The sequence below is a fragment of the Aquamicrobium aerolatum DSM 21857 genome (assembly GCF_900113935.1).
Lineage (GTDB): Bacteria > Pseudomonadota > Alphaproteobacteria > Rhizobiales > Rhizobiaceae > Aerobium > Aerobium aerolatum.
Window position 1 is genome coordinate 1 of sequence record NZ_FORF01000003.1, and the last position, 55,312, is coordinate 55,312.

The following is a 55,312-nucleotide window of genomic DNA, read 5'->3' on the forward strand; positions in this document are numbered from 1 at the left end:
ATCCGGTCAAGCTCTTCGCGCCATGCCCCCATCCGCGGATAGGGCTGATGCTTGCGCTCGTAGCGGAACTCGGTCTCGTCCGAGCGCAGCACCTTGCGCACCACTTTCCGTGAAACCTTCAACTCGCGGCAAATCGCCTTGATCGACTTGCCCTGAACCCGCGAAAGCCGGCGTATCTTTGCAATCGTCTCCACAATCAACATCCAAAACACAAATGCCTCCGATGAAACCGGAGGCATTTTGATGACCCCACGTTAAGGGGTCCCGTTTGGACGAAAATCACCCCTTAAACAGGGTCCTCATTCCATGAAAAATCACACTTAGTCTAGCGGACCGCAAAACCCAAATGTGACTTAGCTATTCCAAAAGAAACAAAACTATTGGGTCCGGCCCCTAATCTGCGCTTGCCTCGATATTTTCCATGTCGTCGTCGGACAGGCCGAAATGGTGGCCGATCTCATGAATCAGGACATGGGAGATGATGTCGCCCAAAGTCTCTTCGTTTTCAGCCCAATAATCGAGGATAGCGCGGCGATAAAGCGTGACACGGTTCGGGCCTTCGCCTGTCGATGGGTTCCAACGCTCGGCAATGCCACGCCCTTCGAACAGACCAAGCAGATCGAATGGCGTTTCCAGCGCCAGATCATCCATGATCTCTTCCGTCGGGAATTCAGAAATCTGGATAATGATCTCGCCCGTCAACTGCCGGAACTCAGCTGGCAGATGAGCATATGTCTCCAGCGCCAAAAGTTCGAACTCTTGCAACGAAGGGGAGAGTTGGTCGCTCCAGTCGCGAGTCTTGTAGATACGAGCCATGCTTTGTCCTTTGGCTGCCATATAGACCGTTGCAGCCTCGCTTTCGAGCCCTCATACGACGCTATGACGAAGCGTGCACCTTCTCTTCGTCATAAAGTGACACGATGAGGAATAAATTCTTATCGTCGCTTGCTTGACTCATTCCGACAGTTCTGGAATCTATAGGAACAAATAGAGAACATTTGTCGAAAGAACAGCATCATGGCGACCAACGCCGTGGCGCGTGAGGCCGTTTGTGCCCTGCGCCGGGAAATCGCAAGGATCGAAGGCCGACAACCTGAGCGGTTCGAATCACCGGTGACTGCGCCTGCCCAAAAGGATGAAATGCTGTTGCGTCGCAGCGGCCTGCCATCTTCGGCACAGACCCTGACAACCGGGGCGGCAAGATTTGATGCCGCATTGGGCGGTGGTCTGCCGCTTGGCGCACTGACGGAAATCCATGGTCGTCAGACACGCGATGCCGGTGCGGTGGCTGGTTTTACGCTGGCCTTGTGCGTCAGAGCGCGCAAGGCAGATTCAAGGGAAAGTCCCCTTTTGTGGATCACCTGCAGCGAAGTGATCGCGGAGGCAGGCAGGCCTTATGCGCCAGGTCTGATACACCGCTTCGGGCTTTCTGCCAGCAGCATTCTGCTGGCCGACATTCACCGTCTTGAGGACGCCTTGTGGGTCGCCGAGGAAGCAGCAAGCCTGTCCGGTTTCAGCGCCGTCATCCTTGAGATTCGCGGGCACAGCAGAAAACTGGATCTGACTGCAACACGCCGTCTGCACCGGCGGGCGCAAAACGCGGCGCGACCATTTTTTCTTTTGCGCCAGGCCGGGCTTCCCGAACCGACCGCCGCGCCTGTGCGCCTGATCGTTTCGCCGGCTCCTGCCGGCGAGCGCCGCGTTCTGTCGCGGTTTCTCACCGGTTCGATCGGCCCGCCGGCCTTCCTCGCCGAGATCGGCCGCAGCCGATCCGCGATCCCCGCAAAAGCCGTGCTGGAATGGAACCAAGATGAATGCGCCTTTCATGAAAGACCAGACCTTGCCGATGGGGCGCAGGATTTTGGCGCTGTGGCTGCCCTATCTGGCGAGCGACCGCATTTTGCGCACCCGGTTGGGGCGCAACTGGCGCTGCGCAAGATCGCCTGACGCGCTCCGTCCGCCGCTGGTCATCAGCCATCGCGACAGCAACGCACAGCGGGTCGCCGCGATCTGCGAGCAAAGTGCGGCACTGGGGCTGCGGCGCGGGCTCGGCATTGCCGATATCAGGGCGATGTATCCGCAGGTCGAGATCGTCGAGGCCGAACCGGACGCCGATCGACGGTTGCTGACAAGCCTTGCCGACTGGTGCGACCGCTACACGCCGCTGGTGGCGTTTGCCGGCAGCGATGGCCTGTTTCTCGACATCACCGGCTGCGCGCATCTGTTTGGCGGCGAGCAGGCGATGCTGGACGATCTTGGCCGGCGTCTAACCGAACAGGGGTTCTGTGCCCGCGTCGGGCTGGCCTCGACGCCGGGTATGGCGTGGGCGGCGGCGCGGTTTCTGAAGCCTGTACCCGTCGCCCCTGGCGACGAGGCGGAAGCACTGTCACCGCTGCCGCTGGCCGCGTTGCGGCTGGAACCTGCGCTACGCACCAGCCTCAAAAGCGTCGGCCTGCGCACTGTCGAGGCAATTCTGCATGCGCCGCGTCCGCCGTTGGCGCGCCGCTTCGGTGCCGGCCTGCTTTTACGTCTCGACCAGGCGCTTGGTGCGGTCGATGAAGCCGTGTCGCCCCGATTGCCGGTTGCGCCGATCTCGGTGGAGCGGCATCTGGCCGAGCCGGTCGTCCAGGGTGAGGAAGTCGAACGGCTGATCTTCATCATGGCGGGAACGCTGCAAGAGGATCTGGTGCGGCGTGGCGAAGGCGCGCGCAGCCTGCAATTGTCGCTGTTTCGGGTCGATGGCGTGGTCAAGCGTCTGGTGGTCGGCGCATCGCGACCGCTGCGTGAACCGGCGCTGGTGCTGAAGCTGTTTCGCGAACGGCTGACCGCGTTGGGCGAGATGGAAGCCGGCTGCGGTTTCGAACTGATCCGGCTTTCGGTGATGGCGGCAGCGCGGTTCGAGCCTGAACAGAGCGATATGGTGGCGGGCAGCCGGTCGGATGACGCAGATCTGGCGTTGTTTGCCGACCGCATCCGCGCCCGGCTCGGCAACGAGGCGATCCTCGCCATGACATTGGTGGAGAGTCATTTGCCAGAGCGGGCGGTAGCGAACATGCCCTTCACCGGCCAGTCGATATCAGCCAGCCCGGAAACCGCGATGCGCGAGCGCCCGATCCGGCTTCTGCCGCATCCTGAACCCGTCGATGTTGCCATGGCCGAAATACCGGAGGGACCGCCGCGCAATTTCCGCTGGCGGCGGGTGCTGTATCGTGTCGCCCGCGCCGAGGGGCCGGAACGCATCGCGCCGGAATGGTGGCTGGGCGGCGAGGATGACGAGCCGACACGCGACTACTTTCGCGTCGAGGACGAAGATGGCCGCCGCTTCTGGATCTACCGCCACGGGCTGTATGGCGCGCCGACCGGCACGCCGCGCTGGTTCCTGCATGGTTTGTTCGCATGACCGCGCCCGCCCCATCAGTCGCGATCCCCTATGCGGAATTTGCCGTGCAGTCGAATTTCTCGTTCCTGCGCGGCGCTTCCAGGCCGGAAGAGTTGGCGGTTGCGGCAGGTGCGCTGGGCTACCGCGCCTTCGGCCTTGCCGACCGCAACAGCGTCGCCGGCGTCGTACGCGCCTGGAAAGCGGCAGAGGCAGCGGATATTCCGTTTCATCCGGGCGCACGACTGGTGTTTGCCGATGGCACCCCCGACATGCTGGCCTATCCGCAGGACCGTGCCGGCTGGGGGCATCTGTGCCGCCTTCTGACGACCGCCAATGAGCGCGGCGTGAAGGGCAAGCCAGAGCTGTTGCAGAGCGACATTTTTGATTGGGGCGACCGCATCGCACTGGCGGTGCTGCCTGATCTTTTGCAGGAACCGCAAGATCTTTTGGCTTTGCTGCGCCGCTGCCGCGACCGCTTCGGCACCGCCATCCGGCTTGCTGTCGCCCCGCTTCACGGCGGCGACGACCGGTTCCGGCTGGAACAGGCAGCAGCACTGGCGCAAGCTGCCGCCCTGCCGCTGATGGCGGTCAACGAGGTGCTCTATCACAGCGCCGACCGACGCAGGCTTCAGGATGTGGTGACGGCGATCCGGCTCAACACCCCGCTTGCCAAAGCCGGCTTCGCGCTGCGCGCCAATGCTGAGCGCCATTTCAAGCCGCCCGTCGAGATGGCGCGACTGTTTGCCCGCCACCCGCAAGCTTTGGCCGAAACCCTCCGCTTTGCCGAAACGCTGGCCTTCTCGCTGAAGGAGCTCGGCCACATCTATCCGCAGGAGGCCGATGCAGACCCGCAGGCCTTGCTCGAACGGCTGGCATGGGGCGGCGCGCACTGGCGTTACTCGGAGAAAATCCCGCAAAAGGTTGATGCTGCGATCCGCCACGAGCTCGCCCTGATCCGCGACAAGCGTTACGCGCCGTATTTCCTCACGGTTCACGACATCGTCTGGTTTGCCAAACGCGAAGGCATCCTGTGTCAGGGGCGCGGGTCCGCCGCCAACTCCACCGTCTGTTTCTGCCTTGGCATTACCGAGGTCGATCCGGCGCTTAACAGCCTGCTGTTTGAACGGTTCATTTCGACCGAGCGCGATGAGCCGCCCGACATCGACGTCGATTTCGAGCACGAGCGGCGCGAGATCGTGATGGCCTATATCTATGACAAATACAGCGCCAAGCAGACCGCTTTAGCCGCCGCCGTCACCACCTATCGCGGTCGCTCGGCGCTGCGCGAAGTCGCCAAGGCATTCGGCCTGTCGGAAGACACGCAATCGGCGCTGTCCGGCTCGATCTGGGGCTGGTCGTCATCGGAACTCGGCGAACAGGAATCGAAAGCCGCGGGCCTCGATACACAGGATACGACCACCGCGCATCTGTTGCGCCACGCCAACGAGATCAAGGCGTTTCCGCGCCATTTGACCCAGCATGTCGGCGGTTTCGTCATCACGCAGGATCGTCTCGACGAGATCGTGCCGATCGTGCGCACCGGCATGGAAACCAGGCGCATGGTCGAGTGGGACAAGGACGATCTCGACCGGGTCAATATTCTCAAGGTCGACATCCTGGCGCTCGGCATGCTGTCATGTCTGCGCCGCTGTTTCGAGATGCTCGACGCACAGTATGACCGCAAGCTCGACCTGACCGCGCTGCATCGCGACCAGCGGCCGGAGGTTTACGACATGATCTGCCGCGCCGACACTGTGGGCGTGTTCCAGATCGAGAGCCGGGCGCAGATGTCGATGTTGCCACGGCTGAAACCGCGCGAATTCTACGATCTCGTCATCGAGGTCGCGATTGTGCGTCCCGGCCCGATCCAGGGCGACATGGTGCATCCCTATCTGCGCCGGCGGGAAGGCAAAGAACCCGTCGAGTATCCCGGCCCTGAAATTAAAAATATTCTCAAGCGCACACTGGGTGTGCCGCTGTTTCAGGAACAGGCGATGCAGATCGCCATCGACATCGGCGGCTTCTCGCCAGCGGAAGCCGATCAACTGCGTCGCGCCATGGCGACGTTCAAACGCAGCGGAACGCTCGATCAGCACAGGGAGCGGATGGTCGAGGGCATGGTGAAGAAGGGCTATCCGCGCGGTTTTTCAGAACGCTGCTTTCGCCAGATTGAGGGGTTCGGCGAATATGGCTTTCCCGAAAGCCATGCCGCGTCCTTCGCGCTGCTGGTTTACGCCTCGTCCTGGATCAAGACCTACTATCCCGACGTGTTTCTGGCGGGACTGCTGAATTCGCAACCGATGGGGTTTTACGGCCCCGGCCAGCTGGTGCGCGATGCGCGCGAGCATGGCGTCGAGGTGCGCGCGCCGGACATCAATTTTTCCACATGGGACAGCACGCTCGAACCGGCAGCGTTCGATCCGCGCAGAATTGCCGCGCGCCACCGCGAGATGAAATCGGTGATCCGCACCGCCCATGCGGTGCGTCTCGGCCTGCGGCAGATCAAGGGGCTCGGCGAGGAGGCGGTGACGGCGTTGGTCGCCCATCGCGGTGCGGGCTACAGTTCGGTGCGCGATCTGTGGCTGCGCTCCGGGCTATCGCGTGCAAAAATCCAGAAACTGGCCGAAGCCGACGCGTTCCGCTCACTCGGGCTCGACCGTCGCGCCGCGCTGTGGGCGGTGCGGGCGCTGGACGAGAAGGGGGCTGCCGAGCGCCTGCCGCTGTTCGAGCGGCCGGACCTGCACTTGCGCGACACCGAGGCAGCGGTGCAGCTTCCCGCCATGCCGGCCGGCGAGCACGTCATCCAAGATTACCGGGCGCTGTCATTCTCGCTCAAGGACCACCCCTTGTCTTTCCTGCGTGCCACACTTGCCCGCGAAGGCGTGTTGGAAAACGGGGCGTTGATCTCGGTTCCCCATGGCAAGCGGGTCAGCGTGGCCGGACTGGTGCTGGTGCGCCAGCGACCCGGTTCGGCCAAAGGAGTGATCTTCATGACGCTGGAAGACGAGACCGGCATCGCCAATATCGTTGTGTGGACCAGGACATTCGACCGCTTCCGCCCGGTGGTGATGGGCGCGCGACTGGTGCGGGTGACCGGCAGGGTGCAATCGGTGTCCAACGTCATCCACGTCGTCGCCGACCGGATCGAGGACCTCAGCGCACGTCTCGAAACCTTGTCGGAAGCGTGGAGAAAAGTGAATTTCACCGGTCAGGTCGATGAAATACGCCACCCGGTTGGCCTCGACAGACGCGGTCCGCAATCGGAGCGCAACGTCGGTGCAGTCATGCCGAAAGGGCGAAACTTTCACTAACCCGGCAGGCGCGCCTCAGCCATTCAGCTCTTCAGCATCAAGGGAGCGCGCCTCGGAAGGCAGCATGATCGGCACACCATCTCGCACCGGATAGGCAAGACGCGCAGCACGCGAGACAAGTTCGCTGGTGTCGGGGTTCCACAACAATGCCGCCTTGGTCAGCGGGCAGACAAGCATCTCCAAAAGCTTCGGATCGACACCGCCATTTCGTGAAATCTGGGTGTCGTTGCCGTTGCTCATTGCAGGCTCGCCCCGAACTCGTCGTCAGCGCGTGCGAGGGCGATCTCTGTCATTGCAACCAGCGTCGCCGCCCGCGTTTTCAGGTCAGGAGCTTCAAGCAGAGCCTGCTTTTCGGCAGGGCCATAAGGCGCCATCATCGAAAGGGCGTTGACCAGCGTGGCATTTTCAGCGCGGCTGATACTGTCCCAATCAGCTTCCATTTCATTGGCCTTCAGATAGGCGCGAAACGCCTTCAGCAGCGCCGTTCGATCGACTTCGCTCGCCCCCGCCTCGATGTCGAGGTCGGCAATGAACGGGGTGACATGCGCCTGTCGAAACGGCGTCTTCACCGCCAGTTCCTCTGCAATACGGAAACGGCACACGCCCTGCAACGACACCAGATAGCGCCCGTCGCCGGTTTCGGCAAAGGATGTGAGGCGGCCGATACAGCCCACCTCGCACAGTTCCGGCTCACCGTCATGTCGTAGCGCGCCATCAAGACGAGGCTGGATCATGCCGATCAGTCGATCATGTGCCAGCACATGATCGACCATCTCCAGGTATCGTGGTTCAAAGATGTTGAGGGGCATGCGCCCACCTGGCAGGAGCAGTGCAGCCGTCAGCGGAAAGATCGGAACCGAATGCGGCAGATCCGTTCCGTTCAGATAGCGTGCGTTACCAACCTGCACATCATCCTCCCTGCATCAGGAAAACAACAGCGACGACAGCTTGCGCCGCGCAGCGAGCGTTGCCTTGTCGGCCATGCCCCAGGCTTCAAAGAACTTGAGCAACTGCAGGCGTGCGCCATCCTCGTTCCATTCGCGGTCTGCGCGCATGATCGCCAGCATCGCGTCAGCAGCTTCGTCACGTTGATCGAGCGCATTATGGATCAAGCCAAGATCGAAACGTGCCTGATGATCGTTCGGGTCGGCGGCAAGACGGCTTTCCAGCTCGGCTCGATCGCCAAGTTCTGCAACCTGATCTGCCAGGGCAATGCGCGCGCGCACGGCCGTCAACTCCGGGGCATCGTCTGATCCTTCAGGCGCGCGGGCGAGCACTTCGCGCGCATTCACCAGATCCCCGATATCAACGAGTGTCTCTGCCAGCCCGGCCACGGCCGTCAAATTGTCAGGCGCATGCGAGAGCACACCGGCATAGACCTGCGCGGCCCCTTGTGCATCGCCTTCGGCCCGCAATTCGCCAGCAGCCGCAAGGGCTTCAGCAAGCGCTACTTCGGTATCACCCGGCCCACCGACCTTGTTGATGAATTCTGCAATCTGGCTTTCCGGAATCGCTCCCATGAAGCCATCGACCGGCTGACCATCGCGGAACGCGATGACGGCAGGGATCGACTGAATCCCGAGCTGACCCGCAATCGACGGATGATCATCGATGTTCATTTTGACAAGCTTGACGCGCCCACCCGCTTCGCGAACCGCTTTTTCGATCACGGGCGTCAACTGGCGACAGGGTCCGCACCAGGGCGCCCAGAAATCGACAAGCACGGGTTGATTGCGCGATTCCTGGATGACGTCGGCAGTAAAGGAGGCAGTCGTCGTGTCCTTGATGACATCGCTGCTGCCTTGAGGCGCAGCCGCACCATTGGTCTGGACTGTGTAGTCCCCGCCGAAACCGGCACCGTAGGGGTTATCCTGAGCGCTCATTGTAAAAGTCCTCGCCTGATCCAGCCGTTTCGACCCGTCTAAACCCAACCGGGCCTGCGGTCGAGATGTGTTACCCCAAATGTGGCAATCGTGGCGGTAGTTTCAACCCCGTCCCTGACCTTCGATACAGGCCAGTCGTATCGATCCAGTCGGTTTACGTAACGCAATCGGATGGCTGCGTTTTTCCTGTTGCATTCATCGGAAAGTTACGCCATACAACACCGGCTTGCGGCGGACAGCTGCATGAGCGGGTGTAGCTCAGGGGTAGAGCACAACCTTGCCAAGGTTGGGGTCGAGCGTTCGAATCGCTTCACCCGCTCCAGTTTTCTTTCGGGAAGACAGCATCGAAAAGCCGCGGTTTTCCGCGGCTTTTTCGCGTTTAGGGGCTAGTACAAGTCCTTTTCAGGCCGATCCATGTCGGAACTGGCTGCGGCCCCTTGGTGCCGCCACCGGCAGCAAGGCCGATCCGGCCTCGCTTACAAAAATGACCCGTTTGCGCGAAGGGGCGGTTGCTCCGACCGTGCGATCGAACGTCTATTGTTCGCCGAGTTTCATTTGCGGGTCGTAATCCTTGCCGTGGACTTCCTTCACCACAGCCTGTCCGCATCGCATTGTCTTGGTCTCGGCGTCAAAGGCATAGGTCGGGGAGCCGTGCAGGTGCCAGCCTTTCGACAGTGCCAGCGTCACCTTGTGGCAGAAGCTTGAATCATCGGGTCCGGTCAGGAGGCGGTAGAGTTTCATGATCGTCCTTTCTATAGTCCAGCCTTGATGAGCAATCGCTCCGCCTGGTCGAGATGCAGCCGCTCGACCATCTTTCCGCCAAGCGAAATGACGCCCTTGTCGGCGTTATCCGGCAGTGCGAACGCGGCGCGGATCGCGAGTGCGTCCTCGACTTCCGCGGGCGCGGGCGAAAACGCATTGTTGGCGAGATCGATCTGCGCCGGGTGGATCAGGGTCTTGCCGTCGAAGCCCATGTTGCGGCCCTCCACGCATTCGTGCCCCAGCGCATCGAGATCGCGAAAATCGTTGCTGACGCCATCAAGAATGTCCAGATCGCCGGCACGCGCCGCCAGCACCATCTGCATCAGCCATGGCACCAGATAGCGCCGGTCAGGTGTGGCGAGGATGCCGGTGTCCTTGACCAGATCGTTGGTGCCGGCGACGAGGCACGCCAGTCTTGCGCTGCGGTCGCGCCCGAGCGCGGCGATCGCGCCGAGATTGAGCATCGCGCGCGGCGTTTCCACCATAGCCCACAACCACAGCGAGGCGCGGGCATCGAGTTCGTCCAGCATATCGTTGGCGTCAAGCACGTCACGCGCCGTCTCCACCTTCGGCAGCAGGATCGCGTCGGGACGGCACTGGCGGGCCATGGCGAGATCGTCCGCACCCCATTCGCTCGACAGCGCGTTGATGCGGATGACCATCTCCTTGCCATCCGCGACCCGTGTTTCGAAGAAGTGTTTCACCGCGTCACGGGCTTCGGCTTTGCGCGAGGGCGCAATCGAATCCTCGAGGTCAATGACGACGCAGTCGCAGGCCAGCGCGGGCAGCTTGGCCAGCGCCTTGTGGTTGAGCGCGGGGACATAAAGAACGGAACGGCGGCGGCGATAGGGTCTGATCGGCATGAGCACCTTTCTGGCGCAATGCATTTGCGCATGCAAGCGTTGGGCGATCTCATCGTTCGGTGAGGGGAAGAGCCTGCGGCTTTTGCACGTGTCTTCGGCCTGTCCTGCGACAAGGCTTTTCGGCTTGACGTTGGGTCGTGTGCTTCTTATCTGTGCGCCGGGCCCGGAAGCGCCTGCCGCCCACAGCGCAAGCCATGGTGAAGCTTCCGTCGATCAGTTCGTTTCCCTGTCTTGATGACGGCCGAAACGGCAATGTGGGCTCCCGTGACAGTCTGCCGTCCTTCAAAGGATAGGAAACGCGATGACCATGATGGCATCCGACTACAAGACCCATGCAAAACGTCTGCGCGAGGCGCTGGCAGCTGAAGGCGTGGCGCTGAGCCACGGCAAGGCGCTCGACATTGTCGCCCGCCAGAACGGCGCGCGCGACTGGAACACGCTGTCCGCGCGGCTCGACACGCCAGCGTCCACCGTGCAGGCGGCTGCACCGTTTTCGGTCGGCGACCAGGTTGCCGGCGCTTTCAACGGTCGTGCCGCCAGCGGCCGCATCATCGGGGTCGCCGAAACCATCAAGCCCGATCTGTGGCGTGTGACGGTGAAGTTCTCGCCGCCGGTAGACGCCTCGACCTCGCCGAATTTCCGGGCCGAGCGCACAAGGGTGGAAATGATTGTCGGCGCCGATGGCCGGTCCCGTCGCCTCACCGGCACCGAGAACGGCACGATGGCGCTGCACCGCGCCTGATACGGCGCGCAGGGAGGCGTTGCTCGTTCGAGACCTCCCTGTGCTGGTGCCAACCGGCTTTGAATTTTGCGCTATCCGGTGTAAAGCCGCATCGACACGATTTCCGAGGCCGAAACACAGGCAGAAGTATGGACAAGTTCATCAAGCTGACGGGCGTTGCCGCGCCCCTTCCGATCGTCAATATCGACACCGATATGATCATCCCGAAGGATTACCTGAAAACGATCAAGCGCACGGGCCTTGCCAAGGGACTGTTTGCCGAGATGCGTTTCAATGAGGATGGGACCGAGAACCCGGATTTCGTTCTCAACAAGCCCGCCTACCGAAATGCCCAGATCCTGGTTGCTGGCGACAATTTCGGTTGCGGCTCGTCGCGTGAACACGCGCCGTGGGCGCTGCTCGATTTCGGCATTCGCTGCGTGATCTCGACCTCGTTCGCCGACATCTTTTACAATAACTGCTTCAAGAACGGTATCTTGCCGATCAAGGTCAGCCAGGACGATCTCGACAAGCTGATGGACGATGCACAGCGCGGTGCCAATGCGACGCTGACGGTCGATCTGGAGGCGATGGAAATCCGCGGTCCCGATGGCGGAGTCATCACGTTCGATCTCGACGAGTTCAAGCGTCATTGCCTGCTCAACGGGCTCGACGACATCGGTTTGACGCTGGAAAAAGCACCGTCGATCGATCATTTCGAACAGCAGAATGCTGAAAATCGCCCCTGGGCTTGAGATGATTGCCTGATATTGATGGTTTCAGCCGGTGCAGAAGCGCCGGCTGTTTCGTTTACAGCGAGTGTGTCGGTACGGCGCCATCAGCGCATCTTTGCGATCGATGACTGCAATATGGTGCAATGGAGGCTTGCGTACATCCCTCCCTGCCGTTAGCAAATGCGCGGCTTATAATATTCTCTGAAAGGCGTTTCCCATGGCATCGCGCAAGCTTCTCCTTCTTCCAGGTGACGGCATTGGCCCTGAGTCAATGGCGGAGGTCAAAAAGCTGATCGCGGCGATGAACGCCGACCTGAACGCTGGTTTCGAGACCGAGGAAGCGCTCGTTGGCGGCAGCGCCTACGACGCGCATGGTCAGTCGATCTCCGAAGCCGACGTTGCTACCGCGATGGCTGCCGATGCCGTGCTGTTCGGTGCGGTTGGTGGTCCCAAGTGGGACAGCGTGCCGTATGAAGTCCGGCCGGAGGCAGGGCTTCTTCGTCTGCGTAAGGACATGGAGCTGTTCGCCAATCTGCGGCCTGCAATCTGCTATCCGGCACTGGCGGCCTCGTCGTCGCTCAAGCCGGAAGTCGTTGAAGGTCTGGACATCTTGATCTTGCGCGAATTGACCGGTGGTGTCTATTTCGGCGAGCCGAAGGAAATCATCGACCTTGGCAATGGCCAGAAGCGCGGCGTCGATACGCAGGTCTACGAAACCTATGAGATCGAGCGCATCGCTGCGGCGGCCTTCGAGCTTGCGCGCACCCGCGGCAACAAGGTTTGCTCGATGGAAAAGCGCAACGTCATGAAGTCGGGCGTGTTGTGGAACGAAGTTGTCACCGCGACCCACAAGAACGGCTACCAGGACGTCGAGCTGACCCACATGCTGGCCGACGCCGGCGGCATGCAGCTGGTACGCTGGCCCAAGCAGTTTGACGTCATCGTCACCGACAATCTGTTCGGCGACATGCTTTCCGACGTTGCTGCCATGCTGACCGGTTCGCTCGGCATGTTGCCGTCGGCCTCGCTCGGTGCCCCGGATGCTGCAACCGGCAAGCGCAAGGCGCTTTATGAGCCGGTGCATGGATCGGCACCGGACATTGCAGGTCAGGGCATCGCCAACCCGATCGCCATGATTGCTTCCTTTGCCATGTGCCTGCGCTATTCGTTCAATATGGTTGCAGAAGCTGACCGTCTGGAGGCTGCGATTTCCGCTGTTCTCGACGACGGCTTGCGTACCCGTGACATCATGTCGAACGGCATGACCGAAGTTGGCACGACCCAGATGGGCGACGCCATTGTCGCGAAGTTCCGCGCAGCTTGATAATGCCGACCGGCGGTGCGGATCTCTCCTGCCACCGCCGGTCGCACCTGCCGTCACGTGACGCTGATTGACTCTGTCATCAAAGAGCGTACAAGGCGGGCGCGAATGAAGGAAAAACGATGCGTGGCCTGTTGATGGCATATCTGGCGTCCGGTTTGTTTGGTGGTGTATCGCAGATGCCTGCCGAAGCCGATGCTGCGCGCGCGCGTTCCACCAAAACCATGGCCAAAACGACGACCACGAAAACGGTCTGACTTCTCTCGGCCTGCTCGCCCTCTCCCCGGGTCCGGTCCGAGGGAGGCGGGACCCGCACCGGCCGGCGGGTCTTCTCCAAGCGAAACCAGCGGAGAGATTGAGCATGATCCCCATCTCGGGACGCATTAGGCGAACACGATCATGCTCCAGAAGGAGCGACGGGAATGGGTTTCAAGATTGCAATCGCAGGCGCAACCGGCAATGTCGGACGCGAAATGCTCAACATCCTCGAAGAGCGTGGCTTTCCTGCTGATGAGGTTGTCGCACTGGCCTCACGCCGTTCGGTCGGCACCGAGGTCTCCTATGGCGACAAGACGCTGAAGGTGAAGGATCTCGCCACCTACGACTTTTCCGATACCGACATCTGCCTGATGTCTGCTGGTGGCACCATCTCGAAGGAATGGTCGCCGAAGATCGGTGCTCAGGGCTGCGTGGTGATCGATAATTCCTCAGCGTTCCGCTACGACATCGACGTGCCGTTGATCGTACCGGAAGTGAACCCGGACGCCGTCGAAGGTTTCACCAAGAAGAACATCATCGCCAACCCGAATTGCTCCACTGCCCAGCTCGTCGTCGCGCTCAAGCCGCTGCACGACAAGGCGACGATCAAGCGCGTTGTCGTCTCGACCTACCAGTCGGTTTCCGGCGCGGGCAAGGAAGGCATGGACGAGCTGTTCACCCAGACGCGCGCCGTGTTCGTCGCCGATCCGGTGGAAGCCAAGAAGTTCACCAAGCGCATCGCTTTCAACGTCATTCCGCACATTGACGAGTTCATGGAAGACGGCCAGACCAAGGAAGAGTGGAAGGTCACGGCCGAGACCAAGAAGATGCTCGACCCGAAGATCAAGGTGACCTGCACCGCCGTGCGCGTGCCCGTGTTCATCGGTCATTCGGAAGCGGTCAACATCGAGTTCGAAAACCCGATCACTGCCGACGAGGCGCGTGAACTTCTGCGTGAAGCTCCGGGCTGCCTGGTCATCGACAAGCGTGAGGATGCTGGTTACGTGACCCCGCTCGACGCGGCAGGCGAGGATGCGACCTATATCTCGCGCATTCGTGAAGATTCCACGATCGATAACGGCCTCAACATGTGGGTGGTCTCCGACAATCTGCGCAAGGGCGCGGCCCTCAACACGGTGCAGATCGCCGAGTTGCTGGTGGCACGCGGCCTGATCCAGCCCAAGAAGCAGGCGGCCTGATCCTTCAGAGCCTAAGGTTCAGGCGTGCGCTCAATCGCGCCTGAACCGGCTCACGGAACTTTTCTTTCGTCCATGCGTTTTTACCTCACCTTCCATTTCGAAGGATTGAGGGAGATCATCATGGACGAAACTGGCATTGGTTGGATTGCAGCCATCATCATCGGCGGCCTTGCTGGCTGGATCGCTTCGAACTTCATGAAGAGCGACACCGGCATTTTCATGAACATCATTCTTGGGATTATCGGCGCCGCGCTGGCGAGCTTCATATTCGGGATGCTCGGCGTTTCGTTTGGTGGCTGGCTTGGATATTTGATCGCCGGTTTTGTGGGCGCATGTATTCTGTTGGCCCTCGGACGAGCAGTTAGAAGCTAGGGCAATAGGCTCTGGCAAGCCTGCTATTCTTGAGAAAACATTCGAATTTCGATCGCCGTGTCTTTGCCAGACGCGGCGATTTTTCATTGACTGCAGAAATTGGCGAAGCTCACGGCGTCGTTTTCAAATCCGTGTTTTGCCGCCAGTTCCCACGGGCGCTCGCATTGTGCGGTTCGTGCGCACCAGCTGTAGCCGGCTGAGGCGCGGCAACCATGCTCATCTGCATCGCCGCCGGCAATCGGTACGTCGTTGTCAACCGCTTCGACGATATAGCCGTTCGCCCGCAGCAGCGACACCAGGCCCTTGTCGCCCGGCAGGTGCAAGGCACCGACTGCTATGAACGCGCCACCTTGTGTCAGGAAAGGATCGGCCCGCGCCGCCATCGTGTGGTTGCGGGCGGTGACCATCGCCTCTTCGAATGCGGCATAACCACCATCCCGGTCACTTTCGGATGGCAGAACCTCGCGGAAAAATGGCCAGAACATGCCAGTGTCGCCGTCCAGATAGAGGACGATCATGGTCTCGATCACATCGTCAATGCGCGCGCCCAGCTTTATCGTCTCGACCAGACCGCGGAGGTGAAAATCCATCGGCAGCGAGGCCATCGCGCCGAGCTGGTCTTCGACCGTCTCCAGGCCTTCCAGAAGTTTACCGTCGACCTGCGCGCGTTGCGCCAATTCGATATCCAGAACTGGGGCGCCTGCGGCCTTGCGGGCAAGCTCGCAGGCCGGCAGCGCTACCATGGAGGCAATCATCCATGGCTTCATCTTCACGACGCTTGCCGGTGGGATGCCACGGCTTTTCAGCGCATCCTCGATCACGGCGCGATCTTCGTCCGACACCAGCGAGAACAGCGTCGTGTCGTCAGTGAACATCATCAGTTCGGGATTCTTCAGCATCGATGCCATCATCGCCGCCTGGTCGAGAATATCGGTCGTTTCGATGACCACGGTGGAGGCTGTGTCAAAGGCATCCTGCGCCGCAGCCGGCAGATCGATCACGCGCGGATCGGCCATGTGCATGGTGCCGAACAGATAGGAATCGGTGACGCCGTCTTTTGAAATGCGCCACAGCAAACCCTTTCCATTGGGGATTGCGTCAGCTTCAGCGCGAATGGCTGCAAGGCGATCGGGATTGTCGTGTTCGATCTCTGCAAGCAGGTTCTGGCCGTTGCATGTGGCAGTTTCCGCCGCTTGCGCCTGACTGACCGCAAACAGGAGTGCGCCGTAGAACAAAGCCGCAAACAGGACATTCATCATGGCAAGCAGCCGAAGCGTGAGGACGGCAAGGCGATCGGCAAATGTGGCGTGCGGGGTCTGGATCATGCGCCAAAGTGCATCACAAAAGCGGCCAAACGGTAAACTTTTCGAATCTGCGGCAGGAAATTTCGACTGGCTGGAAAGCTTCATGCAACGCTAACCTTGATGCGGCACCATCGTGCCATGGATGAGTTTTTGATTTCTGCCAGGCCAGACCTTCAGCAGGCACGTCTCGACTGGCTTGCCTCGCTTTCGAGCGAGCGTCGTTTGTCGAAGCTGACGGTGGAAGCCTATGAGCGCGACACGCGTCAATTCTTCCACTTCATGACGAAACATGCCGGCGGCCCACCCGGAATAGGCGACATCGCTGCGTTGAAGCCGATGGATCTGCGCTCTTTCCTGGCACATCGCCGTAATGATGGCGTTGGCGCGCGTTCTCTGGCCCGTGGCCTTGCAGGTGTACGCTCGCTGCTGCGCCATCTGGAAAAGCGCGGTCTTGCCAATGCAGCCGGCGCGGCCGCCATGCGCGCGCCGCGACAGCCGAAATCCTTGCCCAAGCCATTGACGGCGATCGATGCGCGCAAAGTGGTTTCGACGAGCGGTCAATTGGCCGAGGAGCCCTGGATCGCCGCGCGCAATGCCGCGGTCCTGACATTGCTTTATGGATGCGGCCTGCGCATTTCCGAAGCGCTGGGCTTGGCGGGCAGCGAGCTTTCATCGCCCGATGACAAATTGTTGCGCATTGCCGGCAAGGGCGGGAAGACGCGTATCGTTCCGGTCCTGCCTTTTGCCTTTCAGACGGTGGCGGAATATCGACGCCTTTGCCCATGGCATTTGGGGGCCGATGGTCCCCTGTTTCGCGGCGCGCGCGGTGGGCAACTGCAGCCGGCGATCGTGCAGCGCGAGATGCAGAAGATGCGCGCGGCGCTTAACCTGCCAGATACCGCCACGCCGCACGCTTTGCGTCATTCCTTTGCAACGCATCTTCTGGCGCGTGGCGGTGATCTGCGCACCATTCAGGAGCTGCTTGGCCACGCCAGTCTGTCGACGACGCAGATCTACACCGATGTCGACACCGCCCGTCTGCTGGAGGTCTACGATACGGCTCACCCGCGAGCTTGAAGGGCTCTCCGGATCGGCGATTGAAACGGTGCGCATCTGCGATTAGAGACAGCCGATGACAAATGATCCTAAAACATTGCAGATGGCCGTGATCGGCGCGCCGCATGGCATCAGGGGCGAGGTGAGGGTCAAGACCTTTACGGGCGACCCGCTGGCTCTGGGCGATTATGGCCCCTTGCGCGCCGCAGATGGCCGCAAGTTCACCGTTGCCAGCATCCGCCCCGCCAAGAATGTCGTGGTCGTGCGCTTCAAGGAGATCACCTCGCGTGACGCAGCCGAGGCTGTCACCGGCATCGAGCTGTTCATCGACCGCGCGGCGCTTCCCGACGACCTGGAAGACGATGAGTTCTATCACGCCGACCTCATCGGTCTTGCCGTACGCGACGAGGCAGATCAGGTGATCGGCAAGGTCACCGGGCTGCAGAATTTCGGCGGTGGCGATATTGTCGAGATCGCCCTTGCCGGTCGCCGCGCAGCCATGGTCCCGTTCACGTTGGCCGCGATCCCTGACATTCAAATTGCCCAAGGGTTCATTCGTGTCGACACACAGGCGGCTGGTCTGGTCGATGACGATGCTGACGAGGCAGAGCAGGATCGCGGCGAATGAGCTTCCGCGCTTCGGTTCTCACGCTTTATCCTGACATGTTTCCCGGCGCACTTGGCATGTCGCTGGCGGGGCGCGGACTGGAGGCGGGGGCATGGTCGATTGAAACCGTCCAGATCCGCGATTTTGCCACCGACCGCCATCGCACGGTCGATGATACGCCGGCAGGGGGCGGTGCCGGCATGGTGCTGCGTGCCGACATTCTGGCCAGCGCCATCGATCATGCCTCCCCGGCGGGTGATCAGCGCCCCCGGCTGCTGATGAGCCCGCGTGGAAAGCCGTTGACGCAAGCGCGTGTGCGCGAACTGGCACAGGGTCCGGGGGCGGTCATCGTCTGCGGACGCTTCGAAGGCGTCGACCAGCGCGTCATTGAAGCGCGCGACCTGGAGGAAGTGTCGATCGGCGATTACATCCTGTCGGGCGGCGAACCAGCAGCGCTGGTGCTGCTGGACGCAATCGTGCGTCTCTTGCCCGGCGTCATGGGCAATGATGAATCTGGCACCGAGGAAAGCTTCGAGAACGGCCTTCTCGAGCACCCGCACTACACCCGTCCGCAATTGTTCGAGGATCGGCCAATCCCGGAGGTGCTGACCTCGGGCAACCATGCGCGTATCGCTCAGTGGCGGCACCAGACAGCGCTCGAATTGACACAGATGCGCCGCCCGGACCTGCTCCCGGCAGCGCCCGGCAAAAAAGAACCCGGCAACAGGTGACAGCCTGTGCAAAAACCTGTATGAGCCGCCCATAATCCGGGCAGTCGTCCCGATCCCGTCAACAATTACGGTGAAATCGCTCCTGTTCTTCAGCTTTTGGGCAGATGAACATAGTCACGCGGCAAAAGGCTGCACGGCAAGTGAGAGCGCTCTGGCTGTTCAAAGAACAAGAAGAGGAGTCTGTCATGGACATTATCCGTCAGCTTGAGGCCGAACAGGCCGCCAAGATCGAAGCAAAGCGTACGCTTCCAGAATTCCAGCCAGGCGACACCGTCCGCGTTCTGGTCCGCGTCACCGAAGGCACGCGTACCCGCGTTCAGGCCTACGAAGGCGTGTGCATCGCCCGTTCGGGTGCCGGCATCCAGGAAAACTTCACCGTTCGCAAGATTTCCTATGGCGAAGGCGTGGAGCGCGTGTTCCCGGTCTACTCGCCGATGGTTGAAGGCGTCGAAGTCGTCCGTCGCGGTAAGGTCCGTCGCGCAAAGCTGTACTACCTGCGCGACCGTCGCGGTAAGTCGGCTCGTATCGTCGAGAACACCGGCGTGCGCGCCCGCAAGCTCAACGAAGCAGAGCGTCAGGCCGTTGTTGCCGAGCGCGCTCGCATCGAGGCTGAAAAGGTTGCAGCAGCTCAGGCACTGGCCGCCGAAAAGGCAGCCGCCGAGGCAGCAGCAGCGGCGGAAGCCGCAGCAGCAGAAGCACCAGCTTCCGAATAAGATCACGATCTGGCGCGAGCCTGATCTGAACGATGGCGGTCTTCGGGCCGCCATTTTTCGTTTGTCGGCGTCTTGTCCCCGGAACCCTGAACCCTGCGCTGCGTTTGAGAAATCTGGCAGACGCTGTGAGGGGACACATGCAGGATATCCTTGACGATTTTGGCCATGCGACGTGGCTGCCATTTTCGGTGATTGCGGCCCGGCTGGCGCTCGCGACTGTTCTTGGTGCGGTCATTGGCTTCGAGCGAGAATGGCGAAACCAGCCAGCGGGATTGCGCACCCACATCCTTGTCGCGCTGGCGGCAGCATGTTTCACCATCATCGGCATCGAGATCGTTCACACGACCCAGTTCAATGATGAAGGGGCGCGTCAGGATCCTTTGCGCCTTATCGAGGCGGTAACGGCGGGTGTCGCCTTTCTGGCTGCAGGCACGATCATCGTCGCGCGCGGACGCATCAAGGGTCTGACCACCGGCGCGGGCCTTTGGCTCGCAGGTGCGATCGGGCTGGCTGCCGGCCTTGGCTTCTGGCAGATCGCCGCCTTTGCCACGGTGCTTGCGGTCATCGTGCTGGGCTTCTTGCACCCGCTTGAAAAGGTCGTGCTTGCAGAAGAGCGCCCCAGGGATGAAGCCGACCGCTGACAGTCGCGGCCCCGGCAGCAATTGCCGAGCCTTCGAAAGGCTGGTATGAGCACCCCATGGAAGAATTATTCGGACATCCGGCCTATAAGGGATTTGTGCTGCAGGACGTAAAGCGTCTGCCGGCACGGTTCTATGCGCGGATTTCCGGGGCGACGCTCGTCCTTCAAGGCTGAGTTCCGTCTCCGGCAATTCGCCGGCCTGTCCATTCCATTTCCCATATCGACGGATTGACGCACATGACCGCAGCACCGCGCACACTTTACGACAAGATTTTCGACGACCACGTCGTGGACCGCCAGGATGACGGCACCTGCCTGCTCTATATCGACCGCCACCTCGTTCACGAAGTGACCAGCCCGCAGGCTTTTGAAGGCCTGCGCATGACGGGGCGCAAGGTGCGTCAGCCGGAAAAGACGCTCGCCGTCGTCGACCACAACGTGTCGACTTCGCCGGATCGCAACCTTGGCATCAAGAACGAGGAAAGCCGCATCCAGGTCGAGGCGCTGGCCGCCAACGCCGCCGAGTTCGGCGTCGAATATTTCTCCGAGAAGGATGTGCGCCAGGGCATCGTGCACATTATCGGGCCGGAGCAGGGCTTCACCCTGCCGGGCATGACGATTGTCTGCGGCGACAGCCACACCTCGACCCATGGCGCGTTCGGCGCGCTGGCGCATGGCATCGGCACCTCGGAAGTGGAACACGTCCTGGCGACCCAGACGCTGATCCAGAGCAAGGCCAAGAACATGCTGGTGCGTGTTGATGGCCAACTGCCGGAGGGCGTGACTGCAAAGGACATCGTTCTTGCCATCATCGGTGAGATCGGCACCGCAGGTGGCACCGGCTATGTCATCGAATATGCCGGCGAAGCGATCCGCGCGCTGTCGATGGAAGGCCGCATGACGATCTGCAACATGTCGATCGAGGGTGGCGCGCGCGCCGGTCTCATTGCGCCGGATGAGAAGACATTCGCTTATGTGAAGGACAAGCCACGCGCGCCGACAGGCAAGGCGTGGGACATGGCGCTGGAATATTGGAAGACGCTGACGACGGACGAAGGCGCGCATTACGACAAGGTCGTGGTGCTCGACGCTGCCAAGCTGCCGCCAATCGTCACCTGGGGCTCCTCGCCGGAAGACGTGGTTTCTGTAACCGGCGTCGTGCCAAATCCGGACGAGATCTCCGATGAGAACAAGCGGAATTCCAAGTTGCGCGCGCTCGATTATATGGGTTTGACGCCGGGGACGAAGATTACCGACATCAACATTGATCGCGTCTTCATCGGCTCGTGCACCAATGGCCGCATCGAGGATCTGCGCGCAGTCGCCGCGGTCGTCGAAGGCAAGCAGGTCGCCTCGACCGTCAACGCGATGATCGTGCCAGGTTCGGGCCTCGTGAAGGCGCAGGCCGAAGCCGAAGGTCTCGACAAGATCTTCGTCGCCGCCGGGTTTGACTGGCGTGAGCCGGGCTGCTCGATGTGCCTGGCGATGAACGATGACCGCCTCGCACCCTATGAGCGTTGCGCCTCGACCTCCAACCGCAACTTCGAAGGTCGTCAGGGCTTCAAGGGCCGCACCCATCTGGTGTCGCCGGCGATGGCTGCGGCTGCCGCGATTGCCGGCCACTTCGTCGATATTCGCGAGTGGAATTGAGCGGAACTGGCTTGAACGCCGCTTTGCGCGGCGGCTGACTTGACATTCAGGCGGGCCGGAAGCGGTCCGCCTTTTTGCATCTGGTCGTTGTTTCGGGCGGGTTCAGCGGCGGGCGAGTTTCTGTTCGCTGTGGATCAGGCGATAGGCCTCCATCTCCTCGCGCGAGAGGTAGTAGAGATTTTGAGGCGGTGTATCGAGCGCGTGAAGCCACAGCGCCGGATCGACGCCCATCTCGGAAAGATGGCGTGAAACCCGCGCGGTGGTGGCCTGCGCCGCCGACATTGCCTGCGCCGGATCAAGGTCGCGAATGTCGCTGGCTGCATAGAACTGGTGCAGTCCTACCGCCGCGTTCGCACTGACATTGCGGGTTGTGCCCGCTGCAAGAACCAGCGGACAGGATGAGGCGCACAGCGCACCATCCTCGATGGTCACGGCAAGACCGTGCTGGCGCACCAGTCGCGCCATCGACAGCGCGTCTTCAAGTGATCCGCCATTGGAATTTAGCGTGAGCGTTCTGACATATTCACCGCGTTGTTCAAGTTCGGCGGCGAAACGGCGCGCGGCGCCAACGTCGATGGCGCCTTGTGCGCGCATCACCCCGTCCGCAAGCAGTTCGAACTGCATCGGCTGGCGCAGCGCCTCGCCGTCGAGTGTGATGTGTTGACGTGGATCAGGTCGATAGGGCTGTTCCGGCGCGGCCGTGCGTAAAGCCGCAGGCAGCGCTGGTTCGACATAGACAGCACCGCTTCCATTGCCCCTGCCGAGCTGTTGATCATCGTAAAGCGTCTTCAGGTCCAGCCCGATCACGGCAACGGCGCCGGCCAGTAGTCCGTAGAACACGGAGCGGGCGATGTCGCCATCGTCAAAACGCGCAAGATAACGCATCAGGAAACCTCGTTTGCGACGCATTGTGGGTTCGATCGGGCTCATGTCTCGTTTCGCTTCCTGTCCGCCATGGCGATGGGCGTGACGTTTTCGACCGAAAATGCGCCCGAGGGCTCCGGTTCACCGCTGAGTTCACCGCCCGTTGCGGCCCGACTCTCGACGCGTGCGTTGAGCGCGTTGTGCAATTCAAGGGCACGCAGCATGTCCGCTGCGGTGATGCGGTCGGCGTCGGACAGTTCTTCTTCGCCGCGGCGCATGGCGGCATGGGCGACAGCGAGCATCGCGACGAGGACGCCCGGTAAAAGGTCGATGGAGATCGCGCCTGCCCAGCTCGGCAGGAAGCTTCCGGCATAAAGAATGACCGCTTCGGCAGAGGATAGCGGCACGAAGCGACGCTCGGCGACCTTCGGTTGCTTCATGATCTCGGTTGCTGCTGCTGACAGGGCGTCCGACTGTGCGGCAACAGAGGCGCGGATCGTATCCATGATCTGGTTTTGCCGGCCTGCAAGGTCAGCACTGGCGCCGTCGGCCACCGGCGCAATGAAGCCGACGGAAAGGTCTGCGGCTGCCCGGACCACGGAGGGCGCGATGGAGGTTTGTTCCAGCGCGGCGATGACGCCGGCCAGCGCGACGGCCTCATGGGCAAAGGCATCAGCGCGAGGCTGCACCGGGCCGCTGGCCGAAACCAGCCCCCGCATCGTTGCCAGATGCATCTGCCCGTTTTCAAACAGCGTGCCTACCGTTTCCCGTGACGCCTGAATATTTGCTTCCAGTTCGCGCATCTGCGCTGCCATTTGCGCCAGAAGCTGCACTACAGAGCCAGAGCCTGACGTGCCGGTCAGAGCGCCGGACCGCCGTTCGTCATCGGCAAGCCGGGCAAATCGTTCGCCGGCGCGCTGTATGTCAGGCAACAGTGACAGGGCGCCGATGGCGTTCGAGTTGGCCTGGTCGAGATCGGCGGTATAGCCTTCCTGCGTGACCGCCAGGTGCTGCTCGACAGCAGCCGAGCCGGCGAGCGCTGCGGCGTTCAGCCAGGACGACATGGCGATGATCATCGCCGAGCCGACGGCCATGATTGCGACCAGCGTGGCACGCGATCCATTGTCGCGCATTTCCGGCAGGAATCGCGACAGATAGATCCAGAATCCATAGATTCCCACCGACACCGCGACCGAATAAACGATGGCCGCGAAGAACACGAAGGTGGCGTCGCCGTCGAGAAGGCTGCGCACGCCGAGATAGGTGTATACGCCGCTCGCCAGAGCCAGTGTGGCCAGAACGAAGCGCGTCATTGTCTCCAGTGCGGCGACGTGTTCCTTCAGTCGGCGGGCGGTGCGTGCGTGGCTCATCAGCGCTCGGGTCCGCAGTAGAGCGGTGCCTGCGGGATCACCCCGTCAGGCAGGCCGTACATGTAGCTGCGTCCCTTCCAGATATGGGGCGGACGCCAGCATCGCACCGAAGCGGGCGGTTCCTGCTGCGTGTGATAGCCAATTACATGCGGACCGGCAGGCACACGCAGCAAACGATCCGGCTGTCGATTTTCAATTGCGCCGGCCTGGCCAACAAGAATGCGCTTGTAGCCGGATGCGCCGATAATGATCAGATTGCCGAATGCGTCGGCTTCGATCCTGCCCCTGGCCTCTTCGGCGTTTGCAGGCAGGCTGGTCATCGCCGCCGTAGCAGCAAGTGCGAGGGCAAGCAATTTCATGCGCATGACGGTCGCTCCTGACGGCAAGACTACGGGCCTCATCGGGCAGAATTTTAACCTTTTATTAACCATTGTTAAGTGGGAGGTGTTTTCAACCGCGCGATATGGTTAATCGCCGCCTGCACAGTGCGTGATTCAATTGACACGCGCGCGCGAAATGACTCACAAGAGCGCACGGAGGTGCCCTATGGCTTCAAACCACCAGATCGATATTTCCCTGATCCGACTGAAGGATGCGCGTGATCTGGCGCCGCTGCTTGCAGCCTATACGCAGGCGCTGAAGCGTGGCGCGCCGCGCCGTCCGGATGAGTATTATGCGGAGACGCTGCTGCAGGACCGCACGGCGGAGGTCATGGGCGCGCGGCTGGATGGGGCGCTGGTCGGCTTTGCCATTTTTACCGACTTGCCAGACCCGCTGTCGGGCATGCGCCTTGGCCAGCTCGACCATCTTTATGTCCACCATGACCACCGCAAGCTTGGCATTGCCAAAGCGCTGGTCGATGTGTTGTCGGATCAGGCCGAGGAACGCAGCTGGGTGCGGCTGGCACTTAACGCGCCGCGTCAACCTGAGGATGGGCGCAAGCTCTACGAACAGATTGCGGTTCCGGCAGACTGGACCGCGCACGTCATCCGCTACGACGACAATTGACTGGCTGCCGATTGCGCGTTGATTTGAAGGTACGTTTGGCGATAGGTCTGGCGCTATGAGACTGATTCCAAGACCGGGTGACACCGCTATCCTGCGCCTCTGCATGCTTTCGAGCCTGGCATTTCTTGCGACGGCTTGTGTTGGCGACCAGCAGGCGCAGACCGGCCAGGGTGACGCGTCGCAGACGATTGCCGCAATCCCGCGTCACGCGACCTATGATTGCGGCGATGGCGATTGGATTGTCATCGAAAGAGCCGGCAATGCCGTGCGGCTGACGGATGCGGATGGCGAAAGCTACGATCTTCCGGCGTCCCCGCCCTCGCAGGCAAGCCGTTTCGGCGAAGGTGGGTTGGCGCTCGTCGTGGAAGGTGGTGAAGCGCTCTGGATGAAGGCCGGCAAACAGCCTGCGACCTGCCGGCGCTGATTCGCTCTTGGCCGTCCATGCCGCGATCATCCCGCTTCAATCGATTGAACGGTCTGCTTTGCCTGCCCCCTGGCCAGCAAAGCGTCAAATTCATGGCCTCGCTGGCTTTTCCCGCTTTGACGCGGTGCAAAATCCGCATTAGAAGACCCCAACATTACGTCCATTTCCCGGGTTCGGACATTGTCTTGAGAGCCCGGACGGCACTGTCCGATTGGGGGAGCCATGAGCAAATCCGCAGCCACCCGCGCCCGACCGCTGTCACCGCACCTGCAAATTTATAAGCCGATTCCGACGATGATGATGTCCATCGTGCATCGCATTACCGGCGTCGCACTGTATTTCGGAATCGTCCTTGTGATCGCGTGGCTTCTGGCCGCCGCCACATCCGAATCCTGGTTCAACACTGTTTCGGCAATCTACGGGTCGTGGATCGGCAGGCTGGTCCTGTTCGGCCTCACCTGGTCGCTTGTCCATCATCTGCTGGGTGGCATCCGCCACTTCGTCATGGATACCGGCAGGGCGCTCGACAAGCAGGGCTCGACCCGTCTTGCGACCATGATGCCGTTCATCTCGATAGCGCTGACGATCCTGCTCTGGGTCATCGGCTACATGGCGCGGGGAGCCTGACATGGCAGATTTTCGTACTCCACTGTCGCGTGTGCGCGGTCTTGGCGCCGCGCGTTCGGGCACGTCGCACTTCTGGTACCAGCGCGTCACCGCAGTCGCCAACGTGCCGCTGACGCTTTTCTTCGTCGGTCTGGTCATCGCATTGAGCGACGCGTCCTTTGCCGAGGCGCGGGCAACGTTGGCCAACCCGTTTGTGGCGCTGACGCTGATCCTGGCAATGCTGTCGGTATGCTATCACATGAAACTGGGCATGCAGATGGTCATCGAGGACTATGTTCACGATGAACTGACGAAGTTGGTGCTTCTCATGCTCAACATCTTCTTCACTTTCATTCTCGGCGCGATTTCGATTTTCGCGCTGCTCAAGATCGCATTCGGAGGCTGAACCGTGGCCGAAACGAGAAACAACGCTTCAAGGCCCGGCGTCGCTGGAAAAGCCTACACCTATGTTGACCATCAGTTCGATGTCGTCGTCGTGGGCGCCGGTGGTGCCGGTCTGCGCGCAACGCTGGGCATGGCTGAGCAGGGTCTCAAGACCGCCTGCATCACCAAGGTGTTCCCGACCCGCTCGCACACCGTGGCGGCCCAGGGCGGTATTGCCGCCTCGCTGCAGAACATGGGACCGGACAATTGGCAGTGGCACCTTTACGACACCGTCAAGGGTTCTGACTGGCTCGGCGACGTCGACGCGATGGAATATCTTGCGCGCGAAGCTCCGGCAGCTGTCTACGAGCTTGAACACTATGGTGTGCCGTTCTCGCGTACCGAAGACGGTCGCATCTATCAGCGTCCGTTCGGCGGCCACATGCAGAATTTCGGCGACGGTCCGCCGGTGCAGCGCACCTGCGCCGCGGCTGACCGTACCGGCCACGCGATCCTGCACACGCTCTATGGCCAGTCGGTCAAGAACAACGCGCAGTTCTTCATCGAGTATTTCGCTCTCGACCTGATCATGACCGATGGCGTCTGCACCGGTGTCGTGGCGTGGAACCTCGATGACGGCACCATCCACCGCTTTGCAGCGAAGATGGTTGTTCTGGCAACCGGCGGCTATGGCCGCTCCTACTTCTCGGCAACCTCTGCGCATACCTGCACCGGCGACGGCAATGGCATGGCGGCGCGTGCCGGCCTGCCGCTGCAGGATATGGAGTTTGTTCAGTTCCACCCGACCGGTATTTACGGCGCGGGCTGCCTCATCACCGAAGGCGCACGCGGCGAGGGCGGCTATCTCGTCAACTCGGAAGGCGAGCGCTTCATGGAGCGCTATGCACCGTCGGCCAAGGATCTTGCCTCGCGTGACGTTGTCTCGCGCTGCATGACCATGGAAATCCGGGAAGGCCGCGGCGTTGGTCGCAACAAGGACCACATCTACCTGCATCTCGATCATCTCGATCCGGCGGTCCTGCATGAGCGCCTGCCCGGCATTTCCGAGAGTGCGAAGATCTTTGCCGGTGTCGATGTCACCCGCGAGCCGATCCCGGTTCTGCCGACCGTCCACTACAATATGGGCGGCGTGCCGACGAACTATTGGGGCGAAGTGCTCAATGCCGACAGCGAGAACCCGGGCCGCATCCAGCCGGGCCTGATGGCCGTCGGCGAGGCGGGTTGTGCATCGGTTCACGGCGCCAACCGTCTCGGCTCCAACTCGCTGATCGACCTTGTCGTGTTCGGGCGCGCTGCTGCGATCCGGGCTGGGCAGGTGATCGATCGTGAAAGCGCGATTCCGCCGATCAACGAGCAGGCCTGCGAGAAGATCATGGAGCGCTTCGACAGGATCCGTCATGCCAATGGCTCGACGCCGACGGCAGAGATCCGTGAGAAGATGCAGCGCGCGATGCAGGAAGATGCCGCCGTGTTCCGTACCCAGGAAACGCTGGAGGAAGGCTGCCGCCGCATTTCGGCGATCTGGCAGGAACTGCCGGACGTCAAGGTCCATGATCGCTCGATGATCTGGAACTCGGATCTGGTCGAGACGCTTGAACTCGACAATCTGATGGTTTCCGCCATCACCACCGTCTATGGGGCTGAGGCACGCAAGGAAAGCCGCGGTGCGCATGCCCGTGAGGACTTCTCGGCGCGTGACGACGTCAACTGGCGCAAGCACACGCTGGCGTGGGTGGACGAGAAGGGCAACGTCAAGCTCGACTATCGTCCGGTTCACACCGAAACCATGCTGCCGGTGGATCAGGGCGGTATCGACCCCGCCAGGATCGCGCCCAAGGCGCGCGTGTATTGATCGAGGGGAAAGACCATGGTTGAACTCACGCTTCCCAAGAACTCCCGGATCGAGCAGGGCAAAACCTGGCCGAAGCCGGAAGGCGCGACCAATCTGCGCGAATACAAGATCTATCGCTGGTCGCCGGATGACGACAAGAATCCAAGCGTCGACACCTATTATGTCGACATGGATGATTGCGGCCCGATGGTGCTCGACGGTCTGCTCTACATCAAAAACAAGATCGATCCGACGTTGACGCTGCGCCGCTCGTGCCGCGAGGGCATCTGCGGCTCCTGCGCCATGAACATCGACGGCACCAACACCCTGGCGTGCACCAAGGGTGTCGATGAGATCAACGGCGCGGTCCGGGTCTACCCGCTGCCGCATATGCCGGTGGTCAAGGATCTGGTGCCGGACCTGACCGTGCCTTACGCACAGCTGTCGTCGATTCAGCCATGGCTGAAGACAGTGTCGCCGGAGCCGGCGAAGGAGTGGAAGCAGAGCCACGAAGACCGCGCCAAGCTCGATGGTCTTTATGAGTGCATCCTGTGCTTCTGCTGCCAGACCTCGTGCCCGAGCTATTGGTGGAACGGCGAGCGTTACCTCGGCCCAGCTGTTCTGCTGCAGGCCTATCGCTGGCTGATCGACAGCCGCGACGAGGCCACCGGCGAGCGTCTCGACAATCTCGAAGATCCGTTCCGCCTCTACCGCTGCCACACGATCATGAACTGCACGCAGGCCTGCCCGAAGGGGCTCAACCCGGCCAAGGCGATTGCAGAGATCAAGAAGATGATGGTCGAGCGCAGCGTCTGAACTTTTGCGCCATGCGCGATTTCAAGAACCCGGCCTTGTGCCGGGTTTTTTTGTTGGGGTGGTTGCCAGCTTCATTTAGCTGCTAACATCGGCCAGATTGCAGTTGGGAGCCTTTGATCTCGATGCGTAAACTTGGCAATGCCACCGACCTCAAGACCCATTTTGAATCGCAGGCGCAGGCTTGCGACCGGCTCGGCTCGCCCTTCACCGCGCGTCTGTGCCGGCTACTCGTGACGCTTCTGGATGATACGACCCAGACCGGACGCCGCGTCCTCGACTGGCCTGGTGATCCACGCGCTGATGCGCTGGCGTTGCGGCTGTGCGGCGGGTTGCACCGGCTGGTGCTGCAGGCGCAGGACGCCGAGCTTGAAGCCGTCTATCCGCCCCATAGCGCGGGCGACGCGGCATTGTCCGCTGCGGTCAAGGCGGCCTTGCGCCGGCATGATGCCGCGCTGTTGGCCGCGCTCGACTCCGCGCCGCAGACCAATGAGATCGCACGGTCGGCGATGTTGTTGCCGGGATTTCTGAGCGTGGCGCGCGCGACCGGCCTGCCACTGGCGCTGTGCGAGATTGGTTCGAGCGGTGGGCTCAATCTGCTGTTTGACCGTTTCTTCTATCGCTATGGCGCGTTGGCGTGGGGCGATAAGGCGTCACCGGTGACAATCGCACCAGAACTGCGCTCGGCGTCTCTGCCGCTCGATGGCGTCATGGCTGCGATATCGCACCGGTCGATGTATTGCAGCCCGACGGCCGGCTGCGCCTGCGCTCCTATGTCTGGGCCGACCAGACCGCGCGGCTCGAGCGCCTTGATGGCGCGCTGGCGCTGGCCGGGGCGCATCCGTTTGAGCTGGAAAAATCTGACGCCGCCGCATTCGGGATTCAGGCGCTCGCCAATCGCCCGAAGAATGCGGTGTTCGTGCTGTTCCACTCGATCATGTGGCAATATATGCCGCGCGCGACCAAGGACGCGATCCTGACGGCGCTGGCGGATGAAGGAGCCAAGGCTGCCGCCGCAGCGCCGATCGCTCGGCTGCGAATGGAGCCGCGCGACCCTAACGACGACTGGGCAACGTTGAGCCTGACACTGTGGCCGGGCGGTGAAACGCGTCGTCTGGCCAAGTGCGACTTCCATGGCCGGTGGATCGAGTGGATCGCCTAAAGCATGTCTCCCGAAAGTGGGAACCGGTTTCGGGTTAAAGACATGCGTAAAAACAAGAATTTAAAGCCGAAGGATCGAATCTGAAAGATCGCGACGCGCTTTCGAGCAGTTCCGGCGAATGAGTTTTGCGTCCGGAATTGCGAAGCAACAATGGGGGCTGGTGGCTCTCTTTATTCAGCCGGCTTCTCTTCCTGTGCGTGGCGCATGATCAGCGGCATTTGCGAGAAGGTGAAGATCAGGGTGATCGGCATGGTGCCCCAGACCTTGAAGGCCACCCAGGTGTCGGTCGAAAAATTGCGCCACACAACTTCGTTGAGTACGGCTAGGAAGATGAAGAAGAGGCCCCAGCGCAGGGTTAGTTTGCGCCATCCTTCGGCATCAAGCTTGAAGGCGGACTCGAACACGTAACCGAGCAGGGACTTGCCAAAAAACAGGCCAGCCAGAAGCGTCGCCCCGAACAGCGTGTTGACGATGGTCGGCTTCATCTTGATGAACAGATCGTCCTGCAGCCAAAGCGTCAGCGCGCCGAAGATGAACACGACGACGCCCGACACAAGCGGCATGATCGGCAAGGTCCGCACCAGCAGCCATGAGATCGTCAGAGCTATGGCGGTCGCGATCATAAACAGGCCGGTCGCAAGGAAGATGGGGCCGCCGAATGCCGACAGCGCCGGGAACGTTTCCAGCAGCCACTCGCCGCGTGCATTGGCGAAGAAGAACACCAGCAGCGGCCCCAGCTCCAGCGCCAGCTTTGGCAGAGGGCTCAGTTCTCTGGGCTTGGTTGCGGCTGGTTCGCGCATCAGTTCACTCCTGCGATCGCCTTGGCGAAATCGCCTGCAGAAAAGGGTTCGAGATCTTCGACCTGTTCGCCAACGCCGATGAAATAGACCGGCAGCTTGTGCTTGGCGGCGATGGCAACAAGAATGCCGCCGCGCGCCGTGCCGTCCAGCTTGGTCATCACCAGCCCGTTGACGCCGGCAATATTGCGGAAGATTTCGACCTGATTGAGGGCATTCTGGCCTGTTGTCGCATCAACTGTCTGCAAGACGGTGTGCGGCGCGTCGGGATCGTGTTTGCCAAGCACGCGCACGATCTTTTCCAGTTCGGCCATCAGCTCGGTCTTGTTTTGCAGGCGTCCGGCAGTGTCGATGATGAGGACATCGGAGCCAGCTTCCTTGGCTTTTTCGAACGCATCGAAGGCCAGTCCGGCAGCGTCCGCGCCAAGCTTGGAGGAAACAACAGGCGAACCGGTCCGCTCGCCCCAGATCTTCAGTTGTTCGATGGCGGCGGCGCGGAATGTATCGCCTGCCGCGAGCATCACCTTGAGCCCGCCATCGGTCAGCTTGGCTGCCAGCTTGCCGATCGTCGTCGTCTTGCCGGTGCCGTTGACGCCGACCACGAGGATGACGTGCGGCTTGTGGGACAGATCAAGCTCCAGCGGCCTTGCGACCGGCCCGAGAACCTTTTCAATCTCCTGCGCCATCACGGCGCGCACTTCCTCGCCGGAAATCTCCTTGCCATAGCGGCCCGACGCCAGCGCGTCGGTGACGCGGATCGCGGTCTCCATGCCGAGGTCGGCCTGCAGCAAAACGTCTTCCAGATCCTGCAGCGTGTCGTCGTCCAGCTTGCGCTTGGTGAAAACGCCGGCAATCGAGTCGCGCAGATCGCGCGAGGAGCGCGACAGCCCCTGGCTGAGCCGTTGATACCAGGACAGCTTTGGCTGCGGTGCAACCTCTACCGGGGCAATTTCGGTCTTCTTCTCGACGGCCTTTGAGACGGTGACCTTGCCGGGCGCAGCTGCTGGCGCAGGCTCTTCTCCCCCCGCGAGGGGGAGATGGTCCGCAGGACCAGAGGGGGTCAGCTCGGCAGTGCTCGACGCGGCGAGGACCCCACCCCGTTCGGCTTCGCCGACCGACCCTCCCCTCAAGGGGGAGGGAGGCGTTGGTGCCTCTGGAACTTCCGCTGGTGGAACAGGCTGTGGCTGTTCCGGTTCGACCGGGACGGCTGGCTCAACCGGGGCTTCCTCGGGAACCTCGGGCACCACCTGCGGCGTTTCAGCCGGAACCTCTTCCGGCACGACAGCCGGCACATCGGGAAGCGGCGCGGGTTCGGCTGGAATTTCTTCCGGTATGTTGGCCGGAATGTCCGGCTCTGGCTCCAGCGAGACTTCCGGAACCGGTGCAAGCTCCGGCGTCAGCCCTTCCAGGGCGGACGCTTCCTCGTGAACCTCCTCCTTCTTGCCGAAGGAGAACATTTTCTTGATGAAACCAAGTGCCATGAAGCTTCGCCCTTGTCTCAGGCGGCCCGCACGGCAGCTTGCCGTGCGATCAGGCGTTCGCCGTCATGATGGGTGATTACCGCGTCGACGATTTCGCCGGGCTTGCCGGCGTCGAGTGCGGTCAGTGTAAAACCTTCTGTGCGACCGAGGCCCTCGCGCTCGATCAGGATGCGCTGGCTGGTGCCCGCAAGACTGTCGAGATGCTTGCGATAGGCCACGTCCCCGGCAGCGCGCAGCCTTGCGGCGCGCTCCTTGACCAGCGCGCGGTCGAGCTGGGGCATGCGCGCGGCAGGCGTGCCTTCTCGCGGCGAGAACGGGAACACGTGCAGATGGGTCAGGCCGCATTCTTCGACAATTCTGAGCGAGTTCTCGAACATCGCGTCGGTTTCGGTCGGGAACCCGGCAATGATGTCGGCGCCAAAGACGATGTCGGGGCGCGCAGCGCGCACATCGGCGCAGAAGCGGATCGAATCGTCGCGCAGATGCCGCCGCTTCATGCGTTTCAGGATCATGTCGTCGCCGGCCTGCAACGACAGATGCAGATGCGGCATCAGCCGCTTTTCGCCGGCAATCGCCGCCATCAATTCGTCGTCGGCCTCAATCGAGTCGATGGACGACAGGCGCAGCCGTGCCAGATCGGGCACTTGACGCAGGATCGTCGTCACCAGTCGGCCGAGACGCGGCGCACCGGGCAGATCAGCGCCGAAACTGGTCATGTCGACCCCGGTCAGCACGACTTCGCAATAGCCGTTCCCGACCAGCCGCTTGACCTGATCGACCACCGCGCCCATCGGCACCGAGCGTGAATTGCCACGTCCGTAGGGGATGATGCAGAAGGTGCAGCGATGGTCGCAGCCATTTTGTACCTGGACAAAGGCGCGGGCGCGCCCCTCCAGCGAATCCACCATATGCGAGGCGGTTTCTGTGACCGACATGATGTCGTTGACGCGCGCCTTCTCGAAGTCGTTGACACCGAAATCGGGCAGCGCGCGATAATTGTGGCTTTTCAGCTTTTCCTCGTTGCCCAGAACGAGGTCGACTTCACCCATGGCGGCAAAGGAGTCCGGATCGGTCTGCGCGGCGCAGCCAGTGACGATGATGCGCGCGTCCGGGTTGTCGCGGCGCGCCTTGCGGATCGCCTGCCGTGCCTGACGCACCGCCTCGCCGGTCACCGCGCAGGTGTTGACGATGATCGCCCCACCGTTCAGTTCGCCGAGGCCGGCGGCGGACGCCTCGCGGCGCATCACTTCGGACTCATAGGCGTTGAGTCGGCACCCGAAGGTGACGATGTCGATGCCCTTGCTCTCGCTCATGCCACGTCCTCGACGTCGCGCTGCCATGCGCCGGTTTCAGGGTCGAGCGTGCCGGAAAATTCCCATTCGGCAGGACCGGTCATGATCACATGATCGTCATCGCGCCATTCGATCGACAATTTGCCACCGCTGGGGGCGGTGATTTCGACGATGCGGTCGGTGCGGTTGGTGCGCGCGCCGCAGACGGCGGCAGCGCAGGCAGCCGAACCACAGGCCAGCGTCAGTCCCGCGCCGCGTTCCCAGGTGCGGATGTTCATCGAGCCGCGTGACGTCACCTGCGCAATGGTGATGTTGGCGCGCTCGGGGAAGATCGGGTGGTTTTCCAGGAGCGGTCCGAACCGGTCGAGGTCATAGGACCAGACATCTTCATCGACCCAGAAGATCGCATGCGGGTTGCCCATCGAGGCTACCGAGGGAGAGTGCAGCACCGGCGCGTCGATCGGCCCGATCTGCAATTCGATCATGCGCGTGTCACGAAACTCTTCGGCGAGCGGAATGTCCTGCCAGCCAAAGCGCGGCATGCCGAGATCGACCGAGATCGATCCGTCATCGTTTTCGCGTGCGTTGAGAATGCCCGCGACAGTCTCGAAGGTGAAGCTGCGCTTGCCGGTTTCGGCTGCCAGAGCCGCCACAACGCAGCGTGTGCCATTGCCGCAAGCCTGCGCAAAACTGCCGTCGGAATTGATGATCTGGATATAGTTGTCGGTGCCGGCCGTACGCGCATCATGGATTGCCATGATCTGGTCGAATGCGGTGGCAGGGTCGCTCGCGAGCGCGCGCGCCGCATCTGGCGTCACGCGATCCGCACGACCGCGCAGATCGGCAACGAGAATAGCGTTGCCAATCCCGTTCATCCGGGCAAAGGGGATGTGCGAGCTCATGAGGCGCTATATGGCGGAAAAGCCGTCCGATTACCAGTGTTGAAGGCGCATCAGGCCGGTGTCGGAAGGTTGGGGACTTCCCAGACCTCTCCCGGCTGCATGGCGCGGAAACGCTCCCGCGTCACCCCTGCCGCATCGCACGCTTCATGCAGCTGGTCGCGCGGCTCTTCGATTGACTCGTCGGTGAGTTGAAACGTGCCCCAATGATGCCCGGCGGCAAAAGCTGCATTGGCAAGCAGCATGCCGTCCACGGCCTCCTGCGGATTCTGGTGTTGGGATTGCATGAACCAGCGCGGCGCATAGGCACCGATCGGCAGGATGGCGAGGCGAAACCCGTCGTGTCGGGCCGCCGCATCGCGATAATTGATCCCGTCGTGAAAGCCGGTGTCGCCGATCACATAGACTTTGCCGGAGGGCGCTTCGACGGTGAAGCCGCCCCAAAGCGCCATGCGTCGGTCGCTGGTGCCGCGCGCCGACCAGTGATGCGATGGCTCGACGTGAATGCGCACCGATTTGAATTCGACAACGTCGTGCCAGTCATGCGCCGAAACGCGCATCTGCGGCACCGCCTTGCGCACGATGGTGTCGTTGCCAAGGGGCGTCATCACCTGCGGGTCATGCGCAGCCTGCAGCCGCTGCAGCGTGACGGTGTCGAGATGATCGTAGTGATTATGGCTCAGCAGGATCAGGTCGATCGCCGGCAGATCTTCAAACGCAATCCCCGGCGCGTTGACACGTCGAGGCCCTGCGAAAGAAAATGGCGAGGCGCGCTGCGACCACACCGGATCGGTCAGAATGTTGAGCCCGGCGGTCTGGATCAGCAGCGTTGCGTGACCAACCATCGTGACGACGAGCCGGTCGCCATCCACCCGCGGCTCGGGCTTTGCCGGTGCGAAAGGGCTTGGCCATTGCGCTGGCCATTTTGCCCGCCCGCCGCCAAACTGCCAGCGCAGAAGGTCGCTGAAGCCTGCTGGCTCCTTGCCCTGCGGGTTGAAGAATGTGGTGCCATCGAAATGATCGCTGGCGGTCCCATGATAGTAGGGATTCCCGGCTGTCGCCTGGTCGATCGCTACGCCGCCTGCTGCCGTGGTCGCGCCGCCAATGCCCAGCCATTTCATCATGGATCGTCTGTTCATGGCTGGAAGATAGACGCTGCAAGCCGTTTCACAAGACGATCAGTTGCGAACGCGCCGATTCCTGTGGCGCGGGAACTCAAACTTAACCATATGCGTTGGAATATCTTAAGATCGCCACGATTGGGGTGATGAACAGTTTTGCGTACGGACGTTAGAGACCGGTTACGGCTCGACGGAGGGATTTTATGGCTTTCAAAACAAGCGGCGTTCTGGCCATTTCAGTAATCGCACTCGCGTTGACTGGTTGCCAGAGCCAGCGATTTTCGCAGATGGACACACGCGGACCCGCCCCGGCGCCGCTGCAGGCAGCGCCTGCCGGAACGGTTGTCTCAGGGCAGCTTCCGCCCCCGGTGCAGCCGGGGACGACGGATCCGTCACAGTTCCCCGCAGCCCCCGGCACCGATCCCAATGCGGCGTCGCAGGCCCCGACGCAGGTAGCAGCTGCGACCCAGTCCGGCCCGGCGATCACCACCGGAAGCGTTGCCGGCGTGTGGAATGCCAGCGTCGGCGGCCAGAGCTGCCGTATCGCTACGCCCCAGACCCGTTTTGGTCAGGGCTTCCGCGCCGGTCCGTTGCGCTGCCCCGCGCCGCTCGATGGCGTCAAGTCGTGGAACGTCAATGGTAGCCAGCTAGCGCTCTACGGCGATTCAGGAGATGTTCTGGCGCGCTTGTACTCTGCGGGCGGCGAGCGTTTCGACGGCCAGACCAGCAGCGGCCAGCCGGTATCGCTGTCGCGCTAAGTCAGCGATCCTGCACCGCCACTTGCCATGCGTGCATGGCGGTGCAAAAACCCGGTGAAGCGCCTTTCCAAAGACGCTTGATCGGGGTGCGGCAGCGGAATGAACTCGGGAAAATCAATGTCATCGCTTGACGGCATGATGCCATTCCGCACGGTTCGTGAGGAATACGACCACCTTGAAGAAACCGGTGCCCTGCGCGCCGACGCGGCGCAGCGCGCTATCGTCGATGCGCTCGACGCGCTGCTCGGCGAGATCTCGACCAAGCGACTGGCGACCAAATCGAGCGCACTTGGCTGGCTGTTTGGCAAGCGCCGCAAGACCCATGAGCCGGTGAAGGGAATCTACCTTTACGGCAGCGTCGGGCGCGGCAAGACGATGCTGATGGACCTGTTCTTTCAGCGTCTGCCGGTCAAGCGCAAGCGTCGCGCTCATTTCAACGACTTCATGGCCGATGTGCACGATCGCATCCAGCGCCACCGCGAGGCGGTGAAGCTGGGCGAGACGAAGGAGAACGACCCGATCCCGCCGGTCGCCCGCGCGCTGGCCAAGGAAGCCTGGGTGCTGTGCTTCGACGAGTTCACCGTCACCGACATTGCCGATGCGATGGTTTTGTCGCGGCTGTTTTCGGCGCTGTTTGCCGAAGGCGTCGTCCTGATCGCCACCTCCAACGTCGCGCCCCGCAACCTCTACCGCGACGGGCTCAATCGTCAGCTGTTCCTGCCGTTCATCGACATTCTGGAGCGCAATGTCGCTGTCATGACGCTCGACGGCCCCACCGATTACCGCCGCGAGAAGCTCGACCAGATACCGGTCTATATGAGCCCGCTTGGCCCCGAAACCGATGCGCGCATGGATCAGGCCTGGCAGACCGTGCTCGACGGTCGCAGCGAGCATGCCGACACGATCGCGCTCAAGGGCCGCGAAATCTCGGTGCCGCGCGCTAATGGCACGGCGGCGCGGTTCTCCTTTGCCGACCTTTGTGAAAAGCCACACGGCGCGCGCGACTATCTGGCGATTGCCAGCCGGTTCGACACGCTGTTCGTCGATCACATCCCGGTGATGGGGCAGGAGCGGCGCAACGAGGCCAAGCGCTTCATTCTGCTCGTCGATACGCTTTATGACCAGCAGATGCGTCTCGTCGCCAGCGCGGCCGTTGCCCCGGAAGAACTTTACCGTGGTACCGTCGGCACCGAAGCATTCGAGTTCGAGCGCACCGCGTCCCGCCTGACCGAGATGCAGAGCCGCGACTGGCTGGAGCGCGTGCGCCAGCGCGCGCTATCCCCCTCCGAGGGTTGACGCAGCGGAATTTGCGGAGGAGGGTTGCGAAGTGTTTTTCACCATGTGGCCTTCTGCCCAGAAGTCCAGAAACCCGTTCTGCCTCGAAATACCTTGTGATTGAAACAAAATGTCTTACGTTTACGTAAGATATTATTGATCTAAACATTTGAAATCATTCGGGTCAGAATAATCGGTTGAGTTTTTTTGGGGTTCGGTCTATGCCAACCTCGATTTCGGACGGCCTCCCGTGTCCGGATAAACAGTCTCGGCAACGCTCTCTTCACGCCGGCGCGGCAAACACCGGCGCAGACCAACAGGGAAAAATCACCATGGCACGTAACAAGATTGCCCTCATCGGCTCCGGCATGATCGGCGGCACGCTCGCCCACATGATCGGCCTCAAGGAACTCGGCGACGTCGTCCTGTTCGATATTTCCGAAGGCACGCCGCAGGGCAAAGGCCTCGATATCGCACAGTCGGCTCCGGTTGACGGCTTCGACGCCAACTTTGTCGGCGCCAATGACTATTCCGCCATCGAAGGCGCAGATGTCTGCATCGTCACCGCCGGTGTCCCGCGCAAGCCGGGCATGAGCCGCGACGACCTTCTGGGTATCAACCTGAAGGTGATGGAGCAGGTCGGTGCAGGCATCAAGAAATATGCCCCGAACGCCTTCGTGATCTGCATCACCAACCCGCTCGACGCCATGGTGTGGGCGCTGCAGAAGTTCTCGGGTCTGCCGAAGAGCCACGTTGTCGGCATGGCTGGCGTTCTCGACTCCGCCCGCTTCCGTCATTTCCTCGCTGACGAGTTCAAGGTGTCGGTTGAAGACGTCACCGCATTTGTTCTCGGCGGCCACGGCGACACCATGGTGCCGCTGACCCGCTACTCGACCGTTGCCGGCATTCCGCTGCCGGACCTCGTCAAGATGGGTTGGACCTCGCAGAAAAAGCTCGACGCCATCGTTCAGCGCACCCGCGACGGCGGCGCCGAGATCGTCGGCCTGCTCAAGACCGGCTCGGCCTATTACGCGCCGGCATCGTCGGCGATCCAGATGGCTGAATCCTACCTGAAGGACAAGAAGCGCGTCCTGCCATCGGCAGCTCACCTGTCGGGCCAGTACGGCCTCAAGGACATCTATGTCGGCGTGCCTGTCGTGATCGGTGCCGGTGGCGTCGAGCGCGTCATCGAAATCGAGCTGAACAAGGCCGAGCAGAAGATGTTCGACAAGTCGGTCGAGTCCGTGCAGGGCCTCTGCGAGGCTTGCATCGCCATCGCCCCGAACCTCGGTCAGTAAGGAAGCCAAGCATGAACATTCACGAATATCAGGCCAAGCAACTCCTGAAGGGCTATGGCGCGCCAGTCGCCGAAGGCGTCGCGATCCTCAGCGCCGACGAGGCCGAAGCTGCCGCCAAGTCGCTGCCGGGTCCGCTTTATGTGGTCAAGAGCCAGATCCACGCCGGTGGCCGCGGCAAGGGCAAGTTCAAGGAACTCGGCCCAGATGCCAAGGGCGGCGTCCGTCTTGCGTTCTCGATCAACGAAGCCAAGGCGCATGCCAAGGAAATGCTCGGCAACACGCTGGTGACCGCGCAGACCGGCGCAGCCGGCAAGCAGGTCAACCGCCTCTACATCGAGGACGGCGCCGACATTTCGCGCGAGCTTTATCTGTCGCTGCTGGTCGACCGTACGGTTGGCCGCGTTGCCTTCGTGGTTTCCACCGAAGGCGGCATGGACATTGAAGCCGTTGCCGAAAAGACCCCGGAAAAGATCATCACCGTGGCGATCGATCCGGAAACCGGCGTCACCGAAGCTGACGTTGCCAAGCTCAACAGCGCGCTGGAGCTGACCGGTGAAGCTGCGGAAGATGGCAAGAAGCTGTTCCCGATCCTCTACCAGGCCTTCGTCGAGAAGGACATGGCACTGCTCGAGGTCAATCCGCTGATCGTGATGGAAAACGGCCGTCTGCGCGTTCTCGACGCCAAGATGTCGTTCGACGGCAACGCGCTGTTCCGCCATGACGACGTGCGCGCCCTGCGTGACGAGTCGGAAGAGGACGCCAAGGAAATCGAGGCCTCCAAGTGGGATCTCGCTTACGTGGCGCTCGATGGCAATATCGGCTGCATGGTCAACGGCGCAGGTCTTGCCATGGCGACGATGGACATCATCAAGCTGTACGGCAAGGAGCCGGCAAACTTCTGTGACGTCGGCGGTGGTGCCGGCAAGGAGAAGGTTGCCGCAGCGTTCAAGATCATCACGGCAGATCCGAAGGTCGAGGGCATCCTCGTCAACATCTTCGGCGGCATCATGAAGTGCGACGTCATCGCCGAAGGCGTTGTCGCAGCCGTGCAGGAAGTGGGCCTCAAGGTTCCGCTGGTGGTTCGTCTGGAAGGCACCAATGTCGAGCTGGGCAAGAAGATTCTCAACGAATCCGGCCTTGCCATCACCGCTGCTGACGACCTTGACGACGCCGCCAAGAAGATCGTCGCGGCGATCGCCGGCTAACGGATTTTGAAGGACCAGAAGTAATGTCGATCCTTATCAACAAAGACACGAAAGTCCTCGTCCAGGGCCTGACCGGCAAGACGGGTACGTTCCACACCGAGCAGGCGCTGGCCTATCATGGCACGCAGATGGTCGGCGGTATCCACCCCAAGAAGGGCGGCGAGAACTGGACCGGTTCCAAGGGCGAGACCCTGCCGATCTTCTCTTCCGTTGCAGAAGGCAAGGACCGCACCGGTGCGACCGCTTCGGTGGTCTACGTTCCGCCGGCAGGTGCAGCCGCAGCGATCATCGAGGCCATCGAGGCCGAGATGGAGCTGATCGTCTGCATCACCGAGGGCATCCCGGTCATGGACATGGTCAAGGTCAAGGCACGTCTTGAAAAGTCGAAGTCGCGTCTGATCGGCCCGAACTGCCCCGGCCTCGTCACCCCTGACGAGTGCAAGATCGGCATCATGCCGGGCTCGATCTTCCGCAAGGGTTCGGTCGGTGTCGTGTCGCGTTCGGGCACGCTGACCTATGAGGCCGTGTTCCAGACCACCAATGAAGGCCTCGGGCAGACGACCGCTGTCGGCATCGGCGGCGACCCGGTCAAGGGCACCGAGTTCATCGACATCCTCGAGATGTTCCTGGCTGACGACGAGACCAAGTCGATCATCATGATCGGCGAGATCGGCGGCTCGGCAGAAGAAGAAGCAGCGCAGTTCCTCAAGGACGAAGCCAAGCGCGGCCGCAAGAAGCCGATGGCCGGTTTCATCGCGGGTCGCACCGCTCCGGAAGGTCGCACCATGGGTCACGCCGGTGCGGTGATCTCCGGCGGCAAGGGCGGCGCTGAAGACAAGATCGCGGCGATGGAAGATGCGGGCATCCGCGTTTCGCCGTCGCCGGCACGCCTTGGCACGACCTTGGTCGAAGCCATCAAGGGCTGAAGCAATATTGTGCCGGGCGGTCACCTGCCCGGCACAATTCAATGAGATGAGCGGTCGGTGAAGCCGGTCCATGACCTGGCTCCACGACCCGAACGCGGCTCGACCGCACAGGCAAGTAGACGGAGCGGCAGCTCCAAAGGATCAAGAGATGGCGCGGCAAGATCAGGCCAACGACCAGTTTTCGCTTACCTCGTTCCTGTATGGCGGCAACGCCGACTACATCGAGACCCTTTATGCGTCCTGGCAGGAAAACCCTGCATCGGTCGACGCGGAGTGGCAGGAGTTTTTCGGCGCGCTCAAGGATGACGCTGCCGACGTTCTGAAGAACGCGCAGGGCGCGTCCTGGGAATCGGCAAACTGGCCGCTGAAGCAATCCGGTGAACTGGTCTCGGCGCTCGATGGCGACTGGGGCACGGTCGAAAAGCACCTCGACAAGAAGGTCCGCGACAAGGCTGCTGCCAAGGGCGGCATCTCGGAAGCCGAAGTGCTGCAGGCGACCCGCGATTCCGTGCGCGCCATCATGATGATCCGCGCCTACCGCATGCGCGGTCATCTGCACGCCAATCTCGACCCGCTCGGCATTGCCAAGCCGCAGGAAGACTATAACGAATTGTCGCCGGAGGCCTATGGCTTCACCGAGGCAGACTATGATCGTCCGATCTTCATCGACCGCGTTCTGGGGCTGGAATACGCCACCGTGCGCCAGATGCTCGACATTCTCAAGCGTACCTATTGCTCGACGCTCGGCGTTGAATTCATGCACATCTCCAACCCGGAGGAAAAGGCGTGGATTCAGGAGCGCATCGAAGGGCCGGACAAGGGCATCGAGTTCACGCCGAACGGCAAGAAGGCGATCCTGTCGAAGCTGATCGAGGCGGAAGGCTTCGAGCAGTTCATCGACGTCAAGTACAAGGGCACCAAGCGTTTCGGTCTTGATGGCGGTGAATCGCTGATCCCGGCGCTGGAGCAGATCATCAAGCGCGGCGGCCAGCTCGGCCTCAAGGAGATCGTGCTCGGCATGGCCCACCGTGGCCGCCTCAACGTTCTCACCAACGTGATGGCAAAGCCGCATCGCGCCGTGTTCCACGAGTTCAAGGGCGGCTCCTTTGCGCCGGATGACGTCGAGGGTTCGGGCGACGTGAAGTACCATCTTGGTGCATCGTCGGACCGCGAGTTCGACAGCAACAAGGTTCACCTCTCGCTGACCGCCAACCCGTCGCATCTGGAAATCGTCAATCCGGTGGTGATGGGCAAGGCGCGCGCCAAGCAGGACCAGATTTTCGGCCGCACGCGTGAGGAATTCATCCCGATCGAGGCCCGCGCCAAGGTGATGCCGTTGCTGATCCATGGTGACGCCGCATTTGCCGGTCAGGGCGTTGTTGCCGAGTGCCTCGGCCTGTCGGGCCTGCGCGGTCATCGCGTTGCCGGCACCGTGCATTTCATCATCAACAACCAGATCGGTTTCACCACCAATCCGCGCTTCTCGCGCTCGTCGCCCTATCCGTCCGACGTTGCCAAGATGATCGAAGCGCCGATCTTCCACGTCAACGGCGACGATCCGGAAGCGGTCGTGTTTGCTGCCAAGATTGCCACCGAATACCGGATGAAGTTCCACAAGCCGGTGGTCATCGACATGTTCTGCTACCGTCGCTTCGGTCACAACGAAGGCGACGAGCCGGCATTCACCCAGCCGCAGATGTACAAGGAAATCCGTGCGCACCGCACGACCTTGCAGCTCTACAGCGACAAGCTGATTGCTGAGAACCTGATGACTCAGGAAGACATCGACGCGATGCGCGCCGAATGGCGTGCTCAGCTGGAAACCGAGTTCGAGGCTGGTCAGACCTACAAGCCCAACAAGGCCGACTGGCTCGATGGGGCGTGGACAGGCCTGCGCACTGCCGACAATCAGGACGAGCAGCGTCGTGGCAAGACCGCGGTGCCGCTGAAGACGCTGAAGGAAATCGGCAAGAAGCTGACCGAGGTTCCGGCCGAGTTTGAAGTTCACCGCACCATCGGCCGCTTCCTCGAGAACCGCCGCAAGGCGATCGAGTCCGGCGAGGGCATCGACTGGGCAACCGGCGAGGCGCTGGCGTTCGGCTCGATCCTGATGGAAGGCAATCCGATCCGTCTTTCGGGTCAGGATTCGGAGCGTGGTACGTTCTCGCAGCGCCATTCGGTGCTCTACGACCAGCGTTCGGAAGACCGCTACATCCCGCTCAACAATCTGGGACCGCAGCAGGCCAACTACGAAGTCATCAACTCGATGCTGTCGGAAGAAGCCGTGCTCGGCTTCGAATATGGCTTCTCGCTGGCCGAGCCGCGTGCGCTGACCCTGTGGGAAGCGCAGTTCGGCGACTTCGCCAACGGTGCCCAGGTGTTGTTCGACCAGTTCATCTCGTCGGGCGAGCGCAAATGGCTGCGCATGTCGGGCCTCGTCTGCCTGTTGCCGCATGGCTATGAAGGTCAGGGGCCGGAGCACTCCTCGGCGCGTCTGGAGCGCTTCCTGCAGATGTGCGCGGAAGACAACATGCAGGTCGCCAACATCACGACGCCTGCCAACTACTTCCATGCGCTGCGTCGCCAGCTCAAGCGTGACTTCCGCAAGCCGCTGATCCTGATGACGCCGAAGTCGCTGCTGCGTCACAAGCGGGCGATCTCGACGATGTCGGAACTGTCGGGTGAAAGCTCCTTCCACCGCCTGTTGTGGGACGATGCGCAATATCTCGGCAACGAGCCGATCAAGCTGGTCAAGGATTCCAAGATCCGCCGCGTCGTCCTGTGCTCGGGCAAGGTCTATTACGATCTTTACGAAGAGCGTGAAAAGCGTGGCATCGACGACATCTACCTGCTGCGGGTCGAGCAACTCTATCCGTTCCCGGCCAAGGCGCTGATCAATGAGCTGTCACGCTTCCGCAACGCGGAAATGGTCTGGTGCCAGGAAGAACCGAAGAACATGGGTGCGTGGTCGTTCATCGACCCGTATCTGGAATGGGTACTAGCTCATATCGACGCCAAACATCAGCGCGTGCGCTATACTGGACGCCCGGCTGCCGCTTCCCCGGCAACTGGCCTGATGTCCAAGCACCTGGCGCAGCTCGAGGCCTTCCTCGAGGACGCGCTCGGCGGCGAATGAGAAACTGAAGCGAAACCAGGCAACGGAAAAGAACAATGGCTACCGAAATTCGCGTTCCGACACTCGGAGAATCCGTCGCAGAAGCGACCATCGGCAAGTGGTTCAAGAAGGCCGGCGACGCGATTGCTGTCGACGAACCGCTTGTTGAACTCGAAACCGACAAGGTCACGATCGAGGTTCCGGCTCCTGCCGCCGGCGTCCTGTCGGAAATCGTCGCCCAGGAAGGCGAGACCGTCGGTGTCGCGGCCCTGCTCGGCATGATCTCCGAAGGCGCGGGCGCAGCAGCGGCACCTGCCAAGAAGGCAGAAGCCAAGGCAGAAGCGCCGCAGGCCGCACCAGCTCAGGCAGCTGCGGCAGCGCCCGCCGGCCAGACCTCGATGCCAGCTGCGCCGTCGGCGGCCAAGGCTGCGGCGGAAGCCGGCATCTCGACCGATCAGGTCGCAGGTTCGGGCAAGCGCGGTCAGGTGCTCAAGGGCGACGTCCTCGACGCCATCGCCAAGGGTGTCGCCGCGCCTGCCGCAGCCCCGGCTCCGGTTGCAGCGCGTCCGGCTTCGTCCGAGGGCGATGCCGTGCGCGAAGAGCGCGTGAAGATGACGCGCCTGCGCCAGACCATTGCGCGCCGTCTCAAGGAAGCGCAGGCAACCGCCGCCATGCTGACCACCTTCAACGAGGTGGACATGAAGCCGGTGATGGATCTGCGCGCCAAGTACAAGGATCTGTTCGAGAAGAAGCACGGCGTCAAGCTCGGCTTCATGGGCTTCTTCACCAAGGCCGTGACCCACGCCCTGAAGGAAATCCCGGCGGTCAACGCCGAGATCGACGGCACCGACATCATCTACAAGAACTTCGCCCATATCGGCGTCGCAGTCGGTACCGACAAGGGCCTCGTCGTGCCGGTGGTGCGCGATGCCGACCAGATGTCGATCTCGGAAATCGAGAAGGAAATCGGTCGTCTGGGTCTGGCGGCGCGTGACGGCAAGCTGTCGGTCGCCGACATGCAGGGCGGCACCTTCACCATCTCGAATGGCGGCGTCTATGGTTCGCTGATGTCGACGCCGATCCTGAATGCGCCGCAGTCGGGCATTCTGGGCATGCACAAGATCCAGGAACGTCCGGTTGTCATCGGCGGCCAGATCGTCATCCGTCCGATGATGTATCTCGCTCTGTCCTACGATCACCGCATCGTCGACGGCAAGGAAGCCGTGACCTTCCTCGTCCGTGTCAAGGAAACGCTGGAAGATCCGGAGCGTCTGGTTCTCGATCTCTGATCGGGGTCACCCAGCGCCTGTCCCAGACTGAAGGATTTTGTCATGAGCTATGATCTTGTCGTTATCGGTGCCGGTCCCGGCGGTTATGTCTGCGCCATCAAGGCGTCGCAGCTGGGCCTGAAGGTCGCGCTGGTCGAAAAGCGCGACACCTATGGCGGCACCTGCGTCAATGTCGGCTGCATTCCGTCCAAGGCCTTGCTGCACGCGACCGAGATGCTGATGGAGGCCGAACATTCGTTCGACGCCCTCGGCATCGAGATTTCCAAGCCGAAGGTGAACCTCGAAAAGCTGATGGCGCATCGCGTCAACACCGTCGAGCAGAACACCAAGGGCCTCGTCTTCCTGATGAAGAAAAACAAGATCGACACCTTCCAGGGTACCGGTCAGGTTCTTGGCCAGGGGAAGGTTTCGGTCACCGCCGAAGACGGCAGCGCGCAGGAACTGGCGACGAAGAACATCGTCATCGCCACCGGTTCGGACATTGCCGGCATTCCCGGCGTCGATGTCGCCTTTGACGAAAAGACCATCGTGTCGTCGACCGGCGCGCTCGAATTCGACAAGGTGCCTGGCCATCTCGTCGTCGTCGGTGGCGGCGTCATCGGTCTGGAGCTGGGTTCGGTCTGGGCGCGTCTTGGCGCCAAGGTCACCGTGGTCGAATATCTCGACACGATCCTTGGCGGCATGGATGGCGAAGTCGCCAAGCAGTACCAGCGCATGCTGGGCAAGCAGGGCTTCGAGTTCAAGCTCGGCGCCAAGGTCACTGGCGTCGCCAAGGATGGCAAGGGCTCGAAGGTCACCTTCGAGCCGGTCAAGGGCGGCGATGCCGTCACCATCGACGCAGACGCCGTGCTGGTCGCTACGGGCCGCAAGCCTTACACGGCCGGCCTTGGCCTTGAGGCTGCCGGCGTTGCGCTCGACGAGCGTGGCCGCGTGCAGGTCGATGGCCGCTTGCAGACCAACGTGCCGGGCATCTACGCCATTGGCGACGTCGTTGTCGGTCCGATGCTTGCGCACAAGGCCGAGGAAGAAGGCGTTGCCGTTGCCGAGATGCTGGCCGGCCAGGCCGGACACGTCAATTACGACGTCATTCCGGGCGTTGTTTACACCAGCCCCGAAGTCGCTTCCGTTGGCAAGACCGAGGAAGAACTGAAGAAGGCGGGCATTGCCTATTCGTCCGGCAAGTTCCCGTTTTCGGCCAATGGCCGCGCACGCTCGATGTTGCAGACCGACGGTTTCGTCAAGGTGCTGGCTGACAAGGCGACCGACCGCGTGCTCGGCGTTCACATCGTCGGCTTTGGTGCCGGCGAGATGATCCATGAGGCAGCGGTGCTGATGGAGTTCGGCGGCTCGTCGGAAGACCTCGCTCGCACCTGCCATGCGCATCCGACGATGTCGGAAGCCGTCAAGGAAGCCGCGCTGGCGACCTTCTCCAAGCCGATTCACATGTGATCGGCTTCACGAAAGCCCAACAAAAAAGGCCAGCTCGTCGAGCTGGCCTTTTTCATGTCTGACGATCGTTGAGATCGCTGATTATTCAGCGGTCTCTTCAGCCGGAGCAGCAGCAGCTTCAGCAGCGGCGGCAGCATCTGCGGCAGCCTTGGCGGCGGCGGCTTCTTCAGCGGCCTTGGCAGCAGCGATACGCTCCTGGGCCTTCTTGCCTGGCTCACCCTTGGTCGGGTTGTTGCGGGCGTCGCGCTGGATCAGGCCAGCTTCGGCGAGGAAGCGGGCAACGCGGTCGGTCGGCAGCGCGCCGTTGGCCATCCAGTGCTTGACGCGCTCTTCGTTGACCTTCACGCGCTCGCCGTCCTTGGCCAGCATCGGGTTCCACGAACCGACCTGCTCGATGAAACGGCCGTCGCGCGGGGTGCGCACGTCAGCGATGACGATGTGGTAGTAAGGGCGCTTCTTGGAACCTGCGCGCGAAAGACGGATTTTCAGTGCCATTTCGAGTTCTCCTGGATCTTCTGTCTGTGTGTCTTGTTGGGTCTTGGGGTATCAGGATTTGCCGTTTTCAGAGGCAATCGCCTCATGGTGACGGATGACTTCGCGGATGATGAAGTTGAGGAACTTCTCCGCAAAATCCGGATCGAGATTTGCATCCTGCGCCAGCTGGCGCAGACGGGCGATCTGCTGCTGCTCGCGTGCCGGATCGGCTGGCGGCAGATCATGAGTTGCCTTCAGGTGGCCCACTGCCTGCGTGCAGCGGAAGCGCTCGGCTAGCATATGCACCAGCGCCGCATCGATATTGTCGATCGACGAGCGGTATTGCGCCAGCTTGGCGCGTGCAACGTCGTTATTGTTGGTTTCGCTCATCTGCCCCTCACTTCTTCTTTGGACCGCCGGGCAGACCCGGAAGCTTCAAGCCGCCCGACAGGCCCGGAAGGCCGCCCCCCGGCAATCCCGGAAATCCGCCGGGAAGCCCTTTCGGCAGGCCGCCGCCCAGACCCGCAGCCTCTGCCTGCTTCTGCAGCGCTTCGAGCTGCTTGGGGTCCATCTTCGACAGGTCGGGCATTCCGCCCATACCCGGCATCATGCCGCCCATACCCATCTTGGAGGCAAGGCCGCCCATTGCGGCGCGCATCATGCCGCCGCCCTTGCCCTTGCCGCCCATGGCTTTCATCATGTCGGCCATCTGGCGGTGCATTTTCAAAAGCTTGTTGATCTGCGCCGCATCGGTGCCGGAGCCGGCGGCAATGCGCTTCTTGCGCGAATGCTTGAGAAGGTCGGGATTGGCGCGCTCGGCCTTGGTCATCGACTGGATGATGGCGATCTGACGACCGAACATCTTGTCATCGAGCCCGGCGGCGGCGATCTGGTCCTTCATCTTGCCCATGCCCGGCATCATGCCCATGATACCGCCCATGCCACCCATCTTCTGCATCTGGCGCAGCTGGTCGGCGAGGTCGTTCAGGTCGAACTTGCCCGACTGCATCTTCTTCGCCATCGCCGCGGCTTTTTCCGCGTCGATGGTTTCAGCAGCCTTCTCGACCAGGCTGACGATGTCGCCCATGCCAAGGATGCGGTCGGCGATGCGCTTGGGATGAAACTCCTCCAGCGCATCCATCTTTTCGCCGACACCGATCAGCTTGACCGGCTTGCCGGTCACGGCGCGCATCGACAGGGCGGCACCGCCACGGCCATCGCCGTCCATGCGGGTCAGCACCAGGCCGGTGACACCGACGCGTTCGTCGAAGTTGCGGGCGAGATTGACGGCGTCCTGACCGGTCAGCGAGTCGGCGACGAGCAGGATTTCATGCGGGTTGGCCGAGCGCTTGATCTCGGCCATTTCGGCCATCAGCGGCTCGTCAATATGGGTGCGGCCGGCGGTGTCGAGGATGACGACGTCGTGGCCGCCGAGCTTTGCCGCCTGCACCGAGCGCTTGGCAATATCGACCGGGGTCTGGCCGGCAATGATCGGCAGGGTCGCAACGCCGGTCTGCTCGCCGAGCTGGCGCAATTGCTCCTGCGCGGCCGGACGGCGCGTGTCGAGCGAGGCCATCAGCACTTTCTTGCCCTGGCGCTCGGTCAGCCGCTTGGCGATCTTGGCAGAGGTGGTGGTCTTGCCGGAACCCTGCAGGCCGACCATCATGATGACGACCGGGGCAGGGGCGTTGAGATCGATGGCGACGCCTTCGGCACCCAGCATCTCGACCAGTTCGTCATGAACGATCTTGACGACCATCTGGCCGGGCTTGATCGACTTCAGAACTTCCGCGCCGACCGCCTTGCTGCGCACTTTGTCGGTGAACGAACGGACGACTTCGAGCGCAACGTCTGCCTCGATCAGCGCACGACGCACTTCGCGCAGCGCCGCCGAGACGTCGGCTTCGGAGAGCGCACCGCGGCCGGTGAGGCCGTTGAGGATGGAGCCAAGGCGCTCCTGAAGTGATTCAAACATCCGTTTTTCCCATTCCCTGCCATTTGCATCGACAGAGAGGTAATGGCTCGGCATCGGAAAGCAAAGCTCAAAGCCGTAACGCACCCGAGGGCGCATCGCGCTGTCGGGTGTTGACCTCCGGGATCGTCATCTTCGTTGAAGATCGCCCCGGTCGGCGGCTCAGAGTTCTACCTCGTCGCTGAATTTGCAGGTTCTAGACAGGAAAAGCGCCGTCGAGTCAAGCGAAAGCGAAGCTTTTGCGCGTCAGGGCCGAGGCCGAGGCTCGGCGCGGCTTCCGGTTTTGCGCGCGCGGGCGCGGAATGTGCGCCAAAATTGTGGTAGTCCTGCCACAGTAACACGGCAGTAATCGAATTCGTCTACAAAATCCGCAATTCGCCTCGCAATCATGTCTGATTTGCGTGTTGTGGGGGCACGCGGGATGGCGCAAGCGACCGCATCAGGCAACAGGATCGGGCTATCGGAAAGGCAAGTGTATGGCGAAAGCAATGATGAAAGTGGTCGCGGCGGCGGTGCTCGCGCTCGGGCTGTCCTCGGCTGCGGCCTATGCGCAGGCTTGCGGCAACACCGCCGATGGCTTCGAGACGTGGAAATCGCAGTTCCGTCAGCATGCGCAGTCGCGCGGCCTTGGCCAGCGCGCGCTCGCGGCGCTTGACGGCACCCGCTACAACACAGCGACGATCAAGGCGGACCGTGGCCAGAAGAGCTTCAAGCTGACGCTGGACCAGTTCATGGAACGGCGCGGCGCGGCGCAGATCGTGCGCAAGGGCCGTCAGGTCAAGCAGCAGAACGCGCAGTTGTTTGCGCAGATCGAGAAGCGCTACGGCGTGCCGGCTGGCCCGCTGCTAGCGATCTGGGGCATGGAAACCAATTTTGGCGGCTTCCTCGGCAACCAGAACATCGTTTCGGCCGCGGCAACGCTGGCTTATGATTGCCGTCGCTCGGAATTCTTCACCCGCCAGATCATCGCGGCCCTGCAACTCGTTGATCGTGGCGATCTGAGCCCTTCGGCGATCGGCGCGGCCCATGGCGAAGTCGGCCAGACCCAGTTCCTGCCGGAAAATGTCATCAAATATGGCGTTGACGGCGATGGCGACGGACATGTCGATCTGATCAATTCGCGCGCCGATGCCCTGCACTCGACCGCCAACTTCCTCGTTGGCCATGGCTGGCGTCGCGGTGCCGGCTATCAGAAGGGCGAGCCGAATTTCGCCGCCATCGAAGGCTGGAACGCTGCTGGCGTCTACCAGCAGGCCATCGCCATCATGGGCCGCCAGATCGACGGTAACTGATCGAGCTGGGCATTTCCGCGGTTTCGTTGAATCGCGGATTTGCTCCGACTCTTTGTTTTACGCAATTCCGACCGCAAAACCGCTTCGCACTTTTTGCTGGAATTGCTCCAAGCCAAAAAAAGGCCCGGTCGCTTTCGCTACCGGGCCTTTTTCATTGAGGTTTAACGAGATCAGCTGTTGCGCTTGCGCGCGGCCAGCGTGCGCAGACGCAGCGCGTTGAGGCGGATGAAGCCTTCGGCGTCCTTCTGGTCGTAGGCGCCACGGTCGTCCTCGAAGGTGACCAGCGCGTCCGAATAGAGCGACTTGGGCGAACGGCGGCCGGTGACGATGACATTGCCCTTGTAGAGCGTCAGGCGCACGTCGCCTTCGACGTCTGCCTGGCTCTTGTCGATCAGGGCCTGCAGCATTTCGCGCTCCGGCGAGAACCAGAAGCCGTTATATATCAGCTCGGCATAGCGCGGCATCAGCTCGTCCTTGAGGTGCGCCGCGCCGCGATCCAGCGTGATCGACTCGATGGCGCGGTGTGCCTGCAGCAGGATCGTGCCGCCGGGGGTCTCGTAGACGCCGCGCGACTTCATGCCGACGAAGCGGTTTTCGACCAGATCGAGACGACCGATGCCATTGTCGCGGCCAAGATCGTTGAGCGCCTTGAGCAGCGTTGCCGGCGACAATTCCTTGCCGTTGAGGGCAACCGGGTCACCGTTCTTGAAGGTGAGGGTGATTTCGGTCGGCGTGTCGGGTGCGTCCATCGGCGACACCGAGCGCATGTGGACATATTCCGGCGGCGCCATCCACGGATCTTCCAGCACCTTGCCCTCGGAGGACGAGTGCAAGAGGTTGGCGTCGACGGAGAACGGAGCCTCGCCCTGCTTGTCCTTGGCGACCGGGATCTGGTGCTGTTCGGCAAAGTTGATCAGGTCGGTACGCGACTTGAAGGTCCAGTCGCGCCAGGGTGCGATCACCTTGATGTCGGGGTTGAGGGCGTAAGCCGACAGCTCGAAACGAACCTGGTCGTTGCCCTTGCCGGTCGCGCCGTGCGCGATGGCGTCGGCGCCGGTCTCTTCGGCGATCTCGACGAGACGCTTGGAGATCAGCGGGCGCGCAATCGAGGTGCCGAGAAGGTACAGGCCCTCATACTGGGCGTTGGCGCGGAACATCGGGAAGACGAAGTCGCGGACGAATTCCTCGCGCACGTCCTCGATGTAGATTTCCTTGATGCCGAGCATCTCGGCCTTCTTGCGCGCCGGCTCGAGTTCTTCACCCTGACCCAGATCTGCCGTGAAGGTCACGACCTCGGCACCCAGCTCGGTCTGGAGCCATTTCAGGATGATGGAGGTATCGAGGCCGCCGGAATAGGCCAGCACCACCTTCTTGACGTCTTTCCACTTGGACATGTCGCACCCGGTGTTGTGTCGGGACACGCGGTCCCGTTTCTGAAAGGATTGGGCGCACTTTTAGCAGGAATGCGGTGACGGGCAAGGCCGCAAGCTGTCACTGCTCATTGGATTGTGAAAGGCCGCAATCTTGTCGCATGCCATATGGTAGCTAGACTTTCACACCTGATTCTGCGCTGCGGGGAGAAATGCGTGCGCGACACATTGCCTGAAGCCGGACGATCCAAAGTCATGACAGCGCGTGCCCTGATACACGGTGCCTTTCTGGCTGCCACTGCAGCAGCGGTGGCCACGCCGGTTTTTGCCCAGAGCGGCGAGCGCTGGCAGCCACATCAGACAGAAGCGCAGGCGACTGTGCCGACACCGCGTGCGAGCGGACCCGTCACCGGCCTGACCCTGAGCTGCGCCGCACAGCGCTGGGTTCTGATGTTCGAGATGGAAGGCGACACGGTGCTGAAAGAGGCAACGCTGACCGTGGATCGCAAACCCTACCGGCTTGCGCCGTTCGAGGGCATGGACAGGAACGCCTTGCGACTTCCGCGTTTGGCACTCGATCCGCTGAAGACGGCGGTGCGTGCTGAGCTGGCGCTTGACGGCGAGGGCGAAACCGCGTCAACGCGCTTTGCGCTGTCATTACGTGGCTCGCACCGCGCCATCACCACGCTTGAGGAGCGCTGCACGCCACGCGATATGTCGGCCTACGACACCGTGACCTTGACGCCCTATTCGTCCTATCTGGAACTTGCGCGGTCTCTGCGCGAAGGCGACATTGCAGCGTTTGAACTGGCAACCGCGTCAAAGCCCCAGCTGACCGCCGCGATGGCGGAGTTTGGCGCGGGCAGGCGTGTCCTGTTCACGCGGCTATGCGGCTCGTCATGGTATTTTGGCCGCTCCGGCTGCAACCTCACCGGATTTGCTTTCGATGCCTCGGCAGACAGAAAACCGGACGATACTTACGAGACGCAATGGCGGGTCGTCTACGATACCGAAAACGCACGCATCCATACCGATCCCAAAGCGGGCCAGGATGGCTGGCACGATCTGGTGACGCTGCCAGTCGCTGGTGGCGGCGAAGGCAGTGTCTGGCGCTGGAACGGCAAGCGTTATGTCCGTCATGCGACGCTTGCCGACGAGGACGAAACATTGTCCGGATCTTCGCTGGAACTGCGCCCGACGCGCGATTGACGCGACGTCTTTTGCCTCTCGCGCCCGCCCCAAGGCGGGCGTATAGCTAGGCATCATTTGCGCGAGACCCTGTCATGCACCTGCCTGCCTTCGTTCCGGATTTTTCGACCCTTGCCCAGTTCGCCGTTGCAGTCTTCATCATCGCGATCACGCCCGGCCCCGACATGACGCTGTTCGTCGGGCGCGCGCTGTCGCAGGGGCGGATGGCGGGCCTTGCCTGCATGGCCGGGGCCATGAGCGGCATTCTGGTTCACACCGCGCTGGTGTCGTTCGGCCTGTCGGCGCTGATCGTGGCCTCGCCGCAGGCATTCTTCGCGCTCAAGATCTTTGGCGCAGGCTATCTCGTCTGGCTCGCCTTTCAGGCCATCCGCCACGGCTCGGCCTTTGCGCCGCAGGCCCAGAATGGCAGCAAGAAGACATCGTTTGCCAGCAATTGGGCGACGGGGCTGGTGGTCAATCTGCTCAACCCGAAGATCCTGCTGTTCTTCATGACCTTCCTGCCGCAATTCGTGTCGGCAAGCGATCCCAACGCGCCGCATCAGCTCCTGTTTCTGGGCGTCCTGTTCATCGTGATTTCGCTGCCGCTGACCTTGTCGATGGTGCTGGCGGCGGACAGTTTTTCAGGGCTTCTGAAGCGGTCGCCGCGCTTCATGCGCGCGATCGATTATGTGTTCGCAGGTGTATTTTCCGCTTTCGCGCTGAAGATCCTGATGGCGCAGGCGCGCTGAAGCCTCAGCCTTTGTCGATGGCGCCTTCTATCCACGCGCCCGAGCTGCGCCCGGCCACCAGCCAGTAGCACAGGCCGCCAACCATTCCGGTCGCGCCGAGCGCCAGTGTAGCGGTGGTTGGGTCTAGGCTGTGGTCGAATTCTGTATGAAAGCTGGTGAGCCAGCTTGCCGCCAGCCCGCAGGCTCCACCTGCCAGCGCAAAATAAAGCCAGTCGCGGCGGCCGATAAATTCCGCGATCAAGATGGCGATCATTGCCGGCAGGAAGCCGATATTGCCCACGATCAGCGCCAGAAATGGCACCGAGACGATGAGCCCGCCAGCGGCGAAGGCCAGTTCCTCGCCGGTGAAGGGCAGGGCTCCGAGGATCAGCACATGCAAGAACGCGCTTGCGCCGAGCGCAGCGAAGATGAATCCGAAAAGGATCAGGGTCAGCCGTCCGAGATAGACGAGCAGCCGGTTCACGCTTCGCCGTGCCCTGCAATCATCATCGCTTCCAGCGCCAGCCGGTCGCTCTTGCGCATGCGCTCCGATTCTGACTTGAGCTGGCCACAGGCGGCGAGAATGTCGCGGCCGCGCGGGGTGCGGATCGGCGAGGCGTAGCCGGCCTGGTTGACGTAGTCGGCAAACTTCTCGATCTGCTCCCAGTCTGAGCACTGATAATTGGTGCCGGGCCACGGATTGAACGGGATCAGGTTGATCTTGGCCGGAATGCCTCTGAGAAGGCGCACCAGTTCCTTGGCGTCGGCGAGCGAATCGTTGACGTCCTTGAGCATCACATATTCGAAGGTGATGCGGCGCGCATTGGACAGGCCGGGATATTTGCGGCAGGCGTCCATCAGCTGTTCGAGCGGATATTTCTTGTTGATCGGCACCAGCATGTCGCGCAGATCGTCGCGCACGGCATGCAGCGAGATCGCCAGCATGACGCCGATTTCCTCGCCGGTGCGGAAGATTTCCGGCACCACGCCCGAGGTCGACAGGGTGATGCGGCGCTTCGACAGCGCCAGCCCGTCGCCATCCGAGGCGATCAACAGCGCCTTCTTGACGGCTTCGAAATTATACAGCGGCTCGCCCATGCCCATCATGACGATGTTGGACACCTTGCGCCCTTCGGCCGGCACGATCGCGCCATCGGGCGTATCGGCATCTGGAAAATCGCCAAGCCGGTCGCGCGCGGTCATCAACTGGGCAAGGATTTCCTCGGCCGTCAGGTTTCGCACCAGCTTCTGCGTGCCGGTGTGGCAGAACGAGCAGGTCAGGGTGCAGCCGACCTGGCTCGAAATGCACAGCGTGCCGCGCCCTTCCTCGGGGATGTAGACGGTCTCGATTTCCACCGGACGGCCAGCGCCGCGCGGCGGGAAACGGAACAGCCAT

General features: G+C 61.8%; 53 protein-coding genes, 1 tRNA gene and 2 pseudogenes (1 of these 56 cut by a window edge). 34 read left to right on the plus strand and 22 right to left on the minus strand.

The window, feature by feature from the left end:
- A pseudogene (locus BMZ42_RS03005) lies at positions 1 to 203 on the minus strand (IS21 family transposase); the annotation flags it as partial.
- Positions 204 to 393: 190 nt separating this feature from the next.
- Positions 394 to 816 carry a metallopeptidase family protein gene (locus BMZ42_RS03010; RefSeq protein ID WP_091518938.1) on the minus strand — a complete coding sequence of 141 codons (423 nt, stop codon included), beginning with the start codon at positions 814 to 816 and terminating at the stop codon, positions 394 to 396.
- 201 nt (positions 817 to 1,017) lie between these two features.
- On the opposite strand from BMZ42_RS03010, the gene BMZ42_RS18220 reads away from it, so the two are divergent.
- From BMZ42_RS18220 to BMZ42_RS03020, 3 genes are read left to right on the plus strand one after another with little or no spacing between them, the layout of a single operon-like run.
- Positions 1,018 to 1,947 carry an ImuA family protein gene (locus BMZ42_RS18220; RefSeq protein ID WP_139207828.1) on the plus strand — a complete coding sequence of 310 codons (930 nt, stop codon included), beginning with the start codon at positions 1,018 to 1,020 and terminating at the stop codon, positions 1,945 to 1,947.
- A complete protein-coding gene (locus BMZ42_RS03015; protein ID WP_244523145.1) occupies positions 1,847 to 3,400 on the plus strand; it encodes a DUF6504 family protein in 1,554 nt (517 codons plus the stop codon). Before BMZ42_RS18220 ends, BMZ42_RS03015 begins: the two co-directional genes overlap by 101 nt.
- On the plus strand, positions 3,397 to 6,690 hold the full coding sequence (locus tag BMZ42_RS03020; RefSeq protein ID WP_091518479.1) for an error-prone DNA polymerase: 3,294 nt from the start codon (positions 3,397 to 3,399) through the stop codon (positions 6,688 to 6,690). Before BMZ42_RS03015 ends, BMZ42_RS03020 begins: the two co-directional genes overlap by 4 nt.
- 15 nt (positions 6,691 to 6,705) lie before the next feature.
- Here the strand turns inward: BMZ42_RS03020 and BMZ42_RS03025 are convergent, their stop codons facing one another.
- From BMZ42_RS03025 to trxA, 3 genes are read right to left on the minus strand one after another with little or no spacing between them, the layout of a single operon-like run.
- Positions 6,706 to 6,930, minus strand: coding sequence for a Trm112 family protein (locus BMZ42_RS03025; protein WP_091518481.1), 225 nt, complete (start codon positions 6,928 to 6,930; stop codon positions 6,706 to 6,708).
- A complete protein-coding gene (locus BMZ42_RS03030) occupies positions 6,927 to 7,598 on the minus strand; it encodes an LON peptidase substrate-binding domain-containing protein (protein ID WP_091518483.1) in 672 nt (223 codons plus the stop codon). Before BMZ42_RS03030 ends, BMZ42_RS03025 begins: the two co-directional genes overlap by 4 nt.
- A 15-nt stretch (positions 7,599 to 7,613) precedes the next feature.
- Positions 7,614 to 8,573: a thioredoxin gene (gene trxA / locus BMZ42_RS03035; protein WP_091518486.1), complete on the minus strand. Its 960-nt coding sequence runs from the start codon at positions 8,571 to 8,573 to the stop codon at positions 7,614 to 7,616.
- Between the two features lie 247 nt (positions 8,574 to 8,820).
- Between trxA and BMZ42_RS03040 the strand changes: the two genes are divergently transcribed.
- Positions 8,821 to 8,895, plus strand: a tRNA-Gly gene (locus BMZ42_RS03040).
- 212 nt (positions 8,896 to 9,107) lie between these two features.
- Here BMZ42_RS03040 and BMZ42_RS03045 read toward each other — a convergent pair.
- Complete coding sequence (locus BMZ42_RS03045) at positions 9,108 to 9,314, minus strand: DUF1737 domain-containing protein (protein WP_091518487.1); 207 nt, start codon at positions 9,312 to 9,314, stop codon at positions 9,108 to 9,110.
- Between the two features lie 11 nt (positions 9,315 to 9,325).
- A complete protein-coding gene (locus BMZ42_RS03050; RefSeq protein ID WP_091518941.1) occupies positions 9,326 to 10,198 on the minus strand; it encodes an HpcH/HpaI aldolase/citrate lyase family protein in 873 nt (290 codons plus the stop codon).
- A 301-nt stretch (positions 10,199 to 10,499) separates the two neighbouring features.
- On the opposite strand from BMZ42_RS03050, the gene BMZ42_RS03055 reads away from it, so the two are divergent.
- The 6 genes from BMZ42_RS03055 to BMZ42_RS03075 all read left to right on the plus strand — a co-directional run bounded on the left by BMZ42_RS03055 (position 10,500) and on the right by BMZ42_RS03075 (position 14,803).
- Positions 10,500 to 10,940 (plus strand): glyoxalase superfamily protein, encoded by a 441-nt coding sequence (locus BMZ42_RS03055; RefSeq protein WP_091518490.1) that lies wholly within the window; start codon positions 10,500 to 10,502, stop codon positions 10,938 to 10,940.
- 128 nt (positions 10,941 to 11,068) lie between these two features.
- Positions 11,069 to 11,674, plus strand: coding sequence for a 3-isopropylmalate dehydratase small subunit (gene leuD / locus BMZ42_RS03060; protein WP_091518491.1), 606 nt, complete (start codon positions 11,069 to 11,071; stop codon positions 11,672 to 11,674).
- Positions 11,675 to 11,870: 196 nt separating this feature from the next.
- Complete coding sequence (gene leuB / locus BMZ42_RS03065) at positions 11,871 to 12,977, plus strand: 3-isopropylmalate dehydrogenase (RefSeq protein ID WP_091518494.1); 1,107 nt, start codon at positions 11,871 to 11,873, stop codon at positions 12,975 to 12,977.
- Positions 12,978 to 13,096: 119 nt separating this feature from the next.
- Complete coding sequence (locus tag BMZ42_RS18375; RefSeq protein ID WP_280139837.1) at positions 13,097 to 13,231, plus strand: hypothetical protein; 135 nt, start codon at positions 13,097 to 13,099, stop codon at positions 13,229 to 13,231.
- A 165-nt stretch (positions 13,232 to 13,396) separates the two neighbouring features.
- Positions 13,397 to 14,431, plus strand: a complete 1,035-nt coding sequence (locus tag BMZ42_RS03070) for an aspartate-semialdehyde dehydrogenase (RefSeq protein ID WP_091518496.1) — start codon at positions 13,397 to 13,399, stop codon at positions 14,429 to 14,431.
- A 120-nt stretch (positions 14,432 to 14,551) separates the two neighbouring features.
- Positions 14,552 to 14,803, plus strand: a complete 252-nt coding sequence (locus tag BMZ42_RS03075; protein WP_091518944.1) for a GlsB/YeaQ/YmgE family stress response membrane protein — start codon at positions 14,552 to 14,554, stop codon at positions 14,801 to 14,803.
- Between the two features lie 83 nt (positions 14,804 to 14,886).
- Here the strand turns inward: BMZ42_RS03075 and BMZ42_RS03080 are convergent, their stop codons facing one another.
- A complete protein-coding gene (locus BMZ42_RS03080) occupies positions 14,887 to 16,128 on the minus strand; it encodes a TraB/GumN family protein (protein ID WP_091518947.1) in 1,242 nt (413 codons plus the stop codon).
- A 117-nt stretch (positions 16,129 to 16,245) separates the two neighbouring features.
- Here BMZ42_RS03080 and BMZ42_RS03085 point away from each other — a divergent pair, with 117 nt between their 5' ends.
- The 6 genes from BMZ42_RS03085 (at position 16,246) to leuC (ending at position 21,504) form a co-directional block, all read left to right on the plus strand.
- Positions 16,246 to 17,184, plus strand: a complete 939-nt coding sequence (locus BMZ42_RS03085; protein ID WP_091518949.1) for a tyrosine recombinase XerC — start codon at positions 16,246 to 16,248, stop codon at positions 17,182 to 17,184.
- 55 nt (positions 17,185 to 17,239) lie between these two features.
- Positions 17,240 to 17,791 carry a ribosome maturation factor RimM gene (gene rimM / locus BMZ42_RS03090; RefSeq protein ID WP_091518498.1) on the plus strand — a complete coding sequence of 184 codons (552 nt, stop codon included), beginning with the start codon at positions 17,240 to 17,242 and terminating at the stop codon, positions 17,789 to 17,791.
- A complete protein-coding gene (gene trmD / locus BMZ42_RS03095; protein ID WP_091518500.1) occupies positions 17,788 to 18,501 on the plus strand; it encodes a tRNA (guanosine(37)-N1)-methyltransferase TrmD in 714 nt (237 codons plus the stop codon). The genes rimM and trmD overlap by 4 nt, the downstream gene beginning before the upstream one ends.
- Before the next feature lie 185 nt (positions 18,502 to 18,686).
- Complete coding sequence (rplS, locus tag BMZ42_RS03100) at positions 18,687 to 19,214, plus strand: 50S ribosomal protein L19 (RefSeq protein WP_091518952.1); 528 nt, start codon at positions 18,687 to 18,689, stop codon at positions 19,212 to 19,214.
- A gap of 137 nt (positions 19,215 to 19,351) precedes the next feature.
- Positions 19,352 to 19,855: an MgtC/SapB family protein gene (locus BMZ42_RS03105; protein ID WP_091518502.1), complete on the plus strand. Its 504-nt coding sequence runs from the start codon at positions 19,352 to 19,354 to the stop codon at positions 19,853 to 19,855.
- 236 nt (positions 19,856 to 20,091) lie between these two features.
- Positions 20,092 to 21,504 carry a 3-isopropylmalate dehydratase large subunit gene (gene leuC, locus BMZ42_RS03115; RefSeq protein WP_091518506.1) on the plus strand — a complete coding sequence of 471 codons (1,413 nt, stop codon included), beginning with the start codon at positions 20,092 to 20,094 and terminating at the stop codon, positions 21,502 to 21,504.
- Between the two features lie 102 nt (positions 21,505 to 21,606).
- Here the strand turns inward: leuC and BMZ42_RS03120 are convergent, their stop codons facing one another.
- From BMZ42_RS03120 to BMZ42_RS03130, 3 genes are read right to left on the minus strand one after another with little or no spacing between them, the layout of a single operon-like run.
- Positions 21,607 to 22,434, minus strand: coding sequence for a COG3904 family protein (locus tag BMZ42_RS03120; RefSeq protein WP_091518508.1), 828 nt, complete (start codon positions 22,432 to 22,434; stop codon positions 21,607 to 21,609).
- On the minus strand, positions 22,431 to 23,738 hold the full coding sequence (locus tag BMZ42_RS03125; protein WP_091518510.1) for a hypothetical protein: 1,308 nt from the start codon (positions 23,736 to 23,738) through the stop codon (positions 22,431 to 22,433). The genes BMZ42_RS03120 and BMZ42_RS03125 overlap by 4 nt, the downstream gene beginning before the upstream one ends.
- Complete coding sequence (locus BMZ42_RS03130) at positions 23,738 to 24,103, minus strand: hypothetical protein (RefSeq protein WP_091518512.1); 366 nt, start codon at positions 24,101 to 24,103, stop codon at positions 23,738 to 23,740. Before BMZ42_RS03130 ends, BMZ42_RS03125 begins: the two co-directional genes overlap by 1 nt.
- A gap of 181 nt (positions 24,104 to 24,284) precedes the next feature.
- Here BMZ42_RS03130 and BMZ42_RS03135 point away from each other — a divergent pair, with 181 nt between their 5' ends.
- The 7 genes and pseudogenes from BMZ42_RS03135 to BMZ42_RS03165 all read left to right on the plus strand — a co-directional run bounded on the left by BMZ42_RS03135 (position 24,285) and on the right by BMZ42_RS03165 (position 29,987).
- The gene (locus BMZ42_RS03135; protein ID WP_091518515.1) at positions 24,285 to 24,746 is read left to right on the plus strand and encodes a GNAT family N-acetyltransferase; all 462 of its coding nucleotides are present in this window, start codon (positions 24,285 to 24,287) and stop codon (positions 24,744 to 24,746) included.
- A gap of 103 nt (positions 24,747 to 24,849) precedes the next feature.
- Positions 24,850 to 25,170 carry a hypothetical protein gene (locus tag BMZ42_RS03140; RefSeq protein WP_139207829.1) on the plus strand — a complete coding sequence of 107 codons (321 nt, stop codon included), beginning with the start codon at positions 24,850 to 24,852 and terminating at the stop codon, positions 25,168 to 25,170.
- Positions 25,171 to 25,392: 222 nt separating this feature from the next.
- A complete protein-coding gene (sdhC, locus tag BMZ42_RS03145; protein ID WP_091518519.1) occupies positions 25,393 to 25,797 on the plus strand; it encodes a succinate dehydrogenase, cytochrome b556 subunit in 405 nt (134 codons plus the stop codon).
- 1 nt (position 25,798) lies between these two features.
- Entirely contained in the window at positions 25,799 to 26,182 is a 384-nt protein-coding gene (sdhD, locus tag BMZ42_RS03150; RefSeq protein WP_091518520.1) for a succinate dehydrogenase, hydrophobic membrane anchor protein, read from the plus strand.
- Between the two features lie 3 nt (positions 26,183 to 26,185).
- The gene (gene sdhA, locus BMZ42_RS03155) at positions 26,186 to 28,033 is read left to right on the plus strand and encodes a succinate dehydrogenase flavoprotein subunit (protein ID WP_091518523.1); all 1,848 of its coding nucleotides are present in this window, start codon (positions 26,186 to 26,188) and stop codon (positions 28,031 to 28,033) included.
- Between the two features lie 15 nt (positions 28,034 to 28,048).
- Positions 28,049 to 28,828, plus strand: a complete 780-nt coding sequence (locus BMZ42_RS03160; RefSeq protein WP_091518525.1) for a succinate dehydrogenase iron-sulfur subunit — start codon at positions 28,049 to 28,051, stop codon at positions 28,826 to 28,828.
- A gap of 122 nt (positions 28,829 to 28,950) precedes the next feature.
- Positions 28,951 to 29,987: pseudogene (locus BMZ42_RS03165) on the plus strand (DUF2332 domain-containing protein).
- Between the two features lie 170 nt (positions 29,988 to 30,157).
- On the opposite strand, the gene BMZ42_RS03170 reads toward BMZ42_RS03165, so the two are convergent.
- From BMZ42_RS03170 to BMZ42_RS03190, 5 genes are read right to left on the minus strand one after another with little or no spacing between them, the layout of a single operon-like run.
- The gene (locus BMZ42_RS03170) at positions 30,158 to 30,787 is read right to left on the minus strand and encodes a septation protein A (protein WP_091518527.1); all 630 of its coding nucleotides are present in this window, start codon (positions 30,785 to 30,787) and stop codon (positions 30,158 to 30,160) included.
- Entirely contained in the window at positions 30,787 to 32,265 is a 1,479-nt protein-coding gene (gene ftsY, locus BMZ42_RS03175; protein ID WP_091518530.1) for a signal recognition particle-docking protein FtsY, read from the minus strand. Before ftsY ends, BMZ42_RS03170 begins: the two co-directional genes overlap by 1 nt.
- A 17-nt stretch (positions 32,266 to 32,282) precedes the next feature.
- The gene (gene mtaB, locus BMZ42_RS03180) at positions 32,283 to 33,578 is read right to left on the minus strand and encodes a tRNA (N(6)-L-threonylcarbamoyladenosine(37)-C(2))-methylthiotransferase MtaB (protein ID WP_091518533.1); all 1,296 of its coding nucleotides are present in this window, start codon (positions 33,576 to 33,578) and stop codon (positions 32,283 to 32,285) included.
- Complete coding sequence (gene dapF, locus BMZ42_RS03185; protein ID WP_091518535.1) at positions 33,575 to 34,459, minus strand: diaminopimelate epimerase; 885 nt, start codon at positions 34,457 to 34,459, stop codon at positions 33,575 to 33,577. Before dapF ends, mtaB begins: the two co-directional genes overlap by 4 nt.
- Positions 34,460 to 34,509: 50 nt before the next feature.
- Entirely contained in the window at positions 34,510 to 35,577 is a 1,068-nt protein-coding gene (locus tag BMZ42_RS03190) for an MBL fold metallo-hydrolase (RefSeq protein ID WP_420492437.1), read from the minus strand.
- Between the two features lie 203 nt (positions 35,578 to 35,780).
- Here BMZ42_RS03190 and BMZ42_RS03195 point away from each other — a divergent pair, with 203 nt between their 5' ends.
- The 8 genes from BMZ42_RS03195 (at position 35,781) to lpdA (ending at position 46,892) form a co-directional block, all read left to right on the plus strand.
- Positions 35,781 to 36,335, plus strand: a complete 555-nt coding sequence (locus BMZ42_RS03195) for a protease inhibitor Inh/omp19 family protein (protein ID WP_091518541.1) — start codon at positions 35,781 to 35,783, stop codon at positions 36,333 to 36,335.
- Positions 36,336 to 36,452: 117 nt separating this feature from the next.
- Positions 36,453 to 37,631, plus strand: a complete 1,179-nt coding sequence (gene zapE / locus BMZ42_RS03200) for a cell division protein ZapE (RefSeq protein ID WP_091518544.1) — start codon at positions 36,453 to 36,455, stop codon at positions 37,629 to 37,631.
- Positions 37,632 to 37,942: 311 nt separating this feature from the next.
- Positions 37,943 to 38,908: a malate dehydrogenase gene (gene mdh, locus BMZ42_RS03205; protein WP_091518546.1), complete on the plus strand. Its 966-nt coding sequence runs from the start codon at positions 37,943 to 37,945 to the stop codon at positions 38,906 to 38,908.
- Positions 38,909 to 38,919: 11 nt separating this feature from the next.
- Positions 38,920 to 40,113 carry an ADP-forming succinate--CoA ligase subunit beta gene (gene sucC / locus BMZ42_RS03210; protein ID WP_091518548.1) on the plus strand — a complete coding sequence of 398 codons (1,194 nt, stop codon included), beginning with the start codon at positions 38,920 to 38,922 and terminating at the stop codon, positions 40,111 to 40,113.
- A gap of 23 nt (positions 40,114 to 40,136) precedes the next feature.
- The gene (sucD, locus tag BMZ42_RS03215) at positions 40,137 to 41,039 is read left to right on the plus strand and encodes a succinate--CoA ligase subunit alpha (RefSeq protein ID WP_091518550.1); all 903 of its coding nucleotides are present in this window, start codon (positions 40,137 to 40,139) and stop codon (positions 41,037 to 41,039) included.
- Between the two features lie 148 nt (positions 41,040 to 41,187).
- A complete protein-coding gene (locus tag BMZ42_RS03220) occupies positions 41,188 to 44,175 on the plus strand; it encodes a 2-oxoglutarate dehydrogenase E1 component (protein WP_091518553.1) in 2,988 nt (995 codons plus the stop codon).
- Positions 44,176 to 44,210: 35 nt separating this feature from the next.
- Positions 44,211 to 45,443, plus strand: a complete 1,233-nt coding sequence (odhB, locus tag BMZ42_RS03225) for a 2-oxoglutarate dehydrogenase complex dihydrolipoyllysine-residue succinyltransferase (RefSeq protein ID WP_091518556.1) — start codon at positions 44,211 to 44,213, stop codon at positions 45,441 to 45,443.
- Positions 45,444 to 45,485: 42 nt separating this feature from the next.
- The gene (lpdA, locus tag BMZ42_RS03230) at positions 45,486 to 46,892 is read left to right on the plus strand and encodes a dihydrolipoyl dehydrogenase (protein ID WP_091518557.1); all 1,407 of its coding nucleotides are present in this window, start codon (positions 45,486 to 45,488) and stop codon (positions 46,890 to 46,892) included.
- Between the two features lie 81 nt (positions 46,893 to 46,973).
- On the opposite strand, the gene rpsP is transcribed toward lpdA, so the two are convergent.
- Genes rpsP through ffh form a run of 3 tightly spaced genes read right to left on the minus strand, consistent with a single transcriptional unit; the run spans position 46,974 to position 49,341 of the window.
- A complete protein-coding gene (gene rpsP, locus BMZ42_RS03235) occupies positions 46,974 to 47,387 on the minus strand; it encodes a 30S ribosomal protein S16 (RefSeq protein ID WP_091518559.1) in 414 nt (137 codons plus the stop codon).
- A 51-nt stretch (positions 47,388 to 47,438) separates the two neighbouring features.
- Positions 47,439 to 47,756 (minus strand): chorismate mutase, encoded by a 318-nt coding sequence (locus BMZ42_RS03240; RefSeq protein WP_091518561.1) that lies wholly within the window; start codon positions 47,754 to 47,756, stop codon positions 47,439 to 47,441.
- Positions 47,757 to 47,763: 7 nt separating this feature from the next.
- Complete coding sequence (gene ffh, locus BMZ42_RS03245; protein WP_091518564.1) at positions 47,764 to 49,341, minus strand: signal recognition particle protein; 1,578 nt, start codon at positions 49,339 to 49,341, stop codon at positions 47,764 to 47,766.
- A gap of 485 nt (positions 49,342 to 49,826) precedes the next feature.
- Here ffh and BMZ42_RS03250 point away from each other — a divergent pair, with 485 nt between their 5' ends.
- Entirely contained in the window at positions 49,827 to 50,630 is an 804-nt protein-coding gene (locus tag BMZ42_RS03250) for a lytic murein transglycosylase (protein WP_244523136.1), read from the plus strand.
- Positions 50,631 to 50,800: 170 nt separating this feature from the next.
- On the opposite strand, the gene BMZ42_RS03255 is transcribed toward BMZ42_RS03250, so the two are convergent.
- A complete protein-coding gene (locus BMZ42_RS03255) occupies positions 50,801 to 52,024 on the minus strand; it encodes an argininosuccinate synthase (RefSeq protein ID WP_091518568.1) in 1,224 nt (407 codons plus the stop codon).
- 192 nt (positions 52,025 to 52,216) lie between these two features.
- Between BMZ42_RS03255 and BMZ42_RS03260 the strand changes: the two genes are divergently transcribed.
- Both BMZ42_RS03260 and BMZ42_RS03265 read left to right on the plus strand, forming a co-directional pair.
- On the plus strand, positions 52,217 to 53,209 hold the full coding sequence (locus BMZ42_RS03260) for a hypothetical protein (RefSeq protein ID WP_091518571.1): 993 nt from the start codon (positions 52,217 to 52,219) through the stop codon (positions 53,207 to 53,209).
- A gap of 74 nt (positions 53,210 to 53,283) precedes the next feature.
- The gene (locus BMZ42_RS03265) at positions 53,284 to 53,937 is read left to right on the plus strand and encodes a LysE family translocator (RefSeq protein WP_091518573.1); all 654 of its coding nucleotides are present in this window, start codon (positions 53,284 to 53,286) and stop codon (positions 53,935 to 53,937) included.
- 4 nt (positions 53,938 to 53,941) lie between these two features.
- Here the strand turns inward: BMZ42_RS03265 and BMZ42_RS03270 are convergent, their stop codons facing one another.
- Together BMZ42_RS03270 and rlmN are read right to left on the minus strand one after the other, a co-directional pair.
- A complete protein-coding gene (locus tag BMZ42_RS03270; RefSeq protein WP_091518576.1) occupies positions 53,942 to 54,400 on the minus strand; it encodes a hypothetical protein in 459 nt (152 codons plus the stop codon).
- Positions 54,397 to 55,312: the 3' portion of a dual-specificity RNA methyltransferase RlmN gene (gene rlmN / locus BMZ42_RS03275; RefSeq protein WP_091518578.1), read on the minus strand. The gene runs 317 nt beyond the window's last position; the window shows 916 of its 1,233 coding nt (coding positions 318-1,233); the start codon falls outside the window, past its right edge; the stop codon is at positions 54,397 to 54,399. The genes BMZ42_RS03270 and rlmN overlap by 4 nt, the downstream gene beginning before the upstream one ends.

Excerpts from the sequence above, each read along its gene's own strand:
- rpsP (WP_091518559.1), bottom strand. The coding sequence starts at position 47,387 with ATGGCACTGAAAATCCGTCTTTCGCGCGCAGGTTCCAAGAAGCGCCCT.
- BMZ42_RS03240 (WP_091518561.1), bottom strand. The coding sequence starts at position 47,756 with ATGAGCGAAACCAACAATAACGACGTTGCACGCGCCAAGCTGGCGCAA.
- mtaB (WP_091518533.1), bottom strand. The coding sequence starts at position 33,578 with ATGAGCGAGAGCAAGGGCATCGACATCGTCACCTTCGGGTGCCGACTC.
- ftsY (WP_091518530.1), bottom strand. The coding sequence starts at position 32,265 with ATGGCACTTGGTTTCATCAAGAAAATGTTCTCCTTCGGCAAGAAGGAG.
- odhB (WP_091518556.1), top strand. The coding sequence starts at position 44,211 with ATGGCTACCGAAATTCGCGTTCCGACACTCGGAGAATCCGTCGCAGAA.
- leuD (WP_091518491.1), top strand. The coding sequence starts at position 11,069 with ATGGACAAGTTCATCAAGCTGACGGGCGTTGCCGCGCCCCTTCCGATC.
- BMZ42_RS03135 (WP_091518515.1), top strand. The coding sequence starts at position 24,285 with ATGGCTTCAAACCACCAGATCGATATTTCCCTGATCCGACTGAAGGAT.
- BMZ42_RS03045 (WP_091518487.1), bottom strand. The coding sequence starts at position 9,314 with ATGAAACTCTACCGCCTCCTGACCGGACCCGATGATTCAAGCTTCTGC.
- BMZ42_RS18220 (WP_139207828.1), top strand. The coding sequence starts at position 1,018 with ATGGCGACCAACGCCGTGGCGCGTGAGGCCGTTTGTGCCCTGCGCCGG.
- BMZ42_RS03055 (WP_091518490.1), top strand. The coding sequence starts at position 10,500 with ATGACCATGATGGCATCCGACTACAAGACCCATGCAAAACGTCTGCGC.
- BMZ42_RS03010 (WP_091518938.1), bottom strand. The coding sequence starts at position 816 with ATGGCTCGTATCTACAAGACTCGCGACTGGAGCGACCAACTCTCCCCT.
- BMZ42_RS03170 (WP_091518527.1), bottom strand. The coding sequence starts at position 30,787 with ATGCGCGAACCAGCCGCAACCAAGCCCAGAGAACTGAGCCCTCTGCCA.
- mdh (WP_091518546.1), top strand. The coding sequence starts at position 37,943 with ATGGCACGTAACAAGATTGCCCTCATCGGCTCCGGCATGATCGGCGGC.
- BMZ42_RS03105 (WP_091518502.1), top strand. The coding sequence starts at position 19,352 with ATGCAGGATATCCTTGACGATTTTGGCCATGCGACGTGGCTGCCATTT.
- BMZ42_RS03265 (WP_091518573.1), top strand. The coding sequence starts at position 53,284 with ATGCACCTGCCTGCCTTCGTTCCGGATTTTTCGACCCTTGCCCAGTTC.
- BMZ42_RS03120 (WP_091518508.1), bottom strand. The coding sequence starts at position 22,434 with ATGAGCCCGATCGAACCCACAATGCGTCGCAAACGAGGTTTCCTGATG.
- BMZ42_RS03220 (WP_091518553.1), top strand. The coding sequence starts at position 41,188 with ATGGCGCGGCAAGATCAGGCCAACGACCAGTTTTCGCTTACCTCGTTC.
- trxA (WP_091518486.1), bottom strand. The coding sequence starts at position 8,573 with ATGAGCGCTCAGGATAACCCCTACGGTGCCGGTTTCGGCGGGGACTAC.
- sdhC (WP_091518519.1), top strand. The coding sequence starts at position 25,393 with ATGAGCAAATCCGCAGCCACCCGCGCCCGACCGCTGTCACCGCACCTG.
- BMZ42_RS03140 (WP_139207829.1), top strand. The coding sequence starts at position 24,850 with ATGCTTTCGAGCCTGGCATTTCTTGCGACGGCTTGTGTTGGCGACCAG.
- BMZ42_RS03130 (WP_091518512.1), bottom strand. The coding sequence starts at position 24,103 with ATGCGCATGAAATTGCTTGCCCTCGCACTTGCTGCTACGGCGGCGATG.
- zapE (WP_091518544.1), top strand. The coding sequence starts at position 36,453 with ATGTCATCGCTTGACGGCATGATGCCATTCCGCACGGTTCGTGAGGAA.
- ffh (WP_091518564.1), bottom strand. The coding sequence starts at position 49,341 with ATGTTTGAATCACTTCAGGAGCGCCTTGGCTCCATCCTCAACGGCCTC.
- leuC (WP_091518506.1), top strand. The coding sequence starts at position 20,092 with ATGACCGCAGCACCGCGCACACTTTACGACAAGATTTTCGACGACCAC.
- BMZ42_RS03085 (WP_091518949.1), top strand. The coding sequence starts at position 16,246 with ATGGATGAGTTTTTGATTTCTGCCAGGCCAGACCTTCAGCAGGCACGT.
- rplS (WP_091518952.1), top strand. The coding sequence starts at position 18,687 with ATGGACATTATCCGTCAGCTTGAGGCCGAACAGGCCGCCAAGATCGAA.
- BMZ42_RS03195 (WP_091518541.1), top strand. The coding sequence starts at position 35,781 with ATGGCTTTCAAAACAAGCGGCGTTCTGGCCATTTCAGTAATCGCACTC.
- BMZ42_RS03080 (WP_091518947.1), bottom strand. The coding sequence starts at position 16,128 with ATGATCCAGACCCCGCACGCCACATTTGCCGATCGCCTTGCCGTCCTC.
- BMZ42_RS18375 (WP_280139837.1), top strand. The coding sequence starts at position 13,097 with ATGCGTGGCCTGTTGATGGCATATCTGGCGTCCGGTTTGTTTGGTGGT.
- dapF (WP_091518535.1), bottom strand. The coding sequence starts at position 34,459 with ATGAGCTCGCACATCCCCTTTGCCCGGATGAACGGGATTGGCAACGCT.
- BMZ42_RS03075 (WP_091518944.1), top strand. The coding sequence starts at position 14,552 with ATGGACGAAACTGGCATTGGTTGGATTGCAGCCATCATCATCGGCGGC.
- BMZ42_RS03050 (WP_091518941.1), bottom strand. The coding sequence starts at position 10,198 with ATGCCGATCAGACCCTATCGCCGCCGCCGTTCCGTTCTTTATGTCCCC.
- BMZ42_RS03160 (WP_091518525.1), top strand. The coding sequence starts at position 28,049 with ATGGTTGAACTCACGCTTCCCAAGAACTCCCGGATCGAGCAGGGCAAA.
- BMZ42_RS03025 (WP_091518481.1), bottom strand. The coding sequence starts at position 6,930 with ATGAGCAACGGCAACGACACCCAGATTTCACGAAATGGCGGTGTCGAT.
- BMZ42_RS03070 (WP_091518496.1), top strand. The coding sequence starts at position 13,397 with ATGGGTTTCAAGATTGCAATCGCAGGCGCAACCGGCAATGTCGGACGC.
- BMZ42_RS03190 (WP_420492437.1), bottom strand. The coding sequence starts at position 35,577 with ATGAAATGGCTGGGCATTGGCGGCGCGACCACGGCAGCAGGCGGCGTA.
- BMZ42_RS03020 (WP_091518479.1), top strand. The coding sequence starts at position 3,397 with ATGACCGCGCCCGCCCCATCAGTCGCGATCCCCTATGCGGAATTTGCC.
- rimM (WP_091518498.1), top strand. The coding sequence starts at position 17,240 with ATGACAAATGATCCTAAAACATTGCAGATGGCCGTGATCGGCGCGCCG.
- sucC (WP_091518548.1), top strand. The coding sequence starts at position 38,920 with ATGAACATTCACGAATATCAGGCCAAGCAACTCCTGAAGGGCTATGGC.
- BMZ42_RS03255 (WP_091518568.1), bottom strand. The coding sequence starts at position 52,024 with ATGTCCAAGTGGAAAGACGTCAAGAAGGTGGTGCTGGCCTATTCCGGC.
- BMZ42_RS03125 (WP_091518510.1), bottom strand. The coding sequence starts at position 23,738 with ATGAGCCACGCACGCACCGCCCGCCGACTGAAGGAACACGTCGCCGCA.
- lpdA (WP_091518557.1), top strand. The coding sequence starts at position 45,486 with ATGAGCTATGATCTTGTCGTTATCGGTGCCGGTCCCGGCGGTTATGTC.
- BMZ42_RS03250 (WP_244523136.1), top strand. The coding sequence starts at position 49,827 with ATGATGAAAGTGGTCGCGGCGGCGGTGCTCGCGCTCGGGCTGTCCTCG.
- BMZ42_RS03015 (WP_244523145.1), top strand. The coding sequence starts at position 1,847 with ATGGGGCGCAGGATTTTGGCGCTGTGGCTGCCCTATCTGGCGAGCGAC.
- trmD (WP_091518500.1), top strand. The coding sequence starts at position 17,788 with ATGAGCTTCCGCGCTTCGGTTCTCACGCTTTATCCTGACATGTTTCCC.
- leuB (WP_091518494.1), top strand. The coding sequence starts at position 11,871 with ATGGCATCGCGCAAGCTTCTCCTTCTTCCAGGTGACGGCATTGGCCCT.
- sucD (WP_091518550.1), top strand. The coding sequence starts at position 40,137 with ATGTCGATCCTTATCAACAAAGACACGAAAGTCCTCGTCCAGGGCCTG.
- sdhD (WP_091518520.1), top strand. The coding sequence starts at position 25,799 with ATGGCAGATTTTCGTACTCCACTGTCGCGTGTGCGCGGTCTTGGCGCC.